Below are 47,949 nucleotides of genomic sequence, written 5' to 3'. Positions count from 1 at the left end.
TTTAGTTGTTCATTTTCTTTTTCTAGTATCTGAGACTCAACATCTTTATTAGTAGTTTTGGAAGTTTGTTTAGAAACTGTTGTTTTTCCATATTTTTTATAGTTATTTATCCATCTTGATAAGGTAACCGGATGAATATCATGACGTCTTGCTACTATACCTTGTTCACCAGTTTCTAAGGCTTCTTTAACTACTTTAACTCTAAATTCTTCAGTGAGTTGTTTTTTTGGCACTTAAATCCACCCCCTAAATTTATTATATTTCTATGGTTAATTTTGTCCAAATCTATTAGGGGGCTAAAAAGCTAATAAGCCAATAGCCTAAATCTAAATAAAAAATCATATTAAAATATCATATACTTTACAATCGTTAACTTATAATCTAAATCAATTTGTTATCAATATTATTTAAGATATAAAACCCCTTCTCATTAAGAGGATTTTCTCTATTATAAATCATGTCCAAGCCATCTATTTGTTTAAATATACCTCCTGCACATTCAACTATAGCCTGCATTGCAGCGGTATCCCATTCTTTAGTTAAACTAAATCTATAATATATTTCTGCTTCGCCTCTGGCAATAAGACACCCTTTAAGAGAACTCCCAACTTTTTTAACATCGTTTATTTTATCTTTATTTTTTTCTAATAGATATGTAAGTTTATCTGTAGCATGTGAACGGCTCATAACTACCCTTAGCTCTTTTCTTCTATCAGAAACTTTTATTTTTTCTTCTTTATGTTTATTTTTATAAAAAGCACCTACTCCTTTAATTCCATAATAAAGTTCATCTGTCACAGGTATATATATAACTCCAAGAACTACCTTATTTTTATAAGAAAGAGCTATATTAACTGTAAATTCACCATTCTTCTTAATAAATTCTTTAGTTCCGTCTAGCGGGTCTACAATCCAGCACCAATCATTTTTAAGTCTAGTTTTGTTATCTTCTAGTTCCTCAGAAAGTATAGAATATGCCGGAAATTCTTTTTTTAATCCTTCTACAATTATATCATTTGATTTTTTATCAGCTAATGTTATTGGAGATTTATCTTCCTTGTATTCTATTTCAAATGAATTTTCATATATATCGAGTATAGCTTTTCCTGCTTTTACTGCTAATTTCTTTGCTGTATCTAATTCTTTAATTAAATTCATATTATCAGCTCCCATACCTTAAATAGTGAATAATTAATAGATAATAATTGTTAAATTATTAATTTCTCTGAATATGTACCTTTGTACCATGCAGTCCTGATTGAGCTGGAGTTACTATCAGCTTTACAGGAACTCTATTTTTTAATTCTTCGACATGACTTATAATTCCAACGGCTAATTTTTCTTCATAAAGTTTTTCAAGTGAAGTCATAACTGTATCAAGTAAGTGATTATCAAGAGTTCCAAAGCCTTCATCAAGGAAGAAAAATTCTATTGAAGCATTTCCTTTAAGCTGTATTTGTGTAGATAATGCTAAAGCTAAAGATAGAGAAGTCATAAACGTCTCTCCACCTGATAATGTATTGCAGTCCCTTCTTACACCACCATTATAATTATCACAAATCACAAAATTTCCCTGTGAATCAATTTCTAAACTGTACCTTTTATTAGTAATATCCATCAGCCTTTTAGATGCTTCTCTAGCTATATATTTCAAATGATTTACTGCAACAAATTCAACAAATCTATTTCCAGATACGAGTTTAGACATATCCTTTAACATATCCACCTTTTTTTGCAGTACAACTATTTTTTGATTTAATTCTCTAACTTTTTCAATATTTTTATTCATCTCATTAATTTGTTCTTTTTTCTTGCCCAATTCTTCTTTTAAATTGTCCATTTCAAATCCTTTAGTTTCCCTATCTTTCTTTAATTTTATCCATTCTTTTTCATCTATCCATTGGTTGTTTAATTTACTTTTAATCCTTATAATATTGTCATTTATCCTCTTAATATCATCATCATATCTTTTTATCTCATCTTCTAATACTTTTATATCTTCTTCAGCCATTAAACTTTTATTTACTTCTTCTACATCTTCAAATCCTTTTTCTTCCAACTGTCTTTTTACCTCTTTTTCAACATCTTTAAGTTCCTTTTCAAAAGTATTAAGAGAAGTTTTAATTTTAGTCAATTCATCTTGTTTTTTCATTATTTCATTTTTTTCTTTTTCAAGCTTTCCCCTTAAAGTTTCCTCTAATTTAATAATATTTACTTTGTTTTCCTGTATTTCCAATAAATATTCTTCCAGATTTCTATCTCCTACTACACTTTTAATTTTTTCTTCATATTCATCAATAATTTTCTTCTTTTCTTCTCCTTTTTCTACTATCTTGCCAAGTTCAATCTTTTCATTATTTAATATTCGATTTATATTCTCTCTATCCCTGTCCAATTTTTCTATAATCTCTCTTAATTCTCTGTGTCTTTTTTCCAGATTAACTAACTTCTTATCATTTTTTCTCACTTCACTTATCTTTTCTTCAATATTTTCAAGTTTCAATATTTCTTTGTATCTTGTATACAATTCTTTACTTGTATTAATATCTTTTTCTATATCCTCAAGTTTAATATTCATTTCCTGTAATCTTTCTCTGTCTTTTTTAAGACTTTCACTATACCGTATTCTCTCACCTTCAAGACTATTTATTTCTCTTACAAATTTATCATAGTTTTCTCTTTTCTCCTTCAAATCTACTTCCCATTGCTCTAATGCTTCATTTAATATATCTATTTCTCTTTCTTTATTATCTATATCTATCTTCAACTGTTTTATTTCTATCCCTTTTAACTTATCAATACACTTCTTAATCTCTTCTTTTTTCTTTTCTTCTTCTTTTTTATCTTTTTCTATTATAAATTCAATTTTATTAATTTGTCCTTTTAACTCTTCTCTTGTTTCTTCCAGTCCTCTTTTAATTTCTTTTATTCCTTCAATTACTTCTTGTTCTACTCTTTCAGCTTTTTGTGGATGATGACAAGAACCGCATACAGGACAAGGCTTTCCTTCCTCAAGTTCTAAACTCAATATACTAGCCCTATACAACTTTTCAAGTTTTTCAATTTCAAAATTTGCTTCTTCTAATCGCTGATTGTTTTCATTAAAATTTTCTATTAAATAGTTAAGCTTTATTTCATTTTCTTTTATCATATTTGTTATATCTGACAGTTCTTTCTCTAAAACCTTTTTTCTCTCCAAATCTTCTTGAGCTTTTTCTAAAATCATTTTCATTTGCTGTATTTCAAGCTCTTTTTTAAATATATAATTTCTGTCCTTTGGTGCATTTTCTTCAAGTTTTTTTATTTCTTCTTCTATTTTTAGAACTAATTTAGATTTTTCATCTATATCTGTATTTATTTTATTTAATTTATCATTATTGTCTTTTATAACTTCTTCTAATTTACTTATATATTTCAAATTTTTTTCTTTCTCTTCTAATAATTTTTTTAAATTCTTTTCTACTTCCCACGCTTTGTTTAATTTTTCTCTATATTCAGGAACAACTTTAATATCATTAATCGTCTTTTCTATGCTGTTTAATTCTTCTAAATATCTTTTTCTATTGGAATTATTAATTTCTACTTCTCTTTCATATTTAGTAATATTAGTTTTTAACTCACTATATTTTTTAGCAAGTTCTTCCTTTTCTCTTTTCAACTTCTCTACATCTTTTTTTATTTCTAATGCATTTTTCAAATTTGCCTCTTTTTCAATTATGATTGGTAAATTTTTCTCTTTATCTTCATATGCCTTTTTATATTCTGCCTCTGTACTCTCATTTTGGGTTTTAAGTTTATCTATTTCCCTTTCAAGTTTAACTAGTAAATTCTTTTTTATATTAATTTTTTCTAAAATATCTTCATATCTCATTAAATAAGGCTTTATACTTAAAGCTCTTACTGCTTTTTTTAATTTTTCCCTTTTAAAATCTATTTTACTCTTATCTAAACTTAATTTCTTTTCTTCTTCTAAATAATTATTAAGTTCTATTTGCAGTTCCCAAATTTTACTGAAATTTTCATACTTTTTATCAATTTCTGCAAGCTCTTTTCTAAGTATCTGCTCTTTTTTCTGTAAATTTTTAAGCTCACTCTTTAATATTTTTAAATTTTCCTCTGAAACTCCTTCATATCTGCTGAGTTCACCATTTAATATATTTAATTCTTCTTCATTTTTTCTTCTTACAGTCTTTATTTTTTCTATAAGCTTTATTCCATACTTTTCAAGTCCTAAAATTCTTTCAAGCATATTTCTCCTATCACTTCCGGATAATTTCAAAAAATCGCTAAACTTACCTTGTGGAAGTACTACTGAACGTGTAAAATCACTGTGATTTAATCCTATTATCTTTACAATTTCATTATTAACTTCAGATACTTTATCAATGACTTTATAGACATTTCCTTCATCATCTAAATAACACAACCTTGCAAAATCAGTAGTTATTCCTCCATTTTTATTTCTCTTTATACTTCTTTCTATTTTGTAAGATTTTCTCTTTTCTACATCACCTATATCAAATTCATAGCAAACATATAATTTATCACTGTCAGTATTTATATACTCTTTTGTTGACCTCGAAATCTGACCGTATAATGCTATGGTTATTGCATCGAGTATAGTAGATTTACCACTTCCAGTTGGTCCAAAAATTCCAAAGAGTCCTTTTTCTATAAGTTTTGAAAAATCTATTGTCTGTTTTTCAACAAAACTGTTAAGTCCTGCTATTTTAAGAAGTTTTGGTTTCAATTTCTTCACCTTCTTCCCTAGCTATCTCTGCAAAAAGTTTCATAAACTCTTCTGAAGGCTCTACATTTCTTTCGCTAATATAAAATTCTTTAAAGAGTTCTATTATATTCTTCTCTTTAAATCTTTCTTCATTTAATTCATCTCTTTCTATTCCCTCAATAATTGGTATTATTGAAAGAATATCTGGCTTTAATTTTTTTATCTCCTTTATTTCCGATTGGCTTAAAATTCTATCGGTCTCTATTTCTAAATATGCCCACACCTTTCTATCTTGATTTTCTCTGCAGTAATCTATTGCATCTTCTATACTACTACATCTCCAAACTTCTATAGGCTTCCTATTTTTTAAAAGTACCTCCTGCACTACTGCTTCTTTCCCAGCTTCTACATCTACTATGTAAATACATTTACTATAACCAATCTCACTTTTACTGTATTGGAGAGGTGAACCTGAATAATAGGCTTTTATATCAGTATTTTTTACTTTTTGAGGCTTATGAAGATGTCCAAGTGCTATATACTGAGCCTTTTTAGGAAGCATATTAGCATGTACTGTCAAGCCCCCACCTACTTGCAGCACTCTTTCTGAATCGGATGTTTCTCCTCCCATGACAAATATATGACTTACTGCTATATTCACCGTATCTTTTCTAAATTTTTTTGATAAATCATTAAATATTTTTCCAACTTTTTCAGAATAACTTTTCTGCATATCTTCTTCGCTTCTAATATCTCCTAAGACCTCATTAAGTCTTTGTTCACTTACATAAGGCAAAGTCAATATTACTGCTTTTTCATTCTTTATTTTTATCTCTAAATATCCTTCACCAGCATCAATTATCTCATTCTTTCCTATTTTTCCTTTTTCAACCTTACTTTTAGGATTTCCAAGAAGAATTATTCCTTGTTCTCGAGCAATTGGAGTAGATGCAGTAATTCTATCGGGATTATCATGATTGCCAGCTATCGTTAAAACTACTCTTTCCCCATTTTTAGCAAGAGCATTTAATGCTCTGTAGAATAATTTTTCTGCCCTTGCAGGCGGATTACTGGTATCATAAACATCTCCTGCAATTACAACTAGGTCAACATCTTTTTCATCTGCAATTTCAATTAAATCTTCTATAAACTTTTCTTGTTCATCTAATCTGCTTTGATTTTCTAAATATTTCCCTAAATGCCAATCTGATGTATGGAGTATTCTCATTACACCTTTACCCCCTCATCTGTATCAAATAGATAAATATAACTTTCTTTAACCACTTTTCCAGTAATCTTTTCGAGGGCTTCTTTATAAATATCAATCTGTGCTTTATACCTCTCTAAAATACTATTTATGTTTCCACCGAATACTTCACTAGTTTTATAATCTATAAGAACTATTTTACCATCTTCTTCAAAATAACAGTCTATCACTCCTTGAATTAAGACTTCCTCACAGTCATCAATTTTTTCAATTACATCACTTGCTTTTTTTCTAAGCACAAATGGAACTTCTCTATAAACTTTTTCAGCCGACAATATCCTCTTCCCTAAAGGACTTTTAAAAAAACGCATTATTTTTTCTTCATCGACTACTTTAGCTTCTTCTTCTGTTAAAAGCTCTTTTACCACCATCATATCTATCTGCTTTCTTATGGACTCTATATCACCAGCTTTATTTAAATCAATATGCTGCATTACAAAATGAACAATTGTACCTATTTCTGCTTTTGTAAATGGTTTTTTGCCTTCTATGAATTTAGGTTTTTTAATAAGTGAAGGTATATTAAATGCTATATTTTCTAAATTTTTCACTGAAACCTTTTTTATATCACTTACAGCTAATTTAGAAGGAATTTTTTCTGCATTTTTATATCTATACTCCCAATTAAATCGTTTATTTATCATATCTGTAAATTTTCTTTCCTTTTCTAATACGAAATTTTTAAATTTATTTTTAAGCTCTTTATGTGTTTCTAATTTGTCATTTTCTTCTAAAAGTATTTCAGCCTTATTTATTAAATTTATAATCCATCTTGAATTATCATTTTTATCAAAAGAAATATCCTTATCAAAAACTTCTCCTAAATTTCTCAATACTTCTCCATCTTTATGTATAAATAAAGCACTGCAAATCCAATCAAGATAAGAATTTGCTTTTATCAGATTATGTACTGATGTTTTTTTCGACCACTTTTTATATCCTTTCTGTAAATCCTTTACTGAACCTATTAGTATGAGTCTATCAACAGCTCTTGTAAGTGCAACGTAAAGTATTCTCATTTCTTCTGAAAGACTTTCTATCTTCATTTTCCTTTTAATAGCTATTTGCGGCAAAGTCTGTCCATATATCCTCTTGTCCACATCTATAAATTTAGGACCTAAACCCAACTCTCTATGAAGCAATACATCTCGCCTAGTATCTGTAAGATTGAATTTTTTGCCAAGCCCTGTACATATAACTACTGGAAACTCTAGACCTTTACTCTTATGAACACTCATAATTCTAACTACATTTTCATTTTCTCCTAAAGTTTTAGCTGCTCCCATATCTCCTCTACTCTTTGTAAGTTTATCTATAAATCTGAGGAAAAGAAAAAGTCCATTTATTGCACTTTTTTCAAATTGATATGCTCTATCTACTAATACCCTCAAATTAGCTTGTCTTTGTATTCCACCGGGCATTGCTCCAACGTAGTGATAATATCCAGTTTCTATTAAAAGTTTCCAAATGAACTCATCTAACTTAAAATACCTTGCTTGATAAGCCCATTTATCAAGTTTTTCTATAAAACATTTTATTTTTTTGGAAAGCTTATCTTCATTATCTATAATGTAAGCTTCTAAAGCACTATAATAACTTCCTTCCCTTTTATTAAGTCGTATTTTTATAAGCTCATCAGTAGTAAAATTTCCTATAGGAGACCTCATCACGCTAAGAAGCGGTATATCTTGTCTCTTATTGTCTATAAGTCTTAATAAATCGAGAAATATATTTATTTCCAAAGTATTAAAATATCCAGAACTGTCATCTGAATAAAGAGGTATTCCCTCTTTGGCAAACACTTCTGCAAATATTGGTGCCCAATTTTTAGGAGACCTTAAAAGTATAACTATATGCCTAAAGTCTATATCCATATACTGCCGCATCTTTGCATTATAAGTTTTTTTACCAATAAGCTCTTTTATCTTCTTTACTGCAAACCTTGCTTCAACTTCTGCAGTAGACATTTCTTCAAGTTCTTCATCTATTTCTCCTGATTCTTCTATTTTATTCTCTATTATATTTAATTCTATATGAGGATTATCTATTTTTTTAAATTCAAGCCCTTTATATAAATAAGCATCTTCAGTATAATCTATTTCTCCTAATTCTTTTGACATTATATTTTTAAATAAAAAGTTAATTCCTTCAAGTATTTCCACCCTAGTTCTAAAGTTCTGCGACAGGTCTATCCTTTTATTAAGGCTATCTCCTTCTTTTGCATAAGTTTCATATTTTTCTATAAAAAGTGAAGGGTCAGCTAGTCTAAACCTATATATACTTTGTTTAACATCACCAACCATAAACAAGTTATTTTCCCTTTTTATTCTATTTAAGATAGTTTCCTGCACTATATTGCTATCTTGGTATTCATCTACAAAAATGTATTCAAAATGATTTCTGTAATCTCTCTGTACTTCTTCATATTCCAACACTTTTAAAGCATAATGTTCCAAATCATTAAAATCTAAAATTCCCTTGTCCAATTTCTTTTCACTGTACTTCTCTGAAAATCTGTTAACTAATCTTTCAAGATATTTCATAACCGGATACATTTTATTTAATTCACTTACATACTCATCTACACTTTTAGTCAATATATTTTCTTTAATTGATTTATTTATTATATCTTTATATTTATTCCTAAGCTCTTTCACTTGTTCTTGAAGTAAATTATCCACCTCAAGTTTTCTACTGCCTCGTATTTGTTTAAACTTCGGATAATCAATATCACTAATGTTTAAATAAAATTTTTCAAGTCCTATATCAAGACTTCTAAGAAGACTGTCGACATTACCTAAATCTACAAGTAATGCCGTTTCATATTCCTTTGGTCCATTTATCTTATTGCATAGTTTTAAAGCTTCTGTTATCACATCTCTTGCCCCATTAAGCTCTATTCTAATACTGCTTTTTATAGTATTTATCCATTGACTTTTTTCAAATTCTTCTTTAGACATAGTAAACTTTTCTACACATTCATTAAGCCACTTCTTTGGATATGGCTTACTTTGAATAAATCCATATACTCTTAAAATAAGCTCTTGAAGTTTTATATCTTCTCTACTTCCACCAAACCCTTCTACTAAAGTAATAAAATTTTCATCAGCTCTTTCATATTCTTCTTCCAACAACTCATCTAACGTTTCTTGTATGAGTATATTCGTTTCAGCAAAATCTCCTATTCTAAAAGAAGGGTCTATATCTATCAAATGAAAGTTTTTTCTTACCACATCTATACAAAAAGAATGGAGAGTAGTTATATAAGATTTATTTAACAAAGTAATTTGTCTTCTAATATGCTTTTCATCTTCAAATCCCTTTTCTATCTGCTCTAAAAAGGCATCTAATATCCTTTCTCTCATTTCCCCTGCTGCTGCATTAGTAAATGTAACTATTAAAAGTCTGTTTATATCTATTTTTTCTTCCAGTATAAGTCTTATTATTCTTTCAACTAAAACTGCCGTCTTACCAGAACCTGCTGCTGCAGATACAAGCAAATTCTTATCTCTTATATTTATGGCCATCTCTTGAGCCTTAGTCCATTTTGGCATTAAGGTCACCCCTTATTTCATCCCTTATTTTTTTAATTACTTCTTCATCAGATAATTTTCTTATTATCCTATAATTGTTGTTATCAAAATTTTTGTCAAACTGACATATACAGGCATATTCACAATATTCGCAGTATATTCTATTATCTATTTTACAAGGCTCTATTTTTATATTTCCCTTTAATATTTCTCCTGCAATTTCAATAATAAGATTTCTAACGTGTTTTATCAAATTATACATGTCTTCATCTTCAAGCACAGAAGAATATTTTGTAAAATTTCCATCTTTCTTTAAAGATACAGGTATTACACTTGAATTTTTTTCATCTTCTAAATCTCTATCCATTGCTTTAGCTATATTTATATCTTTTATGATTATCCCATCCATTTTAAGCTTTTTCATTATTTCTTTTTCTATAGCTTCTATATCATTTCCATCACTTTCCACCATTGGATCATCTAATTTAAAGTAAAAAACACCGCCGGGATATGCTTCATTTACCATAAGTTTATCCTTATTTATTAATACTGCATCTAAATAGACTATCAATTGAATTTGTAATCCATAATATACATCAGATAAACTGAACTTTTTATTTCCAGATTTATAATCAATAACTTTTACATAGCTTCTTTTATCTCCCTCTAAAATATCTATCCTATCTATTCTGCCTTCTATTTTTATCTGCTCTCCATTTGGAAGCTCTATAATAATTGGTGGAGCATTACTGTATAAATCATCACCAAATCCAAATTCATAAAACGAAGGTTTAAAGTCACCTTTTTTTATATGCTCGGTAAGAGTCCACACTGCACGTTTACTTATTCTTTTAAGTTTATTTATAAGATATTTATATCTATAAGAACTAGAAAGAATATTATTTTCAAATTGTGGTGTTATTTCATCTATTATTTTTTCTACTATTTCATCACATTTTTCTCTATTTAGCTCTCTCCAACTCAAATCTTCTAGTTTTAAAGTCTTTGCAAACTTTTCCATCGAAGCATGGAATAATCTACCTAAATCAGGAGTTTTTATTTTATATTCCTTCCTCTCCTGTGGTTTTAAACCAAAATTTATAAAATGGGCAAAAGGACAATTTACAAATTTTTCAAATCTTGAAATACTAGATTTAAATGGCACATTATAAAGACTTCTTGCCTTTTCTTCTCCAATATATCCTTCTTGATTATTATGAAATAATCCTTCTATAACCATATCAAGTTTATCTTTCCAATCATCGTTATTAAAATACCAGTCATAAACTTCATACCATAAGTCATATATATTGTTTCCATCAACCTTTCGTCTTAAATTCTCTATCAGATACTTAAAAGTTGCTATCTTTGTTGAAACGAGGCTTTCCTGCCTTTTTTTATCTTCTTCAACAGTTTTAGGAATATCACTCTTTATTATGAGTTTTGGATAAAGTTTTTTAAATCTGTCTATTAATATTGAAGGTCTAAGTGCTCTGCCTTCTATATCAGATAATGCATAACTTATCCATAAATATTCTTTAGGTTTAGAAAGAGCTGTATATATTGAAAACTGTTCTTCTCTTATCTTCGTTTCGCTGTCAGAATATATAGGTAAACCCATATTTTTTATAATAAGTTTTTCTTCATCTACTAAAAGTCCTTCGTCTTTAAAGGAAGAAGGCAGTATTCCGTCATTTACTCCTACAACGAAAAGAGCTTTTATTTCATGACTCTTTGAACGTTCAAGATTACCTATTAAAACTTGGTCAATAGTAGGAGGTATTATACCTACCTCGTACTGTGAAAATCCAGCCTCTAAAATCTTTCTATATTCTCTCAAATTTACTTTTGTATCTCCTAAAATTTCAACTAATTGGTCAAATATCTTTATAAGAATATTCCATATTTGAGTATTTTCATTTACATACTCTAATCTGCCTTCTTCCCTTAATTTATCTATCCAATCATCAAGTTTTTCTTCTATATTTAACTCTTGTAAAAATTCAAATAAATATGTACTTATCTCCTCAACTGTACTCTTTTTCTTTAATTTCGTCTTTATATTTTCAAATGGCTTTATAAACTTTTTACGTATTTGATTTATTGTCTCAATATCTTCATCTTCGTATATAAATTCTTCAAACCATTTATTTCCTTCTATCCCCCATCTCAAAACATAGTTTTCCAATTTTTCAATTTCTTCTTTATCTATATTACAAAATCCAGTCTTTACAAATCTAAATACATCTTCATATTTAAAATTTCTATATAATGCATCTAATGAAGACAATATCAATTTAACTATGGGATTATTCATTATACTTCTCTTTTCATCTAAAAAATAAGGTACTCCATATTCACTAAATACTCTTTTTATAATAGGACCATACACATCCATTGCTCCAGTAACTAAAGCTATATCCTTCCATCTATATCCTTTATCTCTTACAAGTGACAAAATTTTTATTGCAGCATTTTCTATCTCCGTATATTGATTAGTTCCAGAAAATATTTCTATACTTTCAGGTCTTTTTCTATACTTTCTGTAGGGAAAGGCATAAATTTCTCTTTCCAAATGTCTTAAATCCTCCGATTTATGTATTAATTCATTTTGTTTTTTATTGAGGTCCGTTTTTGTTTCCTTTATGCCATATCTGTTGGCTATTTCTCTAAGTTTTTTAAAAGTTTCATTTGTCGGCATAAAAAGGTCTTTATCTTTAACATCTTTATTCGTATCAATTGTTAAAGCTATATTCACTTTTTTAGCATTTAAAAGAATTTTTTCTAAAACTTTGTATTCTTGAGAAGTAAATCCGCTAAATTCATCTATCCAAACTTCTGCACTATTTAAAAACTTAGCTTCTCCTATTTTTTCAATGAGCATATTAAATTTATCTTCTTCATCAGTATATCTACCATCCATATAGCTATTAAATTTTTCATATATAAAACTTATATCTTCTAATTTTTTTTTCAGTATAATATCTTCATCAAAAGAAATAAGACTTTCTCTTATCAACTCCGGCGATATATCATTTCTTTTAAATTCTGAAATCAAAGAACAAAAATTTGATAAAAAACCCTGCTGCTTAAATGCCTTTTGGTATAATTTAAGCTCATAGCTGTATTTATCAAAAAGTCTTCTCAAAACCATTATTTTACCTAGCTCATCTATATCTATTTTTTTTAATCCTCCTACTTCACTAAAAACTTTATAAGCCAATCTTTCAAAACTTAAAACTTCTACTCTCATTATTCCATGAATATCCGTTTTAGCTATCAAATCATACTCAGTTTGAAGTGTAAACTGCTCGGGAACTAACAATATAAGTTTATTTTCTCCACCTTCCTCCAACCTCTTTTTTATTTCATTAAAAATTAAATGTGTTTTACCTGTCCCAGCTCTCCCCAATATATATCGCAGTTTCAATTTCTATCTCCTTCCTTCTTACATTTTAAATATATGCTTTTCGAATATTTGTTCTTTTCTATTATACAACAAAAAAACAGAGTACTAAACATACTCTGCTTTTAAAATCACAAGTTTTAAATTTTAAATTGATATTTGTAATAAGTATCAATTTAAAAATTTGTTTAATGCAAAATATGATATTATTACATCAGCAAATAATATCACTATAAAAATTGTCAAAATCCTTATACACATATCTATAAAAAATCCAAGGGGCAACATTTGAATTAGTATATCTGTTTCAGGATTAAGAAGCCATAAATCATTTGTAAAAAATATTTTATGAAAAATCGTAAAATATTTGTAAAAGTTTATTTTTAAAAGGATAAAGAGAATTATCATTAAAATAAGCGGTATTATTCCAGCCCACAATAATACTTTAAATAATTCTCTCTTTCTATCTTGTGCCAAAAATGTTATTCCAAATAAAGATAACAAACTCACAATAAAACTAATTTTTCTCAATTTAAAACCACGATTAAATAATATCTGTACATCTATCATATGTTGTTTTTCACGCTGTCCAAAAACTTCATCTGTTATTCCATTTATTTTTGCAGTAATATTTAAATTATTAATTTCTCCCTTCATATAGGATATTAATTTATCAGCAACTTTAGATATATCTTCTTTATTCATTTTGGTAGTCTTATATATGTTATACTTATCAAATTCTATCAAATAAAATTCTTTATTAAATGCATAAAATTCTAAAATAGTTAGTAATATAGTCATTGGTAAAAAAATAATAAGTAATAATCTAAATATAAAAATATACTTAACACTTTTATATTTTATCATCTTTTACCTCTTTTTTTATTTTTCTTTTTTTTGCCATTTTATTTCTATACATCATCTTATCTGCATTATTTATTACTTCAAGTATATTTTGACCTTCATTGTATTCATCATATCCTATACTAACAGTTAAATCATGATTTAACACGTTTGATGTCTTATTCCAATGCTTTAAATTATCATTAAACCTATTTATAAATTTTTCAACTATTTTCATATCGCTATCAAACAAAATAACTAAAAACTCATCTCCTCCATATCTAACTACTATATCACTTTCTCTCGATGAATTTTTTAAAAGTTTTGCTACTTCCATAAGAACTATATCGCCTATATTATGTCCATAATTATCATTTATATATTTAAACTCATCTACATCTATTATTAATATCATCAATTTTTTATGTTTTTTTGCTTCTTCAAATTCAAAATTTTGTATATACTGATTAAAATAATGTCTATTATAAAGTCCTGTCAAAGGGTCTTTTATAGCCATCTCTTCCAAAATTTCATGAGCTTCCTTAAGTTTCTTAGTTTTTTCATCTACTATTTCTTGCATGTTTTTATACATATTTTCTAATTCCCAAGCCATATTCTTTATATTATTTGATAGTACCTCAAGCTCATCATTCGTCTTTATATCTAAATCTATATCAAAATATCCTTTCCCAATACTTAACGCAGCTTCTGACAATTTTAAAATTGGAGCAGTAAAATGTTTTGTTAACATCATACCTATAATAATTAATATTAAAATAATAACCACTATTTGAATAATAAAAACCTCTCTAAATTTTATAAATGAAGAAAGATACTGTTTTATATCTACTTTAATAAGTAAAAATAATTTTTTGTTATTTAATTTTTCTATATTAATTGGATACCAAGCTATCATATTTGTCTTGTCCAAATTAATATTGAGTGATTTACTATTTACTATCTTATTGTAAAATTGTGGGTAATCTTCTTTAAAATTCTTTTTCTTATTTAAATCTTTTCTTACATATTCTTTTTTCGTATTCAAAAAATCTAATAAATAATCTCCATTTTCATCAATTATTATTATATTTTGATATTTATTCTTAGTTTTTAATTTTTCAATATCTTCTAATATATAATCTATATCTACAGTTAAAATCAAAAACCCTTCAAGTTCTTTTCCCTTATAAACAGGAGTTAATAAATCAATCATGGGTTTAAAGGTATTTTCACTCTTTATATATAATAAATAAATTTCACTAATAAAAACCTCTTCTTTTTTCAGTTTTAACCCTTCTTTGATATAATATTCATTTTTTCTATATTGATTACTCTTTTCAAAATGATTATTATCAAAAATCTGGCTTTTATTTACACTTATCCTTTCATTCCCATATTTATCAATTAACCTTATTCCTTCATACTGCCTATTAGTTTTTACAAAATTAAAAAATACACTTCTTATATGACTTTCAATTTTATGTTCAGAATTTATTTTATTTAAAATTTCCTCTGTTATATATTTAAGAAAAAAAAGTGTATCATTTGAATTATTGAATAATTCCGTAAATTTTTCTTCTACATTTTCACAGAAAAAATTTACTTTTTCCTTTTCTATTTGATAGATAAATTTTTTAGCACTATTATACCCAAAATAAGCCATAAAACTTAAAGAAATCAATGAAAATAACAATAAATAAATTAAAAATTTTGTTCTTATACTCCTTAGTAGCATAATATTCTCCCCTTAATTATAAAAAATACCTATCTGAAAAGGTCTTTAACAATAAATAAATAGTTCAATTAAAAAATTTAATTAAATTTAAAAATTTTTATAAATTTTATTATTCTATATACCCTAAAATTTGTCGAAATAAATATTTTTTTGTTGTACCATGCGATTTATTATATCTACATTGAAATTTTTATTAAAAAAATCAAAACTTTATCAATAAAAAAAAGACTAAAGGGGAATTTTAACTAAAAATTCAGCACCTTTACCTTCCTCACTATACACATCGACTTTTCCGCCAAAAGATAAAACTATATGCTTTACTATTGCAAGTCCAAGTCCCGTTCCTCCTACTTTTCTTGACCTAGCCTTGTCAACCCTATAAAATCTTTCAAATAATCTAGGTATATCTTTTTTAGGAATACCTATACCCGTATCTTTTACAGAAATAAATATACTATTTTCCTTTTCATAAGCAGAAACTCTTACAATTCCACCTTCTGGTGTGTATTTTATTGCATTATCCACTAAATTAATAATCATCTGCTTAAACCAATCTCTATTTCCGTATATATTAGGTAAACTTTCTTGAATTTCACAAATAAATTCTATATCTTTTTGTTTTGCTATCTCTTCCATCATATCTTTTATTTGTATCATTTCTTCATAAACATCTATATATTCTTTTTTATTTGAGCTAAGCTTATTACTTTCTATATCAGATAGTGTAAGCAAATCATCTATTAATCTCGTTAATCTTTCTGCTTCAATTTCTATAATATTTAAAAACTTATCTCTAACTTTTTCATTATCTATAGCTCCATTTTTCAAAGTTTCGACAAATCCCAATATAGATGTCAAAGGTGTTTTAAGTTCATGGGAAACATTTGCAACAAATTCTGTTCTCATTTTTTCAAGTCTTCTCATCTCTGTAACTTCAACAATTAGTATGAGCTTACCTATAATTCTGTTTGGGTCCTGATTCAATTTTATAAGATATTTATATATCTTTAATATTCTCATTTCTGGTTCATCAATAGCAACTTCTATCTTTTCTAAATCATTATCATTGATGATTTTTTCCAAAGAAATTTTTAATTCTTCATTGTTAATTAAATTAAAAATTTCTTCTTTTAAAACATCTTCTTTTTCTATATTAAAAAGTTTTTTAGCCGGTGAATTAATTAAGATTATTCTATTACTGTTATCAATTGCTATTAAACCTTCTTTCATACTTGTTAATATCGATTTAAGTTTTGTATTTTTATCCTGAAGTTCAGAAATATTATTATTTAATCTCTCTGCCATTAAATTAAATGTATCAGCAAGTATTTTAACTTCATCTTCACTTTCTACATAAACTCTACTGCTAAAATCTCCATTTGATATTTTTTGTGCTGTAACAGTTATTTCTTTAATAGGTTCTGTAATTCTGTTTATATATCTATAACCAAGAAGCATTGCTACAGCTACACCAATAACCATTGATATTACAATTTTTTTTATAAAATTAAAGTAAATTTTATTTATCTTATTTAAAGGATATGCCAATCTTGTTACCCCATAAATAATGCCATCTTTAACTACTGGAACAGCAACATACAAATAATTAATATCCAAAGTACTACTATATCTTTGGCTTTTACCTATAATACCTTTAAGTGCTTTTTTTATTTCCGGTCTATTCATGTGATTTTCAATATTTTTTAAATCAGATTTATCAATTTCCGAATCCCCTACCACAACACCATTTCTATTTATAAATGTTATACGAGCATTTATTTGCTTTGAATATTCTTTAGCAAGCTTTGAAAAATCAATATCTTTAAAATATTTTTCCTTTATCTTATCTTCTACCATTTTATTTACTAAATTACCATCTGTAATAAGCATTTCTTCTATATTACTCAAATAGCTCATTTTTATAAAACTGAGAGAAAAAAGCCCTGTAAGAATAGTTTCCAAAAGTAATAAAATAATATAAGTTACAAATATTTTCTTCTTCATCTCATCACCTATCTCATTTTATAACCTACACCTCTAACGGTTTCTATAAATTCACCACTAGTATCTCCTATTTTCTTTCTCAGATGCCTAATATGAACATCTACAGTTCTTGTATCTCCGTAATATTCATATCCCCATATTTTATCTAATATTACATCTCTTGATAAAACTTTTCCTCTGTTTAAAGCCAACATTTTTAAAAGTTCAAATTCTTTTAAAGTGAGTTCTAATATTTCATTATCTCTTTGAACTTCATGCTTTTCAGTATCTATTACAATATTTTTCACTTTTATAACTTTATCGTTTATTTTACTTTTATCTTCTGTTCTTCTAAGTACAGCCTTTATTCTTGCTATAAGTTCTCCTATACTAAACGGCTTTGTTATATAATCATCAGCACCTATCTCTAATCCTTGTATCTTATCTCTTTCTTCTCCTTTAGCAGTAAGCATTATAATTGGAACATCTGAATGATATTTTTCTCTTATCATTTTACATACTTCTATTCCATTTATTCCGGGAAGCATCAAGTCAAGTATTATTAAATCTATCTCTTCTTCTTTTGATATTTTTACTGCATCTTCACCATTATCACAAGTCAATACATCAAATCCATTAACTTCTAAATTAAACTGTATTAACTCTAAAATATGATGTTCATCATCTACAACTAAAATTCTCTTTCCCATAACAACTCTCCTTTTAACTTGTTTTATAAATTAATTTTATACTAACTATGTTAAATATCTGTTAAATATTTTTACATAGTATAAATTTGCAATTAAATAGCTTTATATCATTTAAATATAAAATTTATTTAATATATAAAACTAAAGCTATAGATATTTATTATCTATAGCTTAACATATTTTTAGTATATATTGGTATATAAGTTAATTTTCCATTTATCCTAGTACTTTCCATCAAAGAAATTTTATCTACCAAAATTTTTAAAGGTTCTATATTTACTTGTTTTTTTATATAATCAAATTCATTTCGCATAACTACTTCTCTACCTATAGTTATATGGGGTTTTAAACCTCTCTCTTCTCTATTAAAACCCTGCTTTACTAAATTTTTCTCCAAATTATTAAATAAACTTCTTAGATTTTTATGCCCTTTATTTATCCCTATCCATATAATTTTTTTATTTTTTCTCGGAAAATATCCAAGTTCCCCTAACTGTAAATAAAACTCTTTATTTATACATGCTGTTTCATTAACAGCTGTTTTAATCCTTTCTATTTCATCATAATCTACTTCTCCAATAAATCTTAATGTCAAATGAAAATTTTCTCTATAAGAAAAATTTCCCTTTTCACTGTATTTTTTAATTATCTTCTGTCTTTTTTCTATATAATCTTTAACATCATCTGATAATTCTATAGCTATAAAAACTCTCAAATTAAACACCTCTAAAATACAGATTTTCCATCTTCATTTAATTTTTCGGCAATTAATTTAATTTCATTGAACATATTTATAATTTTATTTGAAACATCTAATGCTTCATTTGCTTTTAAAAGTGCTTTCTCTCTATTTCCACTTTCAATATATTCAATAACTTCATGAGCAATATTATGAAGATTTAAATGTATTTCATCTATTTCATCCCATATTTTCTTTATATCAGAATTAATAGGAAATGTAGTATAATAAAAATGTCCAAATGTACATTTTCTTCCATTTGTCTGAATAGGTTTTATTGTCATAGTTTTTGCCATTTCACTTAAATTATTAACCCATTTTTTATGAGATTTTATAACTACATCTATAAAATTTATAAAATCTTCATTTTCCATTTTAAAATACTCATTTTCATTTATAATACCACTAACTTTAGCTAGATTTGATATTTTATCTTCTATTTCACTCACTAAACTACCTAAATTCTTAGCTGTATTTGCTTTTTTCAACAAATCATTTGCTAAAAAACTTAAATCTTCTGACTGTTTGCTTACCATATTCATCGAAGTACTCACTTCTTTACTTGAAGCACTTATTTCTTCAATCACTGAAAATATTTTCTTTATATTTTCCTTTACATCTTCTGCTGATTTCATATTTACTTTAAAAGCCTTTTCCATTTCATGTGTAAATTCATTCATATCTGAAATAGAACTGATAGTAGACTGTACGCTTTCAATGCTCTTATTAGATGCACTTTCTATTTCATTCATCAACTTTTCTATGTCATTTAGCTGACTTTTTGTATTCTCAGATAGCTTTTTAATTTCTTCAGCTACTACAGCAAACCCCCTTCCATGTTCGCCTGACCTTGCAGCTTCAATACTTGCATTCAAAGCTAACATGTTAGTCTGAGCTGCAATATTATTTATTACTCCAACTATTTCCTTTATTTCATTTATAACTTGAAATAAACTCCTCATATCATTTTCCATTGATTTTGCACTATCTGATACTTCACTGCTCTTTTTCTTTATCTTACTTAACATCTCTAAATTTTTTTCAGTTGCATCATACATCTTTTCAGATTTTTGAGAAATATCATCTATAACTTTAAGGTTTACAGATAAAGCTGCAGATACTGAATTCATACTCGTATTAGTTTGCTGAATAGCTGCAAGTGTACATTCAGATGCTTCCTTTAATGTACTTGATGATTTTTCTAAATCTTTTGAAAAAGTTAACAATTGAACATTAAAAGTACTTATCTTAGTAGCAACACTATAAATCCCTTTTATCAATTCTTTTACATTTGGTGAATATAATTTAATAGTTTTTACAAGTTTTATTATTGTATCCACTATATGATTTTTATTCATTTTAATTTTTCTTACATCTTCTGTACTTCCCTTATCAAAAATATCAATTATTCTCCTTAAATCTTTTAAATACTTTATTTTCCCAAACATTCAATAATCCCCCCAAACAAATAAAAATAACATATACCCATTATAGGTATATATTATCAAACTAAAAACATAGTGTCAATTTTATCCAACTTTTTTATAAAATTTTAATATTCATTATTTATTGTATAAATAAAAACTTTATACAATATGTAAAAAAGCTATTTCCGAGTCAACATGGAAATAGCCTTTTTCCTTTCTTTTTCAATCTCTTGTTTTTATACATAAGTCTATCAGCTTCATTTAAAATCTCTTCTATTTCATCTGAACAATTGGGATTAAAAACTTTTACACCTATACTCATCGAAATCTTATAAGGTTTTTTCATATTTTTATTATGTTCCCTAATATTTTTTTCAAGTCTGTCAATTAATTTGCATATCACTTCTCTACTTACATCAATAGCTAAAACTACAAACTCATCTCCGCCAAAGCGAGAAATAACATCAGATTCTCTAAAAGTACTCTTTAATATATTAGCTGTATCTTTAATTATATTATCGCCTTCAACATGCCCATAATTATCATTTATATACTTTAAATTATCTAAATCACAATACATTATCAATAAATCTTTGTTTTTTCTCTTTGCCAGTTTAATATGATGCTGAGCAAGATTCATAAAACCATGTCTATTATAAAGACCTGTCAATTGGTCTATAAGTGCCATACTCCTAAGAGCTACAAGCATTTTATGTCGTTCAATAGAATAATATATAGCTCTTAATAACAAATTAGTATTAAACTGCCCTTTTATTAAATAATCTTGTGCTCCACTTTTTACTGCATTAATTGCAATAATATGATCATTAAGGCTTGTCATAACTATAATCGGAACCTCTGGAAACTCTGTATTTACTTTTTTTAATGTATCAATGCCCATACTGTCAGGCAAAGTCAAATCCAATAAAATTATATCAAAGTAGTTTTTTTCAAGAATATCAAGAGCTTGTGATAAATTTTTGACCCAAGATATTTTAAATTGTGTTTTTATAAAATCTTTACTTTCAATATTTGTAAGCATATCGCTAATTATACGTGCATCAAAGTTGCTATCTTCTATTAACAGTATTTTTATGGTTCCGATTTCCATAAAGCCACCTCATTTAAACTTAAATCACTACTTTTATTATAATATAATTCCCTTTACATATGGATTATATCATAAAATGTAAAATAACTTTAAATTAATTTAACTTTATTAAAATTATATTTAATCTTTAATTTTCATATTCACATTTTTTCAATTTTATCACTTTAATCTTTATAAAAAAAAGACTAGGCAAAATTTCCCCAGCCTAAATTAATTATTATTAAATTGATTATTAATAAAATCCTGTGATTCTTTTAAATAATCATCAATTACATTTTGTATATGAGAATCTTTAAGTATTATAGATATTTCTATTCTTCTATTTTTTGCCCTATCCCTGTCAGTATTACCTAAAGCTATTGGTCTAAATTCAGAATAACCACTTGCCACAAAATACCTTCCATACTTGCTTTCCAATTTTTTATTACTTTTCATAAGATAATTAACTACAGCTGTAGCTCTTTTTGCTGAAAGCTCTCTGTTATATTCTGAACTTCCTGTATCATCTGTATGTCCTTGTATATTTATAGCATCTATATTGCTTCTTATACTGCTGTCTTCTAATACTTTTTCAAATGCTCTTGCTAATTGATCGAGAATTTTTTTACCCTCAGGTTTTATCTTGTATGAGTTATAGTCAAATACAAGACCTTCATTAATAATAATATTACCATTATCTCCTATTGAAACAAGTTCTTCTCCTCTATCATTAGTTTTACCCAACTGCTTTTCTACTGAACTTTTCACTTTTTTTAAAACATCAAGTCTTAAAACTGCTATACCTTGAAGCTTTGCTCTGAGCTGTCCAAGTTCTCTATTACTTTCTGCTATTATTTTCTTTTGTTCTTCTATTTGCTCCTGAGATAATTTTAAAGCTATTTCTCCTTCTTCAACTTCTGCTTTTACCTCATCAAGTTTATCCCTTAAAAGCCTCAATTTCTTCTCTGCTCTGCTTATTTCCAAATTTGACTCTTCAAGTCTTTTTTGAGTATCTATTAACTGTTTCTTTGCAAATTCAAGATTTCTGCCAGAAATAATATTTTGTATATATGCTAAAAGCATGAGAAAAAATAAAATTAAAGCTATAGTAGAAATCAAATCGGTAAAAGCAGGCCAGAAGTTTTCCGTATCATTTTTTCTAAAATACCTTCTCCGAATTTTCATTGCCTTCCTCCTAATCCCAATGGATTAAAGCCTGTCTATTTTTTCTGTAAGATTATCAATTGACTTTGACAATCTTTCAACTTGACTACTTATATTGGACATATTATTAATATTTTTCTTCAAATCCTCTGTAAAGTCATCAAAGCATATACTCATTCTCTGTATATTATTTTTTAAATGATAGTTAAACTCCGAAAAATCTCTTGTATTTTCAGCAAAAGTCTTTAATGAATCATCAAATTTTTCAACACTTTTAAGCAGTGATGATGAAAATTCTTCTATATTGCCTGTTGCTGATGCAAATCTATAACTCAATACATCAGTTATCTCCTTAATGGCATTTTCAAGTTTAGTTGTAAATTCTTCAACTGAAAAAGCCATTTGAACTCCTTGTAAACTATCAGACTTTATTTCACCTTTATCTATACTATTAGATAAAACATTATCTAAGTATTCTTCTATCTCAATCATTACAGCTTCTCTTTTTTGTTCTACATTAAAAATTATATTCACCACTGTTAATATTATTGATGATGCAATACCAAATAATGACGTAATAAACGCAACTGACATTCCTTTAACAGAATTAATAAGTCCTCCCACTACTGAATCCATGCTTTCTAAAACATCAGTATTTCCACTTGAAGATAACAATTCAACAAGTCTTCCAACTGAAAGAGTTAATCCAAAAAAAGTACCTAACAGTCCTAATACTATCATAAGAGATACAGACCATTTAACAAATCTTTCACATAAATAAAGAAAGCTGAGTTGATTGTTAAAATGTTTTTCAATTATTGCTTGAGTATTGATTTCTTTATTCAAACTAGCTGCCATCTTATAATCATCAACAATTGAATTTAAAACCTTACTTTCAAATATAGCTTGCTTTCTATTGTTATCATCTTCCAAATCCCACTGTAAAACTTTATACCTCTTATGTAAAATGGCATTTATAACTAATGAAGCTCCTAAAATTCCAAGAATTGCAGCTATAATCAATATAGCAAAAGGATTTAATTTTACAAATAAATTACCAAAATAACTAACCAAATAAATTCCCCCTTACACATTAAATTTAAAAAATACAAATATTTATTCGTTGTATGCCTTGTGAATTTTTTCAACTTCTATTCTATCATAATATATATCCACAATAACTTAAATAAATATTACATTTATATTAAAAATAATATAGTTTATTTAATATAGATTTTTTATTTTTTGTGATTTAAATCATTTTTTTATGGAAAAATAAAATCTATAATCTAATTACCATTAAGAAAAATTGCAGATAAGAAATGAGGTGATATAAAGTGCAAAGTCCAAAATACGCAGTTCTTCAAAAAATACGAAACGGTAAAAAAACATATGGAATTACTCCGAGAATACCAGGTGGTTTTATAAAACCTGATGACTTAATAAAAATTGCAAAAGTTGCTCAAAAATATGGCGGTACATTAAAAATAACTTCAGGACAAAGAATTGCTATACTGGGACTTGAGTCCGATGATGTAGCAAAAGTTTGGAAAGAGCTAGGAATGGAGCCAGCTGTTTTATCACCATACTCAATTAAAAATGTAGAAATATGTCCTGCCTCTTTTTGTAAAAGAGCTAAACAAAATTCATTAAAACTTGGTATGAAACTTGAAAAAAGATTTTATGGTGCTCCAGCTCCTAACAGAACTAAAATTAGTGTTGCAGGATGCAGAAATGCTTGTACAAGTGCTTACTCAAAAGATATTGCAGTAATAGCTGACCAAGATGGTTACATTGTTACAGTTGGAGGTAGTGCAGGTTTTAATCCCAGATTGCCTAATAAAATTGCTGAAAAATTAACTGAAGATGAAGCTTTTTACATGGTTGAAGCTATATACGATTACTACAATGAACAAGCTGAAATGGGTGAAAAATTAGGCCATTTTATAGACAAAATTACTATTGACAAATTTAGAAGTGATGTTATAAAAAAATTCAAAGAAAAAATAAAAAATAAATCTATAAAAACATAATTTTAAAATTAAATTTTACAATCAAATAAAATTAAAAAATTTAAGGAGGAATTAACATGAAAATTACCAAAGATACTTTAATAAGTGAAGCATTAAAACTTAATCCTAAAGCTGCAGAAATATTGATAAAGCATGGTATGGGCTGCTTAGGTTGTCCTTCAGCTCAAATGGAATCTTTAGAACAAGCTGCTCAAATACATGGAATTGATTTAGATTCCTTATTAGAAGAATTAAATAAGTAATTTTTTATTATCTTTTAAAAATTTAATAGCCTATGATAATTCTCTTAGTAAAAAAATTATCATAGGCTCATTTAATTTTTACATAGAATAGGAAATAACTCCTATTCATTTTTAAATTTACTTTCCATATATTTAATTAATGAAGCTATTTGAACTAATGTAGGTGCTCCCTTCATCCATACTTGCTGCTTCAAAACTTCTAATATTTCTTCCTTTGTTGCCCCATATTTTATAGCTTTATTTATTTCTAATTTTGCTCTTCTTTCATTTTCATCAAATACAGCAGTAGCTAAAGCTATTAGGTATTTATACTTAAACGGAATAACTCCTTTTCTCCAAACTTCATGATGATATTCTGATATTATTTTTTGAAAATCATCTCCAAAAGATTGTGAGACCATAACACCCGGTGGGACAAAACCTATTTCTTTTTTAAATTCTTCATGTAACTTTCTCTTATCCATATAAAACCCTCCCAAAAATTTTTATTTATATTCTTATCATACCCATTTCTATAAGTACAATCTGTGATATAAATCAATAATTGATAACTTTTTTCAATTATTTTTTTTAATTTGCTTTAAAATCAAATGTTTTTAGTCTAAATTTATAATATAATTGAATTACATAAATTTTTAATTTATATATTGTAAAAATTAAAACTGAGGTGACAAATAATGAACAGCATTGATACATTACGTAAAGTACCATTTTTCTCTAAATTAGATACAAAAGATTTACAAAAAATATTATCTATAACTATAGAAAAAAAATTTAAAAAAGGCAGTATAATTTTTATGGAAGGCGATAAGGGAAATGCTTTTTATTTTATAAAATCTGGAAAAGTTAAAATTTATAAAACCTCTAAAGAAGGAAAAGACTTAATACTTGGCATTTTTGGTAATGGTAATGTCTTTGCAGAAGTAACTATTTTTAACGATATAAATTATCCTGCTACTGCCGAAGTAATCGAAGACGCTATAATAGGAATAATAAGAAATGAAGATTTAGAAAAGCTTATTAAAAATAATTCAGATATGAGCTTAAATCTAATTAAAGTATTAAGTAAAAGATTATATAAAGCTCAAAGCAAATTAAAACAAATAGCATTAGACAATGCATTTCATAGAGCTGTTGAAGTATTAATAAACTTATATGAAACAAGTGGAAATCAAAATAGTGAAAATTTTGAAATAAAACTTGAAATTTCACGAGAAGAATTGGGTAATATGATTGGAACTTCTAGAGAAACTGTTAGCAGAATACTGAGCAACTTAAAAAAAGACGACATCATAGATGTATCTGGCAGAAAGATAATAATAAAAAACATTGAAAAACTGATGAACTTCAAATAATTTTCACACTCCAAATTTCAAGTTTTTGTATCTATATCGTAAATTTAAAATAAAAACATCTATTTTTATATTTTGATATAAAAAACTATATTCCTTCATTGAGAAGTTTTAATAATTTACTTAAATCTATCCCATGTCTATCAGCTGCTTCTTCTAATGTATCTAACTGAGATACAAAACATAAAATACTTCCCATTTTATTTTTTTCTAATATCTCTTTAGAATTTGGATTCATCCTTAAAGCTTCAAATACATATGTATCTTTTGTTATTTTCATAATTCCTAACCTTCCTTCTTACTTATTTAATTTATAATATATTATTTTCGTTTTTAATCTTAATATATACCTATTTCAAAAAATATTCTGTGACTTAAATCACAAACATTTTAAAATTGATATAAAAAAGCTGCCTCAACACTTCATTTTGAGACAGCACCTTTCTCATATTTTATACTCTTTAATAACATTCAAAATGTTCAATATTTCTAATATCTGTTCCAAAATAAACCCATCTTCCCCATCTTCTGCATCCAACCCATTTAAATCCTGCAACAGACCTACGTCCTACAAAAACTAAATATGCCCAAAATTCTCTTCCATCCTTAAGCCATAAGTAAACAAATCTATACTTACATGGTCTAATTGCACCTGGATCCACTGCAAGTACACCTACAGGTCTTTCAGGAGTAAATGGAGGTGGTGGTGAAGTTGGAGCTTCTGTACTTCCTCCCGGAGCTGCAAATGGCGGTCTTACTAAAGGTGGTCTAGGTGGTCTCCTATAAAGAAAATCAGATTGATCATAAAAATCATTATAAAACATTTAACTCACCCCTAAATTAAACTGTACTATATCATATTCAAAATTTATCTATTTGTTAACATTTTATTTTACAATTTATTATTTTGTGATATACATCACTGAATAAAAATAAGCAAATAGGGTATTATTTTTATGAAAAGAATAAAAGGAGGTAAGTTTAATGGATAATCAAATGTTTTGTTTTCAATGTGAACAAGCACTCGGTGGAAAAGGTTGTGTAAAATTCGGTGTCTGTGGTAAAAGTCCAGAAGTTGCAGGACTTCAAGACCTATTAGTTCATCTCTTAAAAGGTATCGGTTTCTATGGTCAAAAAGTTTTACAGCAAGGTAAAACTATTGATGAAAATACTCATAAATTTGTAATGGACGCTATATTCGCTACACTTACAAATGTTAATTTTGACCCAGAAAGATTTGTTGAATATATTAAAAAAGCATATGAAATAAAAGAACAGCTTAAAAAACTTGCTGGTGATATTGAAAGTGAAATTCCGGAGGCAGCAAAATACATACCTCCAGATACAAAAGAAGAAATGCTTAAAGATGCTAAAAAAGTAGGAGTAATGGCAGATAAAAACTTAGATGAAGATATAAGGTCTCTTAGAGAATTACTAATCTATGCTCTAAAAGGAATGGGTGCATATGCTCATCATGCTTATATTTTAGGTAAAACTGATGATACTGTAAATAATTTCTTTTATAAAGCACTAGCTAGTGTTTTAGATGACAATTTAACTGTAGACGATTTAGTAAAATTAAACTTAGAACTCGGTCAAGTAAACTTCAAATGTATGGAACTTCTTGACAGTGCAAATACAGGTGCATATGGACATCCTGTTCCAACAGAAGTACTTATCACTAAGAAAAAAGGGCCTTTTATAATAGTTTCAGGTCATGACTTAAAAGATTTAAAAGAACTTCTAGAACAGACAGAAGGTAAAGGTATCAATATATATACTCACTGTGAAATGCTTCCAGCTCATGCTTATCCAGAATTAAAAAAATATCCTCATTTAATAGGAAACTACGGCGGAGCATGGCAAGATCAGCAAAAAGAATTTGATGGAATCCCCGGAGCTATCTTAATGACTACAAATTGTATTCAAAAACCTAGAGATAGCTACAAAGATAGAATATTTACTACAAGTATAGTTGGCTGGCCAGATATTGCACATATTGAAGAAGTTAATGGTAAAAAAGATTTTACTCCTATTATTGAAAAAGCTCTTGAACTAGGCGGTTGGCAAGAAGATGAAGAAGAAAAGAAAATTCTTATAGGTTTTGGACATAATACTGTACTTGGTGTAGCAGATAAAATAATTGAAGCTGTTAAAAGTGGTAAAATAAGACATTTCTTCTTAATAGGTGGTTGTGATGGAGCAAAACCCGGCAGAAATTACTATACTGAATTTGCTGAAAAAGCTCCTAAAGATACAGTTATTTTAACTCTTGCATGTGGTAAATATAGATTTAATAAAAAAGAATTTGGTACTATAGGTGAGCTTCCAAGATTACTCGATATAGGTCAATGTAATGACGCTTACTCTGCTATCAAAATAGCTATTGCTCTAGCTGAAGCTTTTGAATGTGATATAAATGAACTTCCATTGTCATTAATTCTATCATGGTATGAACAAAAAGCTGTATGTATATTATTAACACTACTTTCTCTTGGATTAAAAAATATTCGTTTAGGTCCTTCACTACCAGCTTTTATTTCTCCAAATGTACTACAAGTATTAGTAGATAATTTCAATCTTAAACCTATTTCAAATGCTGAAGCTGATTTAGCTGAAATATTAGGTTAAAAATCTACTACACTTAATAAGTATCAAAAAATGCTATCCAAATTATTTGGATAGCATTTTTTTACTATTTTATAAACTCAAACATTTTTTCAAAAAACATAGTATCTAAACAAAATAACTTAAAGGTTAAAAATTTCCTAAAAAAACTTAAAGAATTAACTTAAAACAAAAAAGCCCCAAAGAGGCTTTTTTACTATAAACTTGGAGTTTTTACATTGAGAACAACAAACTTTTCACCTTGGTCAGCCTTAAGTGACATCTTAGTGTTTGGTGGACAAGTAATAATATCCTTAGCCTCTACAACCTTTGCTTCATCACCAATTTGTAAAGTACCCTTACCTTCTACAATATAGAAAAAAACATTAACTGGTACAGAATGTTCAGGAACTACATCACCGGGATTTAATACTAAATTCATAACTGTAGTATCCTTATGCTTAATTAACTGCTTTACCAATACACCTCTTTTGTTTACAACTCCTTCTACTTGATCCATCTTAATAATTTCCATAATTAATCTCCTCCCTGATTTTTTAAATTCATTATAGTACTCTTCCTTATTATTTCTTTTTTATTCATAATTTGTTCATTCTAAATAAATACTTATTTAGTTTAAATTAAAACTCTAATTTTTTTATTTATATAATTATAAACTGTATTTTAAAGATATTATGTGATATAAATCAAATTTTGCTATAACTTTTCATAAATTTTGATACAGTATAAATATCCTTATCTCCCCTACCAGATAAATTAACTATGATAATATCATCCTTATTCGTATTAGGAGCTAATTTTTTCAGATATGCAATAGCATGAGAACTTTCTAAAGCAGGAATTATCCCTTCAAATTTAGTTAAATATTGAAAAGCATCTACTGCTTCCCAATCTGTAACTGATACATAATTTACTCTTCCAATTGAATGTAAATAAGCATGTTCTGGTCCTACTCCCGGATAATCTAATCCAGCAGATATAGAATGAACTGGCATAACCTTCCCGTTATTGTCTTGAATCAAATATGTCATCATGCCATGAATTATTCCAATAGAACCTTTTGTAATTGTTGCTGCATGTTTATTTGTATCTATTCCAAGCCCACCTGCTTCAACTCCATACATTTTTATATCTTTATATTTGCAAAAAGGATAAAATAATCCCATTGAATTACTTCCACCACCTACACAAGCTATTAAATAATCTGGATACCTTCCTTCTATATGAAAAATTTGTTCTTTTACTTCCTCACCAATAATTTTTTGGAAATTTCTTACCATCGTTGGATAAGGATGCGGTCCAACAACTGAACCTATTACATAAAAAGTATTATCTGCATTTAAAATCCAATCTTTCATAGCCTCATTTACAGCATCATTTAAAGTACCTGTTCCTGAAGACACTGAATTTATTTTAGCTCCTAACAACTTCATCTTAAATACATTTAGTGACTGTCGCCTTATATCTTTTTCACCCATAAATATTTCACAATCTAAACCAAACATAGCACAAACTGTAGCAGTTGCAACTCCATGTTGACCTGCTCCCGTTTCTGCAATAATCCTCTTTTTCCCCATTCTCTTTGCTAATAAAACTTGACCTATTACATTATTGATTTTATGAGAACCTGTATGATTTAAATCTTCCCTTTTTAAATAAACCTTTCCTCCATCTAAATCTTTAGTTATATTTTCTGCAAAGTATAAAGGTGTAGGTCTTCCTGAATATTCTTTTACATAATATTTATATTCGTCTTGAAAGACTTTATCCTCCATCGCCTCTACATAATGCCTTTCTAACTCTACCAAAGCCTTTTTTAAAGTTTCTGGTACAAATTGACCTCCAAATTTTCCAAATTCCTTTTTCATTTCACTCATAATTATCTCCTCCCCCATTTTCATAAAATTTTATTTTAATAATATAAAAAGCATTTCATCCCTATATATAGGGACGAAATGCTTTACATTCCGCGTTGCCACCCTTATTAGATAGAACAATACTATCTTTAAATAAAGAACACATAATAAAAAAAACATTTCATCCTATATAGGACGAAATGCTCACATTCCGCGTTGCCACCTACTTTAGACAGTATTAATACTATCTCACTCTTCCAGGTACAGAAATAGACATATCTCTATTTCGATACCCTGTCTTTGTAACGTAAGACAAACGGCAAGTGATACTCTCCAAATAAGGATTTCCCACTGCTTCTCATGGAACCATTCAGTAAGCAATCCGTGTCAGGATTCCACCATCCCCGACTCTCTATAACTTCATGCACTACCTACTATTTCCATTCATAGAATTTAAAATATTTATTTTTTTATATATATTAACATAATTTCCCTTTAAAAGTAAAGATTTTTTTTACATATTTTTCATAATTATATTAAATCTTTGAATCAATAATCTGGTATATTTTATCAGTAACAGCCCTATCAATTTTCATTTCATTCCATATTTCTTCAGCTCTTACTGCTTGACCTACTAACATATATAATCCATTTATGCTTTTTAATCCTCTTTCTTTTGAATACTTTAAAAACAACGTTTCTCTGGGATTATAAATCAAATCTATGGCTATATCAAATTTAGATATACATTCCTTATCTATTGGTAAATTATGAATATCTGGATACATTCCACAAGGGGTACAGTTGATAATCAAATCTCGAAACTTTAAAAATTTTATTTTATCATAGGATATAACTTCATAATTTTTAAACTTTTCTTTTGCTCTGTTAATATGCCTGCTTACAATGATAATATCTCCTATACCTTTGTCTACCAAATACTGCACAACTGCTTTTGCTGCTCCTCCGCTACCTAATATTACTGCCTTTTTATTTTTTACATCTATAGCATTTATATCTAGCATCATTCCAAAACCATAATAATCAGTATTATACCCAATAATCATATTATCTTTAAAATATATAGTATTTACTGCTCCTATCTTTTCTGCTTCATACGAAATCTCATCTAAATACTTCATAATTTCAATCTTATATGGAATAGTTACATTAACCCCCTTTACTCCCAACGCCTTTAATCCCAAAACTGCATCCTTTAAATCTTTCCTTTTTACTTCAAACAGATGATAATGTCCATCTAACTTTAATTCATTAAATACCTGAAAATGTATTGCAGGAGACAAACTGTGACTTAACTTTTCACCTATAAGACCATACAATTGACTCAAATTTATCACATCCTAATTTTTATATTAATTTATTTTCCATCATTAAATCCAGTAAGCCTATGGCAGCTGCAGCTTCAACTACAGGTACTGCTCTAGGCACTATACATGGGTCATGCCGCCCCTTTATTTCTATACTTGTATTTTTCATAATGGAAATATCTACTGTCCTCTGAACAGTCCCTATTGATGGTGTAGGTTTTATAGCAGTTCTAAATATCAAAGGCATACCATTAGTAATACCACCCAATACTCCTCCATTATTATTAGAATAAGTCTTTACTTTCCCTTCTTCAACATACATTTCATCATTTGCCATTGAACCTTTAAGTTTTGTAATACTAAATCCTGCCCCAAATTCTATTCCTTTTACTGCCGGAATAGAAAAAATCAAATGCGAAAGTCTGCTTTCAACAGAATCAAAAAAAGGCGAACCTATTCCTACCGGTAAATTTACTACTGCAGTTTCAATTATTCCACCTATAGAATCTTTTTCTTCTTTTAACTTTAAAATATATTCTTTCATTCTCTTTTCATTTTCATCTTCTATAACAGGAAATTCTTTATTTGTAAGATTTATCAATAAAGACTTATCTAAATTTATCATATTAAAAGAATCTTCTTCAATATTTCCTATACTCTTTATATGACTCCCAATTACAATATTTCTTTTATTTAAAATTTGCTTTGCAATTGCTCCAGCAAATACTAATGGAGCAGTAATCCTTCCTGAAAAATGTCCTCCACCTCTATAATCATTAAAACCAGAATATTTTATATAGCCTGTATAATCAGCATGTCCGGGACGAACAATATTTTTAATAATTTCATAATCCTTTGACTTTTGATTAGTATTATATATTATTGATGCAATAGGTGTTCCTGTAGTCCTTCCATTAAAATAACCACTCAATATTTCAAAGTTGTCTCCTTCTTTTCTAGAAGTCGATATTTTATTTCTACCAGGAGCTCTTCTTTTCATTTCCTTGTTTATATATTCAATATCAAGCTGTATCCCCGGAGGAATACCATCTATTACTACACCTATAGCTATCCCATGGGATTCTCCAAAAATTGAAATTTTTATATTTTTGCCCCATACACTACTCATCTATAGTTCCTCCTAAACTCTTAAAATCTTCCCAAAAGTTTGGATAAGATTTTTTTACTGCTCCACAGCCAGTTATTACAACTGGTTGTGTACATTTAATAGATGCTACAGCTAATGCCATAGCTATTCTATGGTCATTCCAACTATCAACAACCCCACCTTTTAAATTTTCTTTTCCTCTTATTACTAATCCATCTTCTAACTCTTTTACATCAGCTCCTATTTTATTAAGCTCAGTAGATATTGCCTTTAGTCTATCAGATTCTTTAATTCTAAGCCTAGCAGCATTTACTATTTTAGTCGTTCCTCTGCTCAAAGCCCCTAAAACTGCAAGTATGGGAACTAAATCTGGACACTGTGAAGCATCTATAACTTTACCACAAAGTACTGACTTATCTACTTTTATAAAACTTTTATCTATCTTTACTTTTCCACCCATTTTTTCTAATATATCTAAAATTACCTTATCTCCCTGTAGAGAATTTATATTTAAATCTTTACATTTTACACTGCCACCTAATAATCCTGCTGCCATCCAAAATGCAGCTTGCGAATAATCACCTTCTACTTTATAATATTTACTTTTATACTTCTGATTTCCCTTTATGTAAAATTCTCTATAATCATTATTTTTTATTTCTATTCCAAATTCGTTCAAAACATCTATCGTCAAATCAACATATCCCTTTGATTCAAGAGATGTTGTAATTTTTATACATGAATCTCCATCTAAAAGCGGCAGTACAAACATTAGCCCAGATATGAATTGCGAACTAATATTGCCTTTAATTTTAAATACACCAGATTTTAAATTTCCATTTATAGTTAATGGCAATTTCCCTTTATCATTTTTATAATATATACCCTGCTCTTTAAATATTTCATAATAAGGAGTAAGAGGTCGTTCAATCAGCTTTCCACGCCCTGTAAATGTAATCTTTTCACCTGCTAAAAGTGCAAATGGTATTAAAAATCTGAGAGTTGAACCTGATTCATTACAATCAATAGTAGAATTTAGAACTTTAATTCCTTGAGTTCCTTTAATTTTAGCACAATATACATTTTCACAAACTTTACTTTCTATACATTCAATATCAGCTCCTAAAGACTTCATTCCATTTATAGTTGTCTTTATATCGTCTGATAATATTAAATTATCTACATAACTTATTCCATTTGAAAGTCCTGCACATATAATAGCTCTGTGGCTAATACTCTTTGATGGTGGAATTTTTATCTCTCCACTTAATACAGATGGATTTATCTTTACTGTATTTTTCAATCTTCTAACTCCCTTCTCAATTTGCAGACGATTTACTTTAAAATTTAATAAAAATATTTTTTTACATCAATTTTTTTTATCTTTTTTATATAACTTTCTCCTATTTTCTTTAATAAAACTATATTCATTTCACTTCCTTTATTTTTCTTATCTAGATTTATAGTCTTAATTATCTCTTCTTTATCCATATCCGGCATTTTATATGGCAAATAATATTTATTTAATATTTCTTTAATTAAATTTGCTGTGCCTTTTTCTGTCATTCCCTGCTCTTCACTTCTCCTTGTTATATTATACATACCTATTGCTACAGCTTCTCCATGAGTATATTTCTCATATTTAAAATATTTTTCTACAGCATGACCTAAAGTATGTCCAAAATTTAATAACATTCTTTCTCCTTTGTCTTTCTCATCATTTTCAACTATTTCTTTCTTTATACTACAGCATGAATATATTATTTCTTCTATATTATCAAACAACTCTTTTTCTGTATTATATTTAAGTAAATTTTTAAATAATTTTCTATCTCTTATACAACCATATTTTATTACTTCTGCCATTCCATCATATAAAAATCTTTTTTCAAGAGTTTCCAAAAGTACAGGGTCTATAAATACTGCCTCTGGATGATAAAAACTACCTACAAGATTTTTTCCTCTTGATAAGTTTACGGCAACTTTTCCCCCTATGCTGCTATCAATTTGTGCTAAAAGAGATGTTGGAACTTGTACATACGGTATTCCCCTCAAAAGTGTAGAAGCAGCAAAACCACCTAAATCCCCAACTACTCCTCCTCCAAAAGTAAGTATCAAATCCCCTCTATTTATTTCAAAATCTAAAAGTCTATCATAAATATACTTTAAAACTTCAAGTGATTTACTTTCTTCTCCTGATTTAACCACTATTTTCTCTATTAAAAATCCATTTCTTTTAAGATTATCCTCTATATTTTTCCCATATATTTTTTCAACATTTGAATCTGTTATTACAGCTATTTTTTCATTTTTATATATTTTTCTTAACTTTCGCCCTATATCTCTTATAATACCTTTTTTTATATATATTGAATAACTTTTATGTACAAGATTTACATCTAAAATATACATTTATATCCTCCCTATGTTAATTAGAAATTATAATTATTCACTTTCAGCTCTCATCTAATCAGCCTAGAGTCATTCTTTTAATGTCTTTCTAACTCTTAACTCCTAACTATATTCCCCCTCGTCTATACAATATTTATTATATCATTAGACTTTATAAATAAAACTGCACAGCATTTTTAATACTTACAGCAATATTTAATTTTATCAATTTTTTAAAATTTTGCATATTATATTTATTATCAAATATCGAAAGGATGTAGTCATATTGTTTAAAAAAATATCTTCTTTTATTGACAATTACAATTTTTTAACACAGTATGTATTCATAACTTTATCTTTTATGTTCTTAACCATTGGAATGGATATATGCTTTTACAATATCTTTTTTACTAAATACGCTCTACTATCAATTTTCTATCAAATAGCAGTAAAAATTTTTATAATCATGCCACTAATATATTTGCTATTAAAACAAAAAGAAAAAATAAATAATATTGAAAATTTAATAAAAAATAAAATAGACAAAAAAAATTAAGGGTATTTCCACCCTTATATACTCAATAATCAGTTAACTTTTATAAAGTTATTGCATTTACTGGACATTTTTCTACAGCATTTTTTACAGATTCTCTATTTCTATCATTTATTTCACCATCTATTACTACAGCTTTTCCATTTTCAATCATAAAATTATCTGGAGATAATTTTTCACAAATTCCACAACCTATGCAATAATCTCTATTTATATTAACCCTCATGTCTTCCTCTTCAAGATTTTCATACTGCTCTAATTTAGGTATACTATCCCTTTTAACAAATACAGATACCATGTAAGCCATAATCAATATTGATATTATTGTCAGTATCCATCTCAAAATCATAAACTCAACACCTAAAAATTTAGCTTCATTAACTAACATAGGAACTTTCACAACTGCCCAAGCACTCAATATTATTACTACATTTGAAATACTTGCTCCTTTTCTAATTAAAGTCTTGCATATTGGAAAAGCTGCATAAATAGGACCTGCTGAAAGACTTCCAACTATAAATGAAAAGAGTTTGCCTTTGTAGCCAGATTTTTCTCCTAAATTGTCTATTATTACTTTTTTAGGAACCCATGCTTCTATTAAAGATGTCAGTATAAATACTACAGGCATTATCTGAAACATTTCTATCACATAGTACATACTATTATTAAATGACTCTACAGCTTTTTGTCTATTTACTATTAACAATATAATATATACCAGACTGACACTAAACAGCATTTTATTTTTCTTTATTTTTTCTGTCAATATCATATAATCACCCCCATAACCAAAGAAATCAACACTGCAAATATAAAGCTCAATGTATTTCTAGTAAGAGCAAACTTTAATCCAAATTCTCTTTTTTCCAGACTAAAAGTTACTATCCCAACCATAGTTAGAGTAGTTAAAAAAGCTGCTGCTGGCATTATACTAGCTCCTTTATCTACTAAAGAACCTACAAGAGGAAAAGCTACAAATGCCGGTATCAATGTTATACTTCCAACAAGAGCTGAAATAAATGTCGATATGAAAATATGATTTCCTCCCATATAATTTTTTATAGTTTCAGGTGGTATAAATGAAAGAATCAGCCCTATTAAAAACAATATACCTATAATTTCTCCCATCATATTCTTCATCATATTTCTTGACATTTTCATTGAATCAATAGTCTTTTTCTTATCTTTTTTAATCGATATTAAAAAAAGAATTAAAGTTATAATCCAAAAAGCTAAAGTAAATATATCCATTTTTTATTTCCCCTTTCAATTTTTTTATAGTTTTATTATAATTTTTTCAAAGACATAATTCCGTAACATATGTTACAACTATTTATAAAAGGAGAATTTTTTATGAAACTCAAATATTATATCCCTTTATTAAAAACTTTTGACTTATTTAAAAATCTTACTGAAAAAGATTTCTATACTTTTTTTAATGAAAATAACCATAGAATATCAAATTATCCAAAAAAGACATTAATATATTTGCAAAATGAAAAATGCAATACTTTAGATATAATTCTCGAAGGGGCTCTTTTAATACAAAATGTAGATGAAAATGGAAATATTTTAACTATAAATATATTTGAAACAGGTTCTAAAATAGGAGGCAACCTGCTCTTTTGCGACCAAAACAATTATCCTATGAATGTATCTTCCATAGAAGATTCTACTTTACTGCACATAAAAAAAGATTTGATTTTAAGTTTATGCCAATATAACTACCATTTTCTATATGAATTTATGAGAGATATATCTAATAAAGCCTTTATGCTTGGAAATAAACTTAAAACTATAAGTATGAAAACTATAAGAGAACAAATAATAGAATTCTTAACTTATGAATATTTTAGACAAAATAGTTTAAAAATAAGCCTAAACATGACTAAAAAAGAATGGGCTGAAAGATTGGGAATTCACAGACCTTCTCTTTCCAGAGAACTTGCCAAAATGCAAAAAGAAGGACTAATTGAATATGATAGAAATTCAATAACAATCAAAAATAAAAACATCATTACAAAATAAAAAATAATTTTATTATTTTAAAAAAAAAATTGTTAATACTTAAATTTTTGGGTATCAATATTAGTGTGCAATATAATGAAAACAATTATCATTTATTTTTATAAAATTTGAGGAGGTACTTTACATGGAACATTTTAAAATCAAAAATAATATCTACTGGACAGGAGTATTAGACCCTGAATTAGAAGTTTTCGATATTGTAATGAAAACTGAATACGGTACAACGTATAATTCATATTTCATTGATGATGAAAAAAAAATTTTAATTGACACAGTTAAACCAAATTTTAAGGACGAATTTATTGAAAAACTTAGTAAATTGACTGATATAAAAAAAATAGACTATATAATAATCAATCATACTGAACCAGACCATTCAGGAAGCTTAAAATACATTTTAGAAATAAATCCTAATGCAGTAGTCTATTGTACTAAAGCTGCAAGCATATTTTTAAAAGAACAAATTAATGGTGATTTTAATTGTCATATTATTAGTGATGGAGAAACTTTAGATATAGGCAGTAAAAAATTAAAATTTATAACTGCTCCTTTCCTTCACTGGTCAGATACTATGTTTGTTTACGATGAAGCAGATAAAGTACTTTTTACTTGCGATGGATTTGGTACTCACTACAGTTCAATCGACCCTAAATCTGTTTATAAAAATGAATATAAAGAATCTTTTAAATACTACTATGATAGTATAGTAAAACCTTTTGCTAAACATGTACTAAGTGCTCTAGAAAAAGTTAAAGATTTAGATATTGAAATAATTTTAACTTCACATGGACCTATTTTATCTGAAAATATCAAATACAATATTGAAAAATACTATGAATGGTCTAAAAATGAAGTGGAAAACAGAAATCAAAAACAAGTAGCTCTTTTATATCTATCAGCTTACACTAATACTGCTGTCATGGCTGAAAAAATTAAAGAGGGTTTAGAATCAGAAGGAATTAAAGTCGAATTTCTAGATGTAGAAAATGAAAGCCTAGAAAAAATACACTTGATTATCAATAGTTCTAAAGGTCTGCTACTTGGTTCTCCAACAATAAATAAAACTATGGTTAAACCTATGTGGGACGTTCTTTCTGTTATAGACCCAATGGCAAATATGGGTAAAGTTGCTGGAGTATTTGGCTCTTACGGCTGGAGTGGTGAAGGTATAAAAATGGCACATACTTTGTTAAAACAAATGAGCTTTAAAGTTCCTTTTGAACCAATGAGTAAAAAATTCTTCCCATCTGAAGAAACGCTTAAAGAATGTTATGAATTTGGTAAAGAATTTGCTAAACACATATAAATTAAGCACCTGCAAAAAAGCAGGTGCTTTTTTCTAAATATAAAATTTTTAAATTATTTTATTCATTAATTACTACTTCATATTTCTTTTTTAATTCATTAACTCTGTTTAAATACACTTGTCTTTGTTTATTCATTAGAAGTTGTTCCTTTAACCTATTTTTTACATCTTCAAACTTACTAATACTCTCTTCTTTTTTATCTATTAATTTAATTATATGATACCCAAATTGAGTCTTAACAGGTTTTGATATTTCACCTTTTTCCATTTCAAATGAAGCCTTTTCAAATTCTGGAACCATTCTACCCCTTGTAAAATATCCTAAATCGCCTCCATTAGTTTTAGAAGGACACTTTGAATACTTTTCAGCAGCACTTTCAAAAGATAGACCTTTATTTAGTTCTTCTAATATATCATTAGCTTTTTTTTCTGTATCAACAAGAATATGACTTGCCCTAACACTTTCTGGTGTTTTAAAATAATTTTTATTTTGATTATAATAATCTAACAATTCTTCTTCTGTAACTTCTACATCTTCTAATAGTTTTTTAAGAGCATATTGCTTAAGTAAATTTGCTTTCATCTGCTCTAACTGTTCTTGAAATTCTTTATCATTTTCATAACCTGATTCTTTAGCACCTAAATAAAATAATTCTTCATTGATTAAATCATTTAAAAGAAGTCTCTTTCCATGTTCCGAATTAAACTGCATAGCTTTTTGAGGGCCCATGCCTTCTAATACTTCATTTACATATCCCTCTGTTATAGCTTTTCCATTAACTGTTGCCAACACTTTGTTTTTATCCATTTATTTAACTCTCCTTTATTTTGTAGTCTACTTTAGAATACCAAAAATTTATAATAATGTCTAATATTTATACTCCAAATATCTTTTGAGCAATTTTTACAGCTTCTCTGGCATCCTTTCCATAAAAATGAGCCCCTATCATCTCTGCATAATCCTTATTAAGTACAGCTCCACCAACCATAACACAACAGTCAGGTTTATGCAGTTTAATTTCTCTTATAGTTTCTTCCATACTTTGAATAGTAGTCGTCATTAAAGCACTTAACCCTATCAGCTTTACATCTTCTTTTATAGCTGTATCTATTATTTCTTTTACAGAAACATCTCTTCCCAAGTCTATAACTTCAAATCCATAATTTTCAAGTAGTATTTTAACTATATTTTTACCTATATCGTGTATATCTCCTTTGACAGTAGCCAATATTATTTTTCCTTTAGATATTTTATTTTTTTCTTCTACTATTAGTTTCTCTTTAACAGCTTCAAATGAAGCCTTTACAGTTTCAGCACTTCTAATGAGCTGTGGAAGAAAAATTATTCCTCTTTCATATTTTTCACCAACAATATCGAGTGCAGGAATTAAATATGTATCTACTACTTCCATAGCTTCTCTTGTCTTTAAAATTTCTTTCGTTTTCAAATAAGCTTCTTCCTTCATTCCGTTAATAATTAATTGTTTTAAATCTTTTTCTATTTTTTTAACTGTTGCTATTTCACAACTTTTATTGCTATAAAATTCTATATACTCCTTACATTCTTTATCTTGATTAGAAAGTACTTTAAAAGCCCTAATTACATCCATAATAATTTCTATAGTAGGGTCAGTTATAGGTGCATCTAATCCATATCCTAAGGCTAATGCTAAATAAGTAACATTTATAGCTTTTCTGTTTGGAAGCCCATATGAAACATTACTAGCCCCCAATACTGTCTTAACATTATATTTTTCTTTTATCATTTTTATTGCCTTGAGAGTCTCCAAAACAGTTTCTTGAGAGGTAGAAACAGTAAGCGTCAGACAATCTATCAATAGATTTTCTTCTGGTACTCCGTATGCCTTTGCTGTATTTATTATTTTTTCAGCTATTTCAAGCTTCCTTTCCACAGTTTCCCCTAATCCTTCTTCATCAAGACATAAACATATGACACATGCTCCATATTTTTTTGCTATTGGAAATATTTTTTTCATACTTGAAATTTTACCATTTACAGAATTTATTATCGGTTTTCCATTATATATCCTTACTGCTTCTTCTATTACATCTGACTTCATACTATCTATTTGAAGCGGAATATCTATAATTCCTTGAAGTTCCAAAATAACTTTTTTCATCATTTCTCTTTCATCTATCTCAGGAAGACCTAAATTTATATCTAATATATCTGCACCTGCCTTTTTTTGAACTATAGCTTCAGATATTATATAGTCAATATTATTAGTCTTAAGAGCTTCCTTTAATTTTTTCTTTCCCGTTGGATTTATCCTTTCACCTATTATTTTTACTTCCTGACCAATAATCACTGTTTTTGTAGAAGAACAGGCAGTAGTTAATCTTTTATTGCTTAATTTTTTTGGTTTTAAGCTATTTAAATTTTCTTTAATAGCTTTTATAAAATCTGGATTTGTGCCGCAACATCCTCCAAATATTGCTACTCCTTTTTCAGCCATTTTCTTTATTTCACAAACAAATTCACTTGGCGTTATATCGTATACCGTTTCTCCTTTTTCTATTTTAGGTAAGCCTGCATTTGGCTGTACTATAACTGGAACAGTTGACACTTTAAGTACTTCATCTACTATTGGACTCAGCTGTTTTGGACCAAGAGAACAGTTTAACCCTAATGCATCAACTCCAAGCCCTTGTAAAACCTGTACCATAGTAATTGGATCTGTTCCTGTCAAAGTACGCATATTTTCTTGAAATGTCATTGTACAAAAAACAGGTAGACTGCTATTTTCCTTTGCAGCTAGAACAGCTGCCTTTGCTTCATACAAATCAGATATTGTCTCTATAAGTATTAAATCTGCTCCTTCTCTACTTCCTATAATTATCTGCTGTTTAAAAATTTCATATGCATCATAAAAACTTAACGTTCCTATTGGCTTCATCATTCTTCCAATAGGTCCAATATCTAAAGCAACAAATTTATTACCTGCTGCACTTCTCGCTATTTTTACTGCTTCCCTTATTACATCTTCTACAGAATATTTAAATTCTCTTAATTTCAACTTATTTGCTCCAAATGTATTAGTAGTTATTATATCTGCACCTGCATCTAAATATTTTTTATGAATATCGTAAATAATCTGTGGTTTATTAATATTATATATTTCAGGCAGCTTACCTGCTCCTAGTCCTTTTTTCTGGAGCATAGTACCCATAGCTCCATCAAATAATAAAAATCTATCATTTAATATTTTTTGTATTTCCACAGTTATCTCCTTCCTTTATAAACAGACAATTTTTAAAAAGTCTACAATTTTTACAATCCTTTTTTTCTGTTATATTCCCTTTCTTTGAAAATCCTATTAACGCTGTTACAGACTTCCTCGGAACTAAAATACAACTATCAGTTATAGTCAAACCTATATTTTGAAAAGCTGTTAATAATTCTAAAATTTTAAATTGAACATTAATTGGAAAATCCCCATATCCCGGACTATATCTTGATGTAATATAATATCCATTATTTGCCGCAATCTTTTTTATTATAGTTTCTACACTATCACATAAAGCCTCTATCCCTGCTGTTGCACATGCATCAAATACTATACTTTTCACCAAGTCAATTTTACCATAATACATTATTTTTTTATCTACTTCACTTCCTAATGTTGCTGCCATAACAGCACATTTTTCGGAATTTTTCAAATGCTTAACAATATCTCTTCCTTCAAGTTTAAATATCTTATTACCTATAAAAACTTCATTATTCTTTTTGCTAATATCAAATATATTAAAAACAAAATTTGTTTTTGCTATTTCTTTTAATTCCACTATACATTCGTTTATCATTTTATCGATTTTACTGTCTACTGCTCCATTTTTATATCCTAAATATCTCAAAACTTCTCTTTTATCTATATTTATTCCAACTTCTTCTCTATTAACGGGATTATAATCAATATACACACTCATTTACCAATGCACCCCTTATATTTTTAATACTATTTAAAATCCTTCTAGTCGTTTTTGCCTTGTTCATCGTATAAATGTGAACTCCATCTACCCCCCACGAAAGCAAGTCAACAATTTGTTCTACTGCATATGCTATTCCTGCTTCCTTTAATGCTTCAGGATTGTGTTCATACTTTTGCAGTATTCTTAAAAATTTTGGCGGAAGTGTACATCCCGTTAATGAAACAATTCTTTCAATTTGTTTTTTATTAAGTACAGGCAAAATTCCTGCTAAAATAGGTACATCTATATTTAATTTGCTAGTTTTTTCTCTAAATCTATAAAAAATTTCATTATCAAAGAATAATTGTGTTATTAGAAAATCAACTCCTGCATCTACTTTTTCCTTTAAATAAATTAAATCTAAATTCAAGCTTTTACACTCTATATGCTTTTCAGGATAACATGCAGCACCAATACAAAATTCTCCTCTTTCTCTGATATGTGCAATCAAATCTCTTGCATACTTATAACTATTTGATATAGCATAGCTTAAATTATTTCCACTAGGATAATCTCCTCTTAAAGCCAATACATTTCTTATACCATGTGCTTTAAGAGAATTTAAAATATTATCAATATCTTCTCTACTGGATGTAAAACAAGTAAGATGTGCTAAAGAAGATAAATTGTATTTATTTTTGATAAATGATGCTATTTCAACAGTTGTATCCTTTGTACTCCCACCAGCACCATAAGTTACACTTATAAAATCAGGTCTTAAATCATTTAGTGCCTTTATTGTATTATATATTGTATCTATAGGATAATCCCTTTTAGGCGGAAAAATTTCAAATGAAATCAAAGGTCTTTTATTTTTAAATTTATATTTAATCAACTTTAATATCCTCCCCATCATAAATATTTTTTATTAAATATGATATCTTATTAAATTAAACCAATAGCTAATAAAAAATATAAGTAAAATTTCAAGGCTTAACTATATTCATATTTCCCCATGCTCCCATCTTATCTCCAATTATTATTAATATTCCTTCTATACCTTTAATTGATTTTCCAAACTCAATTCCTTTACTTATATCATCAGGTCCTTTTATAATATTCCCTATGGCAGTTGCAGACGCATCAGCTAATAAAGTATCTTTAGATAAAACTACTACTGCATCAGCTTTACCAAAACTTAAAGAATGTCCTATTGTTCCCGCAGAAGTACAAATTCCTAAAGGTGTTTCTTCTGGCTCAACTGATAGTGCAATTTTCTCTGAAAAAGGAGATTTTCCAGCAAAAATCAATATCTTTCTCCTTTTATTTGTTTTAATAAAAATATCTCCACCATTTTCTATTATGATTTCATCTGTATTTTTCAATAAATCTAATCCCACATACTGTGATATGGCTCCTGCAACTGCTGCCATAGGTCCAACGTTAGCAGCAGTTGACGCCCTTGCCATATGCTTAATTATTTTATGAGCACTTTTGGAAATCTCTATAGGCACTAAACTTGTATAAAAATTTTTATTATTCTTTACATAATTTATAATTACATCTCTGTATTTTTTTAGATAAATTCTAGCTTCCTCAATCAAATTAATTTTTGACGATATATTTAAATCAGACTCTCTATCTACAACTGTAAAATTTATTAAATCAGCAGCTTTGATATAATCCCTGTAAAATCTGTACTGATACATTGTAAATCACCTACACTGCACTAATGGTATCTATTTCAAGAGTGTTTAATTTATTGTTTAAAGGAAATTTCTGTATAGGCTCTTGAAGTAGAAAATCTCCTTTTTCAATCCAATCTTTTAATATATTTGCTATTTCTCGTGCTTTTTGAAGATTTGAAAGAGGTATCGTCTTTATTTCTTTTCCATTTAAATTTACTTTTCCACTTCTAAGCTGTGCATAGCTTACTCGCCCTAAACTTGGTTTATTTCTCTTTTCTACGCTATAATCAATAATATTTGTATAAATATCTTTATCTTCTATTGAAACATTTTTCATCATATCTTCATCAAGTATAGGTATTGGTATACCTATTCCAACAAACATTGATATTCCATATCTTTTAAAAACCACTGGTTTTATATATTTTGTACTCATTTCTTTTAAATTTCCTATTACAGCCAAAGTTCCAGCTCCTCCTAAAGGTATATCTCTTTCATCTCTAACACAGCCTGAATTAAATTGTGTTCCCTGCCATGAAACATATCCTACTGCTCCAGCTAGAAAAATTCTAGTTCCTATACCTATCGTTCTGTATAAAGGGTCATTAAGCATAGGACTTAATTGCCCAGTAGTTGAATAAGTTATATTGCCTTTGTTTGGCTTTAAAATACCCATATAGGTATAAAGTCTTCTGTCTGAAGTGTTAATAGCTGCATTATAATTTTGATAACAATTTCTAGGATTAAACAAATATGCTTCATTGATAGAATCCTTAGTAATATAAGTTTCTATTTCTTTCCTTGGATAACAATCTGTTCCTTTAGATGTTGCTTTTAAATAAATTTTTTTACCGTCTATCAAATCACAAATTACATGTGCTCCACCATATTCTTTACCTTTGCTTTCAGATTCTTCAGTAACTCCAATATATACGTCAACTGCTGCAAGTCCAGCATAAGCTGGAACATCATTTAAGTACACCTTAGACATTCTTATCGGAGGGTCTGAATGACCAAAATTCAAAAATGCACCTGTTGAACACATTGGTCCAAAAGTTGCAGTTGTTACTACATCTACATACTTAGTGGCATCTTTTATTCCTTTTTCTTTAACTATGTCAATCACTTCTTCTGCCGTTACAATTACTGCTTTACCTTTTTTTATCTTTTCATTAATTTCTTCATAAGATTTTTTTATTGACATAATAATTCCTCCTTATATCTTTTATATATAACAAAAGCCTTTTCCGACATTGGAAAAGGCTTTAATAAATAAATAAAGCACTCTCATCTGCCGGTATTTCTACCGCTGGAATTAGCACCATTGTACACTGTACATAATCAATGTACTGGTTGCCGGACTTCATAGGGCCAGTTCCCTCCGTCACTCTTGATAAGAGTATAAATATTCAATTTTATAATTGATTAACAGTATAATACCTATAATATAAATTGTCAATATATTTATTAAATTTTTGTTATTTTTTATTACAAACAATTAAAAAACGGCTTACACAAACATATAAGCCGTCTTGTTTTCTACAATTTATTTGTCTCATAATCTATATATGATTAAATGACTATAATCTCACTACATTAGCAGCTTGAGGTCCTCTAGTACCTTCAACTATTTCAAACTCAACCATTTCCCCTTCATTTAAAGTCTTGAATCCTTCTCCTTGAATAGCTGAGAAATGAACAAATACATCATTTTCTCCTTCAACTGAGATAAATCCATAACCTTTCTCTGAATTAAACCATTTTACTGTACCTTTCTTCATTCTTACATCCTCCTAAAACTCTTTAGTTATTGATGATTGCACCTTATAAACTTTAAAATCTATTGAACATTTCCCTCTATACTATTCAAGAAGAAAATCTCAATAAACTTCATCTGCCAATGCTAATCATCTATAAATTTTGTACATATTAAGATTACTATAGTTTTATACTTCTGTCAATGATTTTCAATATTTTTTTCTATTTTTTTCAAAATCTCAAATATGTACCTCCATCTAAAGGAATTAAAACTTGTAAAGGAGGTCTTTTTCCGAAAAGTCCAACCGCATAAATTGTATAAAATTTATTAGACATTAATTTTACATTTGGTACATACAATATTCTCTGATTACTATTTGTCTTATAAATTTCAACAGTATAAATATTTGGATTCATAGTTATATAATTAGTTACTTCCTTATATTCTACATCTTTAAATAAACTTCTTTCATTAGATAATCTAACATCTACACTTGGTGTATTTGGCGATAAATGAACAAATCTCAATTTAACCTTTCCCGGTTGGATATTCATAGAAGTATCCTCTATAGGATATAAAGCTATATTCTGCAACTCATTAACCATTGCAATAGTTAAAATAGTATTTGCTGGAATATTTATATTTTTATCTATAATTAAATTTCTCCTGCTTCCTGCTGGAAAAATTTTTATACTATATATCCCATTTTGCAAAGGAATATATTGAGTAAAACCCCTATATGGAAAATTAAGTGCAATGGGACTATTATTAACATAAATATCTACTGCTGGTGCGTCAGGTGAAGCATGTAGTATTCTAACATAACTCGAATTAACTCGTCTATAATAGTCTTTGTAGTAATCTTTTACTGAATTTAAAAAAGGACAGCTCATAAATTGATTATACATTTAATTAACACCTCACAAAATTAATAATATCATTACTAATAAAATATTCATATTTCCTTTAAATCTTTACCACTTTTTAGTTAAATTTAAAATTGCATAAAAAAATCCCTGCATACGCAGGAGGTCACTGAAAAAGTCAAACCTTATCATAAGAAATTATGATAAGGTTTTTTAAGTGGCAAAAAGGAGATTAGGGAGTAGATGTCGAATATA

General features: G+C 27.8%; 40 protein-coding genes, 1 riboswitch and 1 other annotated feature. Of the genes, 6 read left to right on the top strand and 34 right to left on the bottom strand.

Features of this window, described 5'->3' with window-relative positions; translation table 11 throughout:
• The 15 genes from BUA90_RS10345 to BUA90_RS10275 all read right to left on the bottom strand — a co-directional run.
• The coding region (locus tag BUA90_RS10345) for a transposase (protein ID WP_072968325.1) at window positions 1-233 on the bottom strand (233 nt) is incomplete at its 3' end.
• Window positions 234-381: 148 nt separating this feature from the next.
• Complete coding sequence (gene cysQ / locus BUA90_RS10340) at window positions 382-1,158, bottom strand: 3'(2'),5'-bisphosphate nucleotidase CysQ (protein WP_072968323.1); 777 nt, start codon at window positions 1,156-1,158, stop codon at window positions 382-384.
• A 58-nt stretch (window positions 1,159-1,216) separates the two neighbouring features.
• The gene (locus tag BUA90_RS10335; protein WP_072968321.1) at window positions 1,217-4,750 is read right to left on the bottom strand and encodes an AAA family ATPase; all 3,534 of its coding nucleotides are present in this window, start codon (window positions 4,748-4,750) and stop codon (window positions 1,217-1,219) included.
• Window positions 4,731-5,957: an exonuclease SbcCD subunit D gene (locus BUA90_RS10330; RefSeq protein ID WP_072968319.1), complete on the bottom strand. Its 1,227-nt coding sequence runs from the start codon at window positions 5,955-5,957 to the stop codon at window positions 4,731-4,733. Before BUA90_RS10330 ends, BUA90_RS10335 begins: the two co-directional genes overlap by 20 nt.
• A complete protein-coding gene (addA, locus tag BUA90_RS10325) occupies window positions 5,957-9,550 on the bottom strand; it encodes a helicase-exonuclease AddAB subunit AddA (RefSeq protein WP_072968317.1) in 3,594 nt (1,197 codons plus the stop codon). Before addA ends, BUA90_RS10330 begins: the two co-directional genes overlap by 1 nt.
• The gene (gene addB / locus BUA90_RS10320) at window positions 9,534-12,959 is read right to left on the bottom strand and encodes a helicase-exonuclease AddAB subunit AddB (RefSeq protein ID WP_072968315.1); all 3,426 of its coding nucleotides are present in this window, start codon (window positions 12,957-12,959) and stop codon (window positions 9,534-9,536) included. Before addB ends, addA begins: the two co-directional genes overlap by 17 nt.
• A 147-nt stretch (window positions 12,960-13,106) precedes the next feature.
• Entirely contained in the window at window positions 13,107-13,802 is a 696-nt protein-coding gene (locus BUA90_RS10315) for a TIGR01906 family membrane protein (RefSeq protein ID WP_072968313.1), read from the bottom strand.
• Entirely contained in the window at window positions 13,789-15,513 is a 1,725-nt protein-coding gene (locus BUA90_RS10310) for a sensor domain-containing diguanylate cyclase (RefSeq protein ID WP_072968311.1), read from the bottom strand. The genes BUA90_RS10315 and BUA90_RS10310 overlap by 14 nt, the downstream gene beginning before the upstream one ends.
• A 228-nt stretch (window positions 15,514-15,741) precedes the next feature.
• On the bottom strand, window positions 15,742-17,430 hold the full coding sequence (gene pnpS, locus BUA90_RS10305) for a two-component system histidine kinase PnpS (RefSeq protein WP_408608427.1): 1,689 nt from the start codon (window positions 17,428-17,430) through the stop codon (window positions 15,742-15,744).
• Between the two features lie 95 nt (window positions 17,431-17,525).
• Window positions 17,526-18,206, bottom strand: coding sequence for a response regulator transcription factor (locus tag BUA90_RS10300; RefSeq protein WP_072968307.1), 681 nt, complete (start codon window positions 18,204-18,206; stop codon window positions 17,526-17,528).
• Window positions 18,207-18,366: 160 nt separating this feature from the next.
• Window positions 18,367-18,921, bottom strand: coding sequence for an RNA 2',3'-cyclic phosphodiesterase (gene thpR / locus BUA90_RS10295; protein ID WP_072968306.1), 555 nt, complete (start codon window positions 18,919-18,921; stop codon window positions 18,367-18,369).
• Window positions 18,922-18,932: 11 nt separating this feature from the next.
• Window positions 18,933-20,393: a methyl-accepting chemotaxis protein gene (locus tag BUA90_RS10290; protein ID WP_072968304.1), complete on the bottom strand. Its 1,461-nt coding sequence runs from the start codon at window positions 20,391-20,393 to the stop codon at window positions 18,933-18,935.
• 169 nt (window positions 20,394-20,562) lie between these two features.
• A complete protein-coding gene (locus tag BUA90_RS10285) occupies window positions 20,563-21,483 on the bottom strand; it encodes a GGDEF domain-containing response regulator (protein ID WP_072968302.1) in 921 nt (306 codons plus the stop codon).
• A gap of 210 nt (window positions 21,484-21,693) precedes the next feature.
• On the bottom strand, window positions 21,694-22,647 hold the full coding sequence (locus BUA90_RS10280) for an OmpA family protein (RefSeq protein ID WP_072968301.1): 954 nt from the start codon (window positions 22,645-22,647) through the stop codon (window positions 21,694-21,696).
• Window positions 22,648-22,671: 24 nt separating this feature from the next.
• Window positions 22,672-23,700 carry a MotA/TolQ/ExbB proton channel family protein gene (locus tag BUA90_RS10275; RefSeq protein WP_072968299.1) on the bottom strand — a complete coding sequence of 343 codons (1,029 nt, stop codon included), beginning with the start codon at window positions 23,698-23,700 and terminating at the stop codon, window positions 22,672-22,674.
• 263 nt (window positions 23,701-23,963) lie between these two features.
• On the opposite strand from BUA90_RS10275, the gene BUA90_RS10270 reads away from it, so the two are divergent.
• Both BUA90_RS10270 and BUA90_RS10265 read left to right on the top strand, forming a co-directional pair.
• Window positions 23,964-24,659, top strand: a complete 696-nt coding sequence (locus BUA90_RS10270; protein ID WP_072968297.1) for a nitrite/sulfite reductase domain-containing protein — start codon at window positions 23,964-23,966, stop codon at window positions 24,657-24,659.
• 56 nt (window positions 24,660-24,715) lie between these two features.
• A complete protein-coding gene (locus BUA90_RS10265) occupies window positions 24,716-24,901 on the top strand; it encodes a DUF1858 domain-containing protein (RefSeq protein WP_072968295.1) in 186 nt (61 codons plus the stop codon).
• 101 nt (window positions 24,902-25,002) lie between these two features.
• Here the strand turns inward: BUA90_RS10265 and BUA90_RS10260 are convergent, their stop codons facing one another.
• Window positions 25,003-25,365: a carboxymuconolactone decarboxylase family protein gene (locus tag BUA90_RS10260; RefSeq protein WP_072968294.1), complete on the bottom strand. Its 363-nt coding sequence runs from the start codon at window positions 25,363-25,365 to the stop codon at window positions 25,003-25,005.
• A gap of 213 nt (window positions 25,366-25,578) precedes the next feature.
• Between BUA90_RS10260 and BUA90_RS10255 the strand changes: the two genes are divergently transcribed.
• Entirely contained in the window at window positions 25,579-26,256 is a 678-nt protein-coding gene (locus tag BUA90_RS10255) for a Crp/Fnr family transcriptional regulator (RefSeq protein WP_072968292.1), read from the top strand.
• A gap of 85 nt (window positions 26,257-26,341) precedes the next feature.
• Here the strand turns inward: BUA90_RS10255 and BUA90_RS10250 are convergent, their stop codons facing one another.
• Together BUA90_RS10250 and BUA90_RS10245 are read right to left on the bottom strand one after the other, a co-directional pair.
• On the bottom strand, window positions 26,342-26,533 hold the full coding sequence (locus BUA90_RS10250) for a DUF1858 domain-containing protein (protein WP_072968290.1): 192 nt from the start codon (window positions 26,531-26,533) through the stop codon (window positions 26,342-26,344).
• Window positions 26,534-26,714: 181 nt separating this feature from the next.
• Complete coding sequence (locus BUA90_RS10245; RefSeq protein WP_072968288.1) at window positions 26,715-27,077, bottom strand: hypothetical protein; 363 nt, start codon at window positions 27,075-27,077, stop codon at window positions 26,715-26,717.
• 160 nt (window positions 27,078-27,237) lie between these two features.
• Here BUA90_RS10245 and hcp point away from each other — a divergent pair, with 160 nt between their 5' ends.
• Complete coding sequence (gene hcp / locus BUA90_RS10240; RefSeq protein WP_072968286.1) at window positions 27,238-28,884, top strand: hydroxylamine reductase; 1,647 nt, start codon at window positions 27,238-27,240, stop codon at window positions 28,882-28,884.
• Between the two features lie 193 nt (window positions 28,885-29,077).
• Here hcp and BUA90_RS10235 read toward each other — a convergent pair whose 3' ends face one another.
• The 8 genes from BUA90_RS10235 to BUA90_RS10195 form a co-directional block, all read right to left on the bottom strand.
• Window positions 29,078-29,395 carry a cupin domain-containing protein gene (locus tag BUA90_RS10235; protein ID WP_072968284.1) on the bottom strand — a complete coding sequence of 106 codons (318 nt, stop codon included), beginning with the start codon at window positions 29,393-29,395 and terminating at the stop codon, window positions 29,078-29,080.
• 172 nt (window positions 29,396-29,567) lie between these two features.
• Window positions 29,568-30,758: a tryptophan synthase subunit beta gene (gene trpB, locus BUA90_RS10230; RefSeq protein WP_330390729.1), complete on the bottom strand. Its 1,191-nt coding sequence runs from the start codon at window positions 30,756-30,758 to the stop codon at window positions 29,568-29,570.
• 167 nt (window positions 30,759-30,925) lie between these two features.
• Window positions 30,926-31,194: a binding site (T-box leader), on the bottom strand.
• A 79-nt stretch (window positions 31,195-31,273) separates the two neighbouring features.
• Entirely contained in the window at window positions 31,274-32,086 is an 813-nt protein-coding gene (gene aroE / locus BUA90_RS10225; protein ID WP_072968282.1) for a shikimate dehydrogenase, read from the bottom strand.
• A 19-nt stretch (window positions 32,087-32,105) separates the two neighbouring features.
• Window positions 32,106-33,194, bottom strand: a complete 1,089-nt coding sequence (gene aroC, locus BUA90_RS10220) for a chorismate synthase (RefSeq protein ID WP_072968280.1) — start codon at window positions 33,192-33,194, stop codon at window positions 32,106-32,108.
• Complete coding sequence (gene aroA / locus BUA90_RS10215; RefSeq protein ID WP_072968277.1) at window positions 33,187-34,476, bottom strand: 3-phosphoshikimate 1-carboxyvinyltransferase; 1,290 nt, start codon at window positions 34,474-34,476, stop codon at window positions 33,187-33,189. The genes aroC and aroA overlap by 8 nt, the downstream gene beginning before the upstream one ends.
• A 44-nt stretch (window positions 34,477-34,520) precedes the next feature.
• Window positions 34,521-35,585, bottom strand: coding sequence for a 3-dehydroquinate synthase (gene aroB / locus BUA90_RS10210; RefSeq protein ID WP_072968275.1), 1,065 nt, complete (start codon window positions 35,583-35,585; stop codon window positions 34,521-34,523).
• A gap of 575 nt (window positions 35,586-36,160) precedes the next feature.
• Window positions 36,161-36,889 carry a permease gene (locus BUA90_RS10200; RefSeq protein WP_072968272.1) on the bottom strand — a complete coding sequence of 243 codons (729 nt, stop codon included), beginning with the start codon at window positions 36,887-36,889 and terminating at the stop codon, window positions 36,161-36,163.
• Window positions 36,886-37,368: a permease gene (locus BUA90_RS10195; protein WP_072968270.1), complete on the bottom strand. Its 483-nt coding sequence runs from the start codon at window positions 37,366-37,368 to the stop codon at window positions 36,886-36,888. The genes BUA90_RS10200 and BUA90_RS10195 overlap by 4 nt, the downstream gene beginning before the upstream one ends.
• 102 nt (window positions 37,369-37,470) lie before the next feature.
• Between BUA90_RS10195 and BUA90_RS10190 the strand changes: the two genes are divergently transcribed.
• Both BUA90_RS10190 and BUA90_RS10185 read left to right on the top strand, forming a co-directional pair.
• Window positions 37,471-38,145 carry a Crp/Fnr family transcriptional regulator gene (locus BUA90_RS10190; RefSeq protein ID WP_072968268.1) on the top strand — a complete coding sequence of 225 codons (675 nt, stop codon included), beginning with the start codon at window positions 37,471-37,473 and terminating at the stop codon, window positions 38,143-38,145.
• 124 nt (window positions 38,146-38,269) lie between these two features.
• Window positions 38,270-39,451 carry an FprA family A-type flavoprotein gene (locus tag BUA90_RS10185; RefSeq protein WP_072968266.1) on the top strand — a complete coding sequence of 394 codons (1,182 nt, stop codon included), beginning with the start codon at window positions 38,270-38,272 and terminating at the stop codon, window positions 39,449-39,451.
• 58 nt (window positions 39,452-39,509) lie between these two features.
• Here BUA90_RS10185 and BUA90_RS10180 read toward each other — a convergent pair whose 3' ends face one another.
• From BUA90_RS10180 to BUA90_RS10145, 8 genes are all read right to left on the bottom strand, one after another.
• On the bottom strand, window positions 39,510-40,259 hold the full coding sequence (locus BUA90_RS10180; RefSeq protein WP_072968265.1) for a peptidylprolyl isomerase: 750 nt from the start codon (window positions 40,257-40,259) through the stop codon (window positions 39,510-39,512).
• A gap of 67 nt (window positions 40,260-40,326) precedes the next feature.
• Complete coding sequence (locus BUA90_RS10175) at window positions 40,327-42,693, bottom strand: homocysteine S-methyltransferase family protein (protein WP_072968263.1); 2,367 nt, start codon at window positions 42,691-42,693, stop codon at window positions 40,327-40,329.
• Complete coding sequence (locus BUA90_RS10170; RefSeq protein ID WP_072968261.1) at window positions 42,668-43,399, bottom strand: vitamin B12 dependent-methionine synthase activation domain-containing protein; 732 nt, start codon at window positions 43,397-43,399, stop codon at window positions 42,668-42,670. The genes BUA90_RS10175 and BUA90_RS10170 overlap by 26 nt, the downstream gene beginning before the upstream one ends.
• Window positions 43,383-44,276, bottom strand: coding sequence for a methylenetetrahydrofolate reductase [NAD(P)H] (gene metF, locus BUA90_RS10165; RefSeq protein ID WP_242945082.1), 894 nt, complete (start codon window positions 44,274-44,276; stop codon window positions 43,383-43,385). The genes BUA90_RS10170 and metF overlap by 17 nt, the downstream gene beginning before the upstream one ends.
• Window positions 44,277-44,367: 91 nt before the next feature.
• Window positions 44,368-45,090 carry a UPF0280 family protein gene (locus BUA90_RS10160; RefSeq protein ID WP_072968257.1) on the bottom strand — a complete coding sequence of 241 codons (723 nt, stop codon included), beginning with the start codon at window positions 45,088-45,090 and terminating at the stop codon, window positions 44,368-44,370.
• A 10-nt stretch (window positions 45,091-45,100) separates the two neighbouring features.
• Window positions 45,101-46,273 carry a homocysteine biosynthesis protein gene (locus BUA90_RS10155; RefSeq protein ID WP_072968255.1) on the bottom strand — a complete coding sequence of 391 codons (1,173 nt, stop codon included), beginning with the start codon at window positions 46,271-46,273 and terminating at the stop codon, window positions 45,101-45,103.
• A gap of 80 nt (window positions 46,274-46,353) precedes the next feature.
• Window positions 46,354-46,469, bottom strand: a riboswitch (SAM riboswitch).
• Window positions 46,470-46,649: 180 nt separating this feature from the next.
• Complete coding sequence (locus tag BUA90_RS10150) at window positions 46,650-46,850, bottom strand: cold-shock protein (protein WP_072968253.1); 201 nt, start codon at window positions 46,848-46,850, stop codon at window positions 46,650-46,652.
• A gap of 208 nt (window positions 46,851-47,058) precedes the next feature.
• A complete protein-coding gene (locus BUA90_RS10145) occupies window positions 47,059-47,736 on the bottom strand; it encodes a DUF4397 domain-containing protein (protein ID WP_072968251.1) in 678 nt (225 codons plus the stop codon).
• Window positions 47,737-47,949: the final 213 nt, after the last annotated feature.

This window comes from Caminicella sporogenes DSM 14501 (assembly GCF_900142285.1).
In the GTDB taxonomy this organism is placed as follows: domain Bacteria; phylum Bacillota; class Clostridia; order Peptostreptococcales; family Caminicellaceae; genus Caminicella; species Caminicella sporogenes.
This window is presented reverse-complemented; position numbering and strand designations above follow the sequence as displayed.

What these genes read in the sequence shown, in the direction of transcription:
- cysQ (WP_072968323.1), bottom strand. Translation starts at nt 1,158, where the DNA reads ATGAATTTAATTAAAGAATTAGATACAGCAAAGAAATTAGCAGTAAAA.
- BUA90_RS10330 (WP_072968319.1), bottom strand. Translation starts at nt 5,957, where the DNA reads ATGAGAATACTCCATACATCAGATTGGCATTTAGGGAAATATTTAGAA.
- addA (WP_072968317.1), bottom strand. Translation starts at nt 9,550, where the DNA reads ATGCCAAAATGGACTAAGGCTCAAGAGATGGCCATAAATATAAGAGAT.
- BUA90_RS10315 (WP_072968313.1), bottom strand. Translation starts at nt 13,802, where the DNA reads ATGATAAAATATAAAAGTGTTAAGTATATTTTTATATTTAGATTATTA.
- BUA90_RS10310 (WP_072968311.1), bottom strand. Translation starts at nt 15,513, where the DNA reads ATGCTACTAAGGAGTATAAGAACAAAATTTTTAATTTATTTATTGTTA.
- pnpS (WP_408608427.1), bottom strand. Translation starts at nt 17,430, where the DNA reads ATGAGCTATTTGAGTAATATAGAAGAAATGCTTATTACAGATGGTAAT.
- BUA90_RS10300 (WP_072968307.1), bottom strand. Translation starts at nt 18,206, where the DNA reads ATGGGAAAGAGAATTTTAGTTGTAGATGATGAACATCATATTTTAGAG.
- BUA90_RS10290 (WP_072968304.1), bottom strand. Translation starts at nt 20,393, where the DNA reads ATGTTTGGGAAAATAAAGTATTTAAAAGATTTAAGGAGAATAATTGAT.
- BUA90_RS10285 (WP_072968302.1), bottom strand. Translation starts at nt 21,483, where the DNA reads ATGGAAATCGGAACCATAAAAATACTGTTAATAGAAGATAGCAACTTT.
- BUA90_RS10280 (WP_072968301.1), bottom strand. Translation starts at nt 22,647, where the DNA reads ATGAAAATTCGGAGAAGGTATTTTAGAAAAAATGATACGGAAAACTTC.
- BUA90_RS10265 (WP_072968295.1), top strand. Translation starts at nt 24,716, where the DNA reads ATGAAAATTACCAAAGATACTTTAATAAGTGAAGCATTAAAACTTAAT.
- BUA90_RS10260 (WP_072968294.1), bottom strand. Translation starts at nt 25,365, where the DNA reads ATGGATAAGAGAAAGTTACATGAAGAATTTAAAAAAGAAATAGGTTTT.
- BUA90_RS10255 (WP_072968292.1), top strand. Translation starts at nt 25,579, where the DNA reads ATGAACAGCATTGATACATTACGTAAAGTACCATTTTTCTCTAAATTA.
- BUA90_RS10250 (WP_072968290.1), bottom strand. Translation starts at nt 26,533, where the DNA reads ATGAAAATAACAAAAGATACATATGTATTTGAAGCTTTAAGGATGAAT.
- BUA90_RS10245 (WP_072968288.1), bottom strand. Translation starts at nt 27,077, where the DNA reads ATGTTTTATAATGATTTTTATGATCAATCTGATTTTCTTTATAGGAGA.
- hcp (WP_072968286.1), top strand. Translation starts at nt 27,238, where the DNA reads ATGGATAATCAAATGTTTTGTTTTCAATGTGAACAAGCACTCGGTGGA.
- BUA90_RS10235 (WP_072968284.1), bottom strand. Translation starts at nt 29,395, where the DNA reads ATGGAAATTATTAAGATGGATCAAGTAGAAGGAGTTGTAAACAAAAGA.
- trpB (WP_330390729.1), bottom strand. Translation starts at nt 30,758, where the DNA reads ATGAGTGAAATGAAAAAGGAATTTGGAAAATTTGGAGGTCAATTTGTA.
- aroC (WP_072968280.1), bottom strand. Translation starts at nt 33,194, where the DNA reads ATGAGTAGTGTATGGGGCAAAAATATAAAAATTTCAATTTTTGGAGAA.
- aroB (WP_072968275.1), bottom strand. Translation starts at nt 35,585, where the DNA reads ATGTATATTTTAGATGTAAATCTTGTACATAAAAGTTATTCAATATAT.
- BUA90_RS10200 (WP_072968272.1), bottom strand. Translation starts at nt 36,889, where the DNA reads ATGATATTGACAGAAAAAATAAAGAAAAATAAAATGCTGTTTAGTGTC.
- BUA90_RS10195 (WP_072968270.1), bottom strand. Translation starts at nt 37,368, where the DNA reads ATGGATATATTTACTTTAGCTTTTTGGATTATAACTTTAATTCTTTTT.
- BUA90_RS10190 (WP_072968268.1), top strand. Translation starts at nt 37,471, where the DNA reads ATGAAACTCAAATATTATATCCCTTTATTAAAAACTTTTGACTTATTT.
- BUA90_RS10185 (WP_072968266.1), top strand. Translation starts at nt 38,270, where the DNA reads ATGGAACATTTTAAAATCAAAAATAATATCTACTGGACAGGAGTATTA.
- BUA90_RS10180 (WP_072968265.1), bottom strand. Translation starts at nt 40,259, where the DNA reads ATGGATAAAAACAAAGTGTTGGCAACAGTTAATGGAAAAGCTATAACA.
- BUA90_RS10170 (WP_072968261.1), bottom strand. Translation starts at nt 43,399, where the DNA reads ATGAGTGTGTATATTGATTATAATCCCGTTAATAGAGAAGAAGTTGGA.
- BUA90_RS10160 (WP_072968257.1), bottom strand. Translation starts at nt 45,090, where the DNA reads ATGTATCAGTACAGATTTTACAGGGATTATATCAAAGCTGCTGATTTA.
- BUA90_RS10155 (WP_072968255.1), bottom strand. Translation starts at nt 46,273, where the DNA reads ATGTCAATAAAAAAATCTTATGAAGAAATTAATGAAAAGATAAAAAAA.
- BUA90_RS10150 (WP_072968253.1), bottom strand. Translation starts at nt 46,850, where the DNA reads ATGAAGAAAGGTACAGTAAAATGGTTTAATTCAGAGAAAGGTTATGGA.
- BUA90_RS10145 (WP_072968251.1), bottom strand. Translation starts at nt 47,736, where the DNA reads ATGTATAATCAATTTATGAGCTGTCCTTTTTTAAATTCAGTAAAAGAT.